Origin of the sequence: Streptomyces sp. NPDC048483 (assembly GCF_040651455.1) — a bacterium.
Lineage (GTDB): Bacteria > Actinomycetota > Actinomycetes > Streptomycetales > Streptomycetaceae > Streptomyces.
In genome coordinates, this window is record NZ_JBEZJZ010000059.1 from 1 (window position 1) to 50,091 (window position 50,091).

The window sequence follows — 50,091 nt, forward strand, 5'->3', positions numbered from 1 at the left end:
TGAGTTGCGCACGCGTCACACCAACGTCCTACCGGACCGACACCCCTCCAGGGCCCAAAACCCGGATTTGATCACAACCAAGAACAGTCCCTAGGCATGCCGCAGGTTCGCCCGCCCGCCTCCGATCTCCGACTGGAGCGACCATGACCGCGCAGACCACCGGGATCGTCCAGGCCCGCCGGGCCGACACCAGTCGCCGGCGGGACAGGGTCCTCAAGGCTCTGGACGCTGCCACCGAGGCCAGGGAAGAGATCAGCGTTTCCGCCATCGCCCGCCGGGCCGGCGTCGATCGGACCTTCCTCTATCGGCACCGCGACCTGCTCAACATGATCCACACCCAGGCCGCGGAACCACCGCCCACCACAGGCGAGACCGTCAGCCGGCCCTCGTTGCTTGCCGACCTCGCGAACGCGCAGGACCGCAACACCCGCCTGGCCAAGGAGAACCAGCAGCTTCGTGGCCGCCTATCCGCCGCACTCGGCGAAGAGATCTGGCGCGAGGCCGGACTTGCGGCACCGCCGGACGTCGAGACCCTGACCCGCCGCATCACCGAGTTGGAACAGGATGCCGTCGAACTCCGCCGCCGACTCCAAGAGAGCGAGGAGGACCTCGAAGCGGCCCGCTCGGTCAACCGCGAATACATGGCCCGGCTTAACGCCAGCGACACGGCCCCTGGGCCTCGGCCCGCCCCACCAGGTATCGCTCTTGATCTCGATCGTGGTGGGCGCTCTGACGGTCATCCCTAGCCGCGCGACGTGCCTCCATCTGGTGCTGTTCGCGGCGTACCTGGTGCTGGCGGTCATCCCCTAGCAGCACCGGCTCCCGCCCCGGGGGACCTGCCGCCCAGCCCCGGGATCAGCACCGCCGCCACCGCCACGTGCATCAGAGCAAGGGAGACCCGGGTGCCGCCGTCCATGCCGTCGCCGATGAACGGCAGGAAGGACAGGGCCAGTACGACGCCGGCCACCCCGGTCCAGATGGCGCGGGCGCGCCGCGCCCCGAACCGCTCCAGGGCGGCCAGCAGTCCCCAGCCGGAGAGCGACGCAAGCAGTGCGACGACCGCTACGGGCACGGCGCCGATGTCGAGCCTCTGCTCACCGTCGGCGATCCGCAGCCGGTGCCCCAGCAGTGGGTCCGCGACCAGCCACACCAGGACGGGGGCCAGGGCGGCCAGGGCCGTAACTCCCAGGCGCCCTCTCCGCGCGCTCACTTGGCGCCCCCGAGAGCGCCCCGCGCAGGAAGACCTCCACCAGCTCCTGCGGGGTCAGGTCAGGCTCGCCCTCCGTACGCGGCTGGGTGAAGAGCAGCCCGAAGAAGAGGGCCGTGATCTGCTCCGGCGGCCGGCGCAGGGCCGCCTTGTCTGGCTCCAGCAGCTCCGCGAGGGCCGCGCGGATACGGGTCATCGACTCGTCGCGGCCTGCGCCGCGCACCGTGCCGGGGTGCTTGCCGCCGTGATGCCCCAGCGAGCCGAGCACCCATCCTGTCCATGTGTGGTCGGGCAGCGGCTGAGATACGTCGGTCGCGTCGAGCTCGCGGACCGCGTGTTCGGGGGAGAGGGCCTCGGCCATGCATGCCTCCAGCAGCTCATCCTTGTCAGCGAAGACCTGGAAGATCGTGCCTTCGCCGATGCCCGCGGCGCGGGCGATCTTCGCGGTCGTCACCGCGGCGCCGTACTCGGCGATCAGCGGGATCGCGTTCTGGATGATCCACCGAGACGGAGGGCGTCCTCGATCTCGCTGAGTTTCGCGGAGGACAGGGCGCCTGCCCGCTCGATCAGGTCGTCCCGGGACACGGTGGTCAGCCACGTGCAAGGGGTAAAGCCTGGGCGCGGGAACGCGAACCGAAGCACGCCTTCAAAGGGCAGTCCTTCCATGGCGCCTACTGCCACTTCGACGCCCAGACCGGTGATGTCGACGCCCGCCGGAGCGACGACCTGCATCACCTGGATCCCGGACGCGTCGTCTCCCGACAGCAGCACGACCAGCCGCCGCTCGTCGAACTCCACCCACCAGACTTCGCCGCGTTGCATTTGTCCTCCTGACACAGGTACGAGGTGTCCGTGGCCTGTCCGGGACGGTGGGCTCGTCGGTGTCTACTGGTCGGACGCGCCACCGTACGGCTCGGCCGCCTACGGGTGTGAATAGCTGAGGTGCAGGAAATCACGGTGAGAACGATCAGGTCGGCAGGCCGGCCGGGAACGCCAGGTCACGGTCACCGGGCCGGTGCCGGCGTCGCTCGGGTCAGGGGGTCAGGACGGTCTTGCCGGCCAGCTCTCCGGCGGCAGCCGGGGCGCGGACCGCGGCCTGGTCGGCACGCAGCCGCTCGGCCAGGTCTCCGCCCTCGGCCCGGGCGGCCAGCTCGGCGATCCGGGCGAACCGGCCGGCGGCGCGGGCGTGGACCGTGGCCAGGTCGGCCAGTGGCAGCCGCTGGGCCACCTCGATTGCCAGATCTCCGGCGTCGACGCGGGCGACCAGGTCGGCGAGCTGGGTGACGTCGCTGCGCGCGAACACGTGCACCGTGCGCACCGAGCGCCCGGCATCCTGGGGGCCGGGAGTGGTGACGCTGACGAAGGCGCCGCCGTCGGCGACCAGGTCCACCAGTTGCGCGTTCTCCTCGGGGGCGGCGGGAGCCAGCTGCAGCACCACGTCGAAGTGCTGCCCGGCCAGCACCTGCACGATGGGGGTCACGGCGTAGTCGACGATCCGGTCCGCGCCGTAGGAGCGGACACGGTCGCGGCTGTGCGCACCGGCGGTCGCGGTCACGGTGGCACCGGCCTGCGCGGCAAGCTGGACGGCGTACCCACCCACTGCGCTGCCTGCGCCGTTGATCAGGATGTGCTGCCCGGGCTTGAGGTCGGCGTGTTCGAACAGGGCCTGCCATGCCGTCAGCCCGACCAGGGGCAGGGCCGCGGCGTCGGCCAGCTCGACGGTGCGGGGGGCGGTGGCCAGCGCCTCGGCGGATGCGGCGACGTATTCGGCGGCCGCGCCGGGCGCGCCCGCCGGCAGAAGCGCGACCACCGCGTCCCCCACGCTCCAGTTGGGCACGCCCTCGCCGACCTCGGTGATGACTCCCGCCAGGTCGAGGCCCGGAATGTGCGGGAAGGCCAGTGGCAGCAGGTCCTGTCGCAATCCCGCGCGCAGGCCGGCGTCCGCGTCGTTGTACGAGGTGCCGGCCACCTGCACCACTACTTGGCCCACACCTGGCACCGGCCGGTCTGCCTCCTCGTAGACGAGGACGTCGCTGCCGCCGTAGGAGTGGTAACGCACTGCCTTCATGATTTCTCCCTTTCGCTCGCTTGCATAGCTCATCGGTTGTCTCCCTGGCGGGTCAGCTGGTGAAGGACTCGCGGCCGAAGCGGCCCCGCGCCACGAAGGCGGCCAGGGCGAGGTGGGCCAGGGCCGCCGCGATCGCCGCTTCGCGACGGCGCAGGCGCGTGATGATCGCGCCGACCATCAGCAGCACCCCGCCGGTGGCGGCCAGTGGCACCAGAACCGGCGCGATTTCGAGTACGGCAGGCAGGATCAGACCCATCGCGGTCAGGACCTCGACGGCTCCGATGGCCTTGACGGTCCCGGCGCTGACGTCCTCGACCCATCCCCCAACAGGGAGGACGGCCAGCTTCTCCATGGGCGCGAACAGCCTGGTGGCGCTTCCGGTCAGGAAGACAACTGCCAGCAGTCCGGCCACGATCCACAGCGAGGTTCATCAGGGTTCCCTGGGTCTTGGAAGGATCGACGTCCGCGCGTCGGGGACCGTTGGTGTTCAGCGCAGGGTGAGCGGGGTCGCGGATGTGAGGTGGGACAGTTTCTCCGGGTTGCGGACGTAGTAGAGGCCGGTGATGCGGGCGTCCTCGACACGGATCGCCATGACGCCGTCGATCTCGCCGTCCAGGCGGACGAGGAGTGCCGGGTTGCCGTTGACTACGGTCGGTTCGGTGGTGAGCGTGCCTTCGACCTTGCCGATGCCGCCCGCGAACCTACGGGCTACCCGATCGGCGCCCGTGACCGGCCGCAGCGCGGCGTGTTTGATCCCGCCGCCGTCGCTCATCAGAACGACCTCGGGGGCGAGCACCTCAAGGAGGGCCTGCGGGTCCCCGGTTTCGACGGCGCGCTGGAACGACTCCAGGACCGCCCGGCCCTCGTTCGAGGAGACCACCCGGCGGGGGCGGCGGGCGTCGACGTGCTGGCGAGCACGGTGGGCGATCTGGCGGACGGCCGCAGGTCTCTTGCCGACGGCCTCGGCGATCTCGTCGTAGCCGATGTCGAAGACCTCGCGCAGTACGAAGACGGCACGTTCGGTCGGTGACAGCGTCTCCAGGACGAGCATGAGCGCCATCGACACGCTCTCGGCCAGCTCGACATCTTCGGCCACGTCCGGCGCGGTGAGCAGCGGCTCGGGCAGCCAGGAGCCGACGTACGCCTCCCTGCGGCGCTTCACGGTGCGCAGCCGGTTGAGCGCCTGGCGGGTGGTGATCCGGACCAGGAAGGCGCGCTGGGCGCGCACCTGCCCCTGGTCGGCCTTGACCCATTGCAGCCAGGTCTCCTGGAGGACGTCTTCGGCGTCGGCGGCCGATCCGAGCATCTCGTAGGCGACGGTGAAGAGCAGGTTGCGGTGGGCGATGAACGTCTCGGTCGCCGGGTCGGTGGTGTGGTCGCTCATGTCTCGGCCCTGTCCTTCGCGGTCGGCCCTGGCGGCCGACCGCGTTCGCATGCGTCCACAGCTAGATCCTCGCAGCAGGCACCGGTCAGGCTGCCCGGTCGGCGGCCGGTGCCTCGGCGCGGTTGGCGCGCAGTAGCTGCTGGCGCTTGGCGACACCTCCCGGCATGCGGTGCAGCCTGAATGAACCGGGCTTGTGCGCCTCTTCGGCCAGGTGCTTGGGGATGCCCTTGCAGACCACTTCCTTGATCCTGGCGCCCAAGCTGTCGTCGATGTGCAGCCACACCGCGACGTCGGACCTGTTGGCGAACTGGTAGATGGCCGCGCTTCGGCCCAGGCTGATGCACTGGGCGTACATCGACTGGTGGAGGTTGTCCGGCTGCTCACCCGCGAGTCGGCTGAGCACGGTATCAGCGGCCCGCGCGCCCAGCGGCACCGCGTTGAGGCAGCTCATCCGCAACGGCAGGTCCGACGGTGCCGCCGAATCGCCGGCTGCGAGGATGCGCGCGTCGTCCACGCTGGTCAGCGTCTCGTCCGTGAGCAGGCGCCCCACCGCGTCGGTGCTCAGCCCGCTGCGGACGGCCAGATCTGGCACGCCGAAGCCGGCGGTCCAGATGGTCACCGCGCTCGGCAGCTCACGGCCGTTTGCGAGCCGCACGGCGTCGCGGGCCACCGCCGTCACCATCGCGTCAGAGCCGTCGATGACCGTCACACCGAGCTTGGCCAGCCGCTTCGCAACCGAGCGCCGGCCCCGGGTGTGCAGGTACGGGCCGAGCACACCTCCGCAGAGCAGGGTCACCCGGCGGCCGACCTCCGCCAGCTCGGCGGCGGTCTCGATACCGGCGGGACCAGCGCCGACCACGGTCACGGGGGCCGTCACGGGCGCGGCGTCGAGGGCCGGGCGCAGCCGCTGTGCCTCCTCCAGGGTGGCGATCGGGTAGGCGAACTCAGCCGCCCCTGGCACGCTCAGTTCGGCGCTGCCACTGCCCACGGCGTAGATCAGGTAGTCGTAGCCGAGCGTGCCGTCGGCCGTCAGTGTCACGCTGCGCTCGGCCACGTCGATCCGGGTCACGGTGTCGACCACCACCCGGACGCCCTCGGCCAGGACGTCCTGGTAGGCGACGACCGCGTCGTCGGACCCGCCCACCAGCTGGTGCAGCCGGACCCGGTGGACCAAGTCCGGACGCGGGTTGATCAGCGTCACGGTCACGTCGTCGCGCAGCGTCAGTCGGTTCGCGGCCATCACGCCCGCGTATCCGCCACCGATCACGACCACATGCGTGTTCCCAGTCATGATGCCTCCTCCGTTTGAAGGTGTTCGGCCTTAAGTCACCGCGCCATCGGTCGCTGTGACAGGACGTGAGCCAGATCACCCAAGGTCCGTCGGCGCCCACGAAGTACGTCTCTACCTCGGCGAACCCCCGTCCAGTTGCCGCGCCCTTCCAGCTCGCGACCGAGATCCCGGCCGCGATCCTCGCCCGCACTCTGGGCATCCACACCGACGTCGCCGTTGCCTGGCAACGTCTCTCTGCGGGCATCTGGGCCAACTACGCCGCTAATGTCAGCCGCCGCACTTCACCGCAACAACAGCCGGTCCACGAAAGGGGCAAGATCGTGAGATTCGACAACCACCGCGTCGTCATCACCGCTGCCGGGCGCGACTTCGGGCGAACTCTGGCGATCCAGTTCGCAGACCTCGGTGCCGAGGTCTTCCTGTCCGCACGCAGCCTCGCTGCCGCTGAGCGTGTCCGCGACGAGATCCGAGACCGAGGCCATCAGCGGGTCCACGCCTATGCCTGCAACTTGACGGATCCCGTCTCAATCCGCGACTTCGCGTCCAGCGTCACCCAGCACACCGACCGCGTCGACATCCTGATCAACAACGGCTCGCGCTACCTCGAAGGGCCGGATCTCCAGTCAGCCTCCGACGCCGATGTCGTCGACACCATCGCATCCGGCGCCACGGGCACGGTCCTGACCGTGAAGAACTTCCTCCCTCTCCTGCTCAATTCGGACAAGCCGGATGTGGTGACGATGGTCTCCGCCTGCGGAACGGCTGGACATCACCGCTCGGACGCACACGACGCCTTCTATGCAGCCAAGAACGCACAGGCCGGGTTCACCGAGATCCTCTCCAAGCGCCTACGGCCCCAGGGGATTCGAGTGATATCGCTCTACCCGCCCGACTTCGACAACACCGACCCGCTCTCTGAGGAGTGGAAGTCCACGCCACGGGAGGCCAAGGATGACCTCACCGCGCAGTCGCTTGTGGAGTGCATCTTCTTTGCAGTCGCCCAGCCCCGTGACTGCTTCATCAAGGCATTCCACTTCGAACAGGTCTGAGCTCTCGCATACTCAAGCAAGGCTGACGTCCGCTCCCAGGCCGCACACCGGGGGCTCCGGAGCGGAGGCATTCGGACAGTTTCAATACCCGACGTCACCATCACAGCCATCGTCCGGGAACTGGCCTAATAAGCCAGCCTCGTCGTTACCGACTTGGCCGAGCTCTTCGAGATCACCGACGAGCACGGCTCAGGTCAGCGGCTCACAGTCTTCACCGCTTCCTGGGACGGCGATCCGGCTTGCCTCCGCCTGAACGAGGGCACCGAGCTCCGCTTCGTTTCGCCCGCCGAGCTTGGAGATCTCACGATCCCGCCGTTCAACCGCGACGTTCTCGCCAGGGCCGCCTCGGCCTGACGACCCGTCCGAGTGGCATCGCTTGCACCACAGGTGTTGCACTCTCTACCTTGCTAGCAGGAGCCATCTGAACTGCGAAAACTACGGCGTCCTCACGGCCGAGGCCCGCAGAACCCCCACAGAACAGCCGCGTCCAGGGCCCGCATCCCGGCGGTGACGGCGGCGGTGTGGGCGGCGCGTGCGTCGGCGACGTCGATGGTCGAGCAGTCGATGAACAGCGTGCCCGGACGGGCCGCGGCGAGCAGGCCCTCGTCCGTGTACAGGCCGACGACATGGCGTCCCGCGGGCAGCATGGTGATCACCACGTCGGCGGCCGCTGCCGCGGCGGTGGCCGAGCCGGGCGCCTCCACTCCGGCGTCGACGGCGGTGGTGAGGAGTTCGGGAACGAGGTCGTGGCCGGGGACGCGGTGGCCGGCTTTGACGAGGTTGGCGGCCATCGGGCCGCCCATGTGTCCCAGGCCGATGAAGCCGATGGTGCGGATATCGCCGCTCACCAGGGCACCTCCTCGGCGGAGTCGGATGCGGAGTCGGATGCGGAGAGGTGCAGATCGCCTTGGGCGGGGGGAGCGAAGTAGCGCTCGACGTCCGTCTGGGTCACCTCGGCAAACGTCTGCGGAGACCACTGCGGGTTGCGGTCCTTGTCGACCACTTGGGCGCGGATGCCCTCGACGAGGTCGGGGGAGGACAGGGCGGCGCAGGAGGCGCGGAACTCCTGCTCCAGGACCCGCTCCAGTGGTCCGAGCGTACGGGCCCGACGGATGGCGGCGAGGGCGACCTTGACGGCGGTCGGGGACTTGGCCAGCAGGGATTCGGCTGTCTCCTTGGCCGCCGGGTCGCCGTACGTGAGCAACCGCTCGACGATGTCCTCGACGGTGTCGGCTCCGTAGCAGGCGTCGATCCAGGGCCGCCAGAGCACCAGTTCGCTCGCCGGTGCCTCCTGGGCGTATCGGCCGAGGACCTCCCGTACGGGGGTGTCCGCGAGTGCGTCGACGAGACTCTGGATGTCCTGGGACGGGACGCAGTGGTCCGCGAGACCGCAGAGCAGGGCGTCACCGGCCCCGATCTGCGCGCCGGTGAGCGCCAGATGCGTGCCCAGTTCGCCCGGGGCGAGGCCCAGCAGATAGGTCCCGCCGACATCGGGGGCGAGACCGATGCCCGTCTCGGGCATGGCCAGGCGCGAGCGTTCGGTGACAAGCCGCACGTTGCCATGGGCGGAGACGCCGATGCCGCCGCCCATGACGATGCCGTCCATCACGGCGACGTACGGTTTCGGGTAGCGGGCGATGCGCGCGTTGAGCCGGTACTCGTCCGCCCAGAACGCTGGCGAGGAGCCGCCGCCCGACCTCGCGTCCTCGTAGATTGCGCGGATGTCGCCGCCGGCACACAAGCCGCGTTCCCCGGCCCCCGTCAGCACCACGGTCTCGACGGCGGGGTCGCTCTCCCAGGCGGTGAGTGCCTCGTCGATGCGGCGCACCATGTCGTGGGTGAGCGCGTTGAGTGCCCGGGGACGGTTGAGGACGATGTGGGCCGCACGGCCCTCGGTCCGCAGCAGGACGGAGTCGTCGGTGGCGCCCACCGCAGGGGTGGTGCTCACCGGAGTCCCTCCGTGAGGCCGCGGGCCACGATGACGCGCATGATCTCGTTCGTTCCTTCCAGGATCTGGTGGACCCGCAGGTCCCGGACGATCTTCTCGACACCGTACTCGCTCAAGCAGCCTTAGCCGCCGTGCAGTTGGAGAGCACGGTCGGCGACCGCATAGCCGGTGTCGGTGGCGAACCGCTTGGCCATGGCACACAGCTGTGGCGCCTGCGGATCGCCGCGGTCCAGGGCCTGGGCCGCCTGCTGCACCAGGGCGCGGGCGGCGGCGAGTGCGGTGGCCATATCGGCCAGCCGGAACTGGAGGGCCTGCGCGGCGAGCAGCGGTTCGCCGAACGCCTCGCGGTCGGCGAGGTACGCCAGGCTCTGGTTGAGGGCGGTGCGAGCGCCGCCGAGCGAGCAGGCCGCGATGCAAAGACGGCCGCCGTTCAGTCCGCTCATGGCGATACGGAATCCGTCGCCCTCGCGGCCGAGCAGCCGGTCGGCCGGGACGCGGACCTCGTTGAGGACGACCTGGCGCGTCGGCTGCGCGTTCCAGCCCATTTTCGTCTCGTTCGGCCCGAAGGAGAGACCCACATCGTCGCGGTCGACGAGGAACGCCGAGATGCCGCGGGGGCCGTCCTCGCCGGTGCGCGCCATGACGACGTACACCTGGGAGGCGCCCGCGCCGGAGATGAACTGTTTGACGCCGGTGAGGACGTAGTGGCCGTCGTCCCGGACCACGCGGGTGCGCAGCGCGGCGGCGTCGGAGCCGGCGCCTGGTTCGGTGAGACAGCAGCTGCCCAGGTCCTCCATGGAACACAGCCGGGCCAGCCACCGCTCGCGCTGGGCACCGTCGCCGTAACGGTCGATCATTCAGGCGACCACGCTGCGTGCGGGAAATCTCCAGCGCCGAACGGCCGTGACCACGCAGTGGTCTTCACGGCATGCATCGGTGGCGTGGAGATCAATGGCTGCGACTTTTGCGTGACGGCGGCGCGGGCTCATCGACGGCTTCGTGGTCATGGTCGTGGTCATGGTCATGGTCCGTCCGGTGTCGGTGGCCATGGCCCTTTCGCAGGCCATGGCCACCGAGTTCGCCCAGTTCGAGCGGATCAAGCGTGAAGCGGAGGGGCGTGGAGGGCTCGGTCAGCCGAGTTCGAGGAGGCCGGCGTCGACGACGGCGCGGCCGAAGGGCCTGGCGAGTTCGGCGAGACGTTCGCAGCCGGTGTCGCCCAGGGCGACATAGGCGGGGAGCGCCAAGCGGTCGGTGCGGTCCTCTATGTGCTGTCGCAGGCGTACGCCTTCCGGGCTGAGGGCGTCGCTGTCGAGGAGACCTCGTGTGCGCAGGTGCTCCTCGGTTTCGGCCCACTCCTCCTCGGGCCAGGCGCGGCTGCCCTTGAGGAAGTCGACGGGGACCTCACCGGTGGCAGCGTGCAGAATCAGGGACTCCAAGCCCCCGACGCCCTCGCTCAGCAAGCACGCGACATGGCCGTCTCCACGGAACTCCCGGAGCAGTGTCTGGGCGTGCCACAGCTGCAGTACCGGTTCCTCAGGCCAGGGCAGCGCGGCATGCGCGGCGAACAGCGGGCGGCCCTGCGCGTGTTCGCGGGCCGCCTCGGAGGCCCTGCGGGTCAGCGTCAGGACCTCGTCCAAAGCGGGGAGTTCGTGGATCCCGGCCCGTCGAAGGGCCTCGCCCGCGGCGGCGTGCCGCGCGTCCAGCACCTGCTGCGGCGACGCCGCGTCCCAGGCTCCGTCGACCGCCTTCCGTACGGCATCAGGGTTGAAGTTGTAGAAGGTCGAGATGACCAGCTCGGCGGATGCTCGACCGAAGGCGGCGCTCCGGGAGGCGAAGTACCCGGCGCGTCCGCTCAGTCCGAGGGCCGCGTACCGTCGCCTTCCCTCGGGGGCGAAATAGATCATGGCGTGTACGGGCTCAAGTCGGCGCCAGGCTGCTCGCGCTGTCTTCACGGGGTCACCTCTTCTGAGAGTCCATGGGCGGGGTGTTCTCTGTGGTTCCGTACTCGCCGTGCGCTCGGAGATGTTCGAGCAGCAGGCGGCTCAGCGTCTCGGGCGCCTCCTCGGGGATCCAGTGACTGACGTCCTGGAGGGTTTCGAACCGGTACGGCCCGTTGACCCACTGCCCGGTCTCCTGCGCGGCCGCCGGGCCGAACGCGCTGTCCGCCGTGCTCCAGACGTACAGCGTGGGCACGTCGATGACGCCGATCACGCCGTCAGGGCGGCTGGCCCGGTACCAGTTCAGCGCCGCGGTGAGAGCGCCCGGCCGGGAAAGGTGCCGCACATAGGCCTCGACACTGGCCTGCGGGACCTTTCCGGCGTAAGCGGCGCGAAGCTCCTCGGCATCGCCTGCGAGCATACGTTCTTCGGTCGCGGGCGTTTCGCGCCAGTCGATCATGTAGTGCGATCGTTCGCGCTGGTCCTGGTCGGTGCGCAGGGTGGTGGCCAGAGCGCCGGGGTGCGGGGTCGAGACAACCGTCAGGGTACGTACGCGGCCGGGGTGGGCATCGGCGGTCCACCATGCCACCGCACCTCCCCAGTCATGGCCGACCAGGTCGAACGACGCCCAGCCCAGTTCCTCCGTGATCGAGACCACATCGTCGACCAAGACGCTGATGCGGTAGTCCTCGGGCCGTTCGGAGCGGGCCCCGGGGGAGTACCCACGCTGGTCGGGTGCCACCACCCGGTAGCCGTGTGCGCCCAACGCCGCGATCTGCCGTTGCCACACCAGCCCCGTCTGCGGGAAGCCGTGCAGCAACAGCACCGGGCGGCCCTTCGGCGGGCCCGCCACGATCGCGTCGAACACGCCCGCGGCAGTGGAGATGCTCAGCTCGGTCATGATCCACCTTCATACCGACTGGTCGGTATGCTTTCAGTCGTGGATATGGATTGTCAAGGTCGAGGGCGGGTGCTTTCCCGCGACGGCACCCGCGCGCCGCCCTCTGAGGCATCAGTTGAACATGACGCCGAATTCAACTATAACCGGTCGGGAGGCCGGCTTCCGTCCCCCCGGTGGCCGTGGCGCATGTCATCGGGCAACGGAAGGGACGGTCAACGACCGCCCGCAGTGCCCCAGTTGGCGTTCGGCACCGCCTTACCGGCATCGAGCCCGGCTCACGGAGTCCGGGATTCCAGCCCGGAAGCTCCCAGATGAACCGGACCGACAGAAAGCAGTGAGGTGACATGAGGGAAGCAGTCATCGTTTCGACGGCACGGACGCCGATCGGGAAGGCGTACCGCGGCGCCTTCAACGACACCCAGTCGCAGGAACTCGCCGCCCATGCCCTCTCGCACGCGGTGCAGCGCGCGGGGCTCGACGGCGGCGAGGTCGAGGACGTGATCTTCGGCTGCGCCGCGCAGCAGGGGTCCTCCGGTTTCAACGTCGCGCGCCAGGCCACTCTCCGTGCCGGACTTCCGGACACTGTGTCGGGGATGACGATCGACCGGCAGTGCTCGTCGGGCCTGATGGCGATCGCGACGGCCGCCAAGCAGATCGTCGGCGACGGCATGCAGGTCACTGTCGGCGGCGGGGTCGAGTCGATCTCCTTGGTGCAGAACGATCACATGAACACCCACCGCATGGCGGATCCCTGGCTGGTCGAGCACAAGCCGAGTATCTACCTGCCCATGTTGCAGACGGCGGAGATCGTCGCCGAACGCTACGGCGTGAGCCGGGAACGCCAGGACGAGTTCGCGCTGCTGTCACAGCAGCGCACCGCGGCGGCGCAGGAGGCCGGGCGGTTCGACCAGGAGATCGTCGCGCTCGACAGCGTCAAGAAGGTCCTGGACAAGCAGTCCGGGGAGGTGCGGGACGAGGCCGTGACCCTGACCCGGGACGAGGGCAACCGCACGTCGACCACCTTCGAGGGTCTGGCCGGGTTGGCGCCGGTTCTGCCGGACGGTCAGGTGACCGCGCGTTCCAGCGTGACGGCGGGCAACTCCTCGCAGTTGTCGGACGGTGCTTCGGCGTCGGTGCTGATGGAGTCGAAGGAAGCCGAGCGCCGCGGACTGGAGCCGCTGGGCGTGTACCGGGGTATGGCCGTTGCCGGTTGCGGACCGGACGAGATGGGGATCGGTCCGGTGTTCGCCATCCCGAAACTGCTGAAGCAGCACGACCTCGGCATCGACGACATCGGACTGTGGGAACTCAACGAGGCGTTCGCTTCCCAGGCGCTGTACTGCCGTGACGAACTGAACATCGACCCGGAGCGGTTCAACGTCAATGGCGGCGGAATCTCGGTCGGCCATCCGTACGGAATGACCGGCGCCCGCCTGGTGGGGCACGCCCTGATCGAGGGCAAGCGCCGCGGTGTCCGGTATGTGGTGATCTCGATGTGTGTCGGCGGCGGAATGGGCGCAGCCGGACTGTTCGAGGTCGCTTAGTCCTCAAGGAGGGCCGGAGGAACATGGCTGCCGTCGCATGGGCCGGTGGGATTCCGGCCGCGAGAGAGAGTGTGGATACTGTGTCGAACGTGGTGGAAAAGGCCCGAACCGCGGTCCTCGTGGACTTCGGCGGGGTCATCACGTCCAGTGTGTTGCGGGCATTCAGCGACTTCGGTGCCTCGCTCGGCGGTGACCCGCGTCTGCCGCTGGACCTTCTCAGCCGGGACCAGCCGTCACGCACCCTCCTGGCCGACCATGAGCGCGGCCGTATCGACGCCGAAGCCTTCGAGCGAGGATTCGCCGAGCGTCTCCGTGCGCACGGCGCCGACGTACCGGCTGAGGGACTCACGGCCCGGATGCAAGCGGGAATGTCGATCGACCAGGACATGCTCGCTCTGCTCGGTGATCTTCGCGCTGCCGGCCATCCCGTTGCGCTGGTCTCCAATTCGTTCGGAACCGGAACCTACGACGGCGTCGACCTCGCCACTGTGGCCGACGCGGTCGTCATCTCCGCCGAGGTGGGGATCCGCAAGCCGTCCCGGCGGATTTACGCGATCGCCTGTGAACGCCTCGGTATCTCCCCGGAGGAGGCGGTCATGATCGACGATCTGCAGCAGAACCTCGACGGGGCGGCGCGGATCGGAATCGGGGGCGTGCTGCACACCAGTGCCGCCGACACCCGCCTCCAACTCGCCGAACGCTTCGGGATCACCACCTGACCGAGCGGCCGAGCGGCGGAGCGTCCGATCGGCCGCTCAGTCGGCTGCGGGAGACCGGTCATGCCCCGGATCGACACTGCCCGCGGGTCGGGCGGCAGTGCTCGCGCCCGCCCTGTGAGGTGCCCGCGCCCTTCTGTCTCCCCGTGCCGTCTCCGCCCGCCCAGGCCGGCCGGATGCCCGCACCCTCTTCACGTTCCGCGCCGGCCGAATCCTTTCCGGACGAGCTGCCGTACACGGTTCGCGACGGTGGCGTCGCCGTCGTTCACGGCGAGGTGCCTGGGCGATACGCACCTCCGGCCACTTTCGCCGTCCAAAGACTTGAAGTCGAAGCCGGATTCAATTCTACTGAGGGCCGAGGGTGAGACCCGCACGCATCACCCGCTCACATCCCGGAAGGCACCGCCCATGGCCAGTGTTTTCGACCCGGTCTGCCGCCACGCGGCCGCCACCCCCGACAACATCGCGCTGCGCGGTGGCGCGGATCAGTGGACCTACCGGCAGCTGCGCGAAGCGAGCGAACGGTACGCGGGCGCCTTGGCTGCCGCGGGCCTGTCCCCCGGGGACCGGGTGCTGCTCGCAGCGCCGTCGGTGCCCGAGTTCGTGGTGGCCTACATGGGGATCCAGGCTGCGGGCAGTGTCGTGGTGCCGGTCAACACGATGTCCACCCGGGCCGAGGTCGAGTACGTCCTCGGCGACGCCGGGTGCTCGTTGGCGATCGCATGGCACGCCCTCGGTCCCGCCGTCACGGAGGCGGCCGCGACGCTCAAGGTGCCCTCCTGGACGCTGTCCCCCGGCGCGACGGTCACCGATGCAACCCCTGCCCCCGTCGTCGAGCGGGACCGCGACGAGACCGCAGCCATCCTGTACACCTCGGGCACCACAGGGCGGCCGAAGGGGGCCCAACTCACCGTCGGGAACCTGTTGTCCGCCGGGGAGATCGGCGCCGAGTGCAGCGGCGCATCGAGCGCCGACCGTACCGGCACCGGACTGCCGCTGTTCCACGTGTTCGGCCAGGCGTCGGTCATGATGGCGACCTTGACCGTGGGCGGATCGATGTCGTTGCTGGCCCGGTTCGACCCGGCGGCGATGCTGGAGATGCTGCGCCGCGACCGGCTCACCATCATGGCCGGCGTACCGACCATGTGGAACGCGATGCTGCACGCGGCGGGCGATGCGAACCCGGCGGACTTCGCCGGGCTCCGCGTCGCCGTCTCCGGCGGCGCGTCGCTGCCCGGGGAGATCGCCCGCGCCTTCGAGGCCCGCTTCGGCTGCACCATCCTCGAAGGCTATGGGCTCACCGAGACCACCGCGTTCGGCACCTTCAACGACATCGACCGCGGCGGCAAGACCGGGTACACCGGCCGGGCGGTCCCGCGGCTGCAGATACAGGTGCGTGACATCGACGGCGGCGAGTGCCCGCCGGGTACCGTCGGCGAGGTTCACATCAAGGGACCCACGGTGATGCGCGGCTACTGGCACCGCCCCGCGGACACCGCCGCGGCGATCTCGCCCGACGGCTGGTTCCGGACCGGTGACCTGGGTGAAACCGACACGGACGGCGACCTGCGCATCGTCGACCGGATCAAGGACTTGATCATCCGCGGCGGCTACAACGTCTACCCCGGTGAGGTCGAGGAAGTCCTCTACGCGCACCCGGACATCATCGAGGCAGCCGTGATCGGCGTGCCCGACGACCACTACGGCGAGGAGGTCGCCGCGCTCGTCGCCGCCCGGCCCGGTGCGGAGCTCGGTGCCGCTGAGGTGTCGAGCTGGACACGAGAGCGACTGTCCGCCTACAAGGTCCCGCGCATCATCCGGTTCGTCGACGCGCTGCCCAAGGGCCCCAGCGGGAAGATCCTCAAGCGTTCCATCGACCGTACGGAGCTGACCCGCGACCCCGCGCTCGGCGACGTACCCGCCGCCGGTACTGAACACCGGTCCTGAACATCCGTCGACGCACGAGATGTGTCCGCCGCAGTAGAGAGACGCATGGTGAGTTGCTCATGAGCCTGCCTCCCGTCCTGCAGGACCGGCTTCGCCTGCCCGTGGTCGCCTCGCCGATGTTCCTCGTGTCCGGCCCGGAGCTGGTCATCACCCAGTCGGCAGCCGGCATCGTGGGTTCCTTCCCCGCTCTCAACGCGCGGCCCCAGTCGGCGCTGCGCGAATGGCTGCAGCACATAACGGAGGAGTTGGCCAAGCACGACGCCGACCATCCCGAGGCACCGTCCGTGCCGTTCGCGGTCAATCTCATCGTGCACAGGACCAACTCACGCCTGGAGGAGGACCTCGCGACCGTCGTGGAGTTCAAGGTGCCGATCATCATCACCTCGCTCGGCGCACGGGCCGATGTCGACGACGCGGTCCACTCCTACGGCGGCATCGCGCTGTACGACGTCATCAGCAACCGGTTCGCGCGCAAGGCGGTGGACAAGGGCGCGGACGGCCTGATCGCCGTCGCCGCGGGCGCGGGTGGCCACGCCGGCACGCAGTCGCCGTTCGCGCTCCTCCAGGAGATTCGCGACTGGTTCGGCGGTCCCCTTCTGCTGTCGGGCCCCCTCGCCCACGGCCGCTCGATCCTCGCGGCGCAGGCCGCCGGCGCGGACCTCGCCCACATCGGTTCGGCGTTCATCGCCACCGACGAGGCGAATGCGGGGGACCGGTACAAGCAGATGATCGTGGACTCCACCGCTGCGGACATCGTGTACTCCGACCTGTTCACCGGCGTGCACGGCAACTACCTCCGCGGCAGCATCGAGGCCGCGGGGCTCGATCCGGCCGCACTGCCCGGATCCGACCCGTCCGCCATGGACTTCGGAAACCAGGACAACACGGAGGCGAAGGCATGGCGGGACATCTGGGGCGCCGGTCAGGGCGTCGGCGCAGTCGAGGCCGTACTTCCTGCGGCAGCGGTCGTCGAGCGCCTCGCCGGTGAGTACGCCGAGGCGAAGAGCCGGATCCAGCGCATGTGACGGTGCGCCGCAGCCGCACCGGACGACTGCGCGCCGTTGTCAGCCGGCTCCGCGCGCACCTGGCGCATTTGTGACTCCGGCGTCGGATTCAAGTACCCTTTCGGAGATGGACACCACTGCGCCCGAGGAGGATTACAGCGAGAAGGCACCGCCGATGGCGCCCCTCTCGCCCCTTCGCGAGCCGCCGACGACGCAGCGCGGAGCGCGGACACGCGCCGCTTTGGTGAAGGCCGCGCGGAAGGTGTTCGAGCGGGACGGCTACCTCGACACCCGCCTGGTCGACATCGCCAAAGAGGCTCGGTGCGCAACGGGATCCTTCTACACCTACTTCGCCAACAAGGAAGAGGTGCTTGCCGCCGTCCTCCTGGAGGCGCAGGAGGACATGATGCACCCCGGCATGGGCCGGGTGCAGGGTACCGACGAACCGTATGCGGTACTTGAGGCGAGCAATCGCGCGTATCTCAAGGCGTACAAACGGAACGCGAAGCTGATGGGCCTGCTGGAGCAGGTCGCACAAGTGGAGCCGGAGTTCCGTGAGTTCCGAAGGCGGCGCGCGGATGCGTTCATCCGCCGCAACGCCCGCGGCATCGCCGACCTGCAGGCGCGGGGTGTCGCAGACCCCGAGGTCGATCCCATGATGGCCTCCCGTGCGCTGTCGGGCATGGTCAGCGTCATGGCCAACAACGCCTTCGTGCTCGGCGAAAGGCAAGAAGAAGGTACGCCGGTGGACTTCGAGGAGCTCGTCTCCACGGTCACCCGGCTCTGGGCGAACGCCCTGCGGTTCGCCGGCCACCGCTGATCCACCGGACCGGCCCTGGCCCCACCCGGTGCGGAGCCGCAGCCTACGCCCGTTCGGCGACCTGGGTCCTGGCGCCCGCATCGGCGACGAGGACCGGCTTGCGCGAGCCTTCCCGCTCGACCGCCTGATTCCTCATGCCCTGGTACCGCCGGGCCGTTCTCTCCTTCCGGCCGCCGGGCCGGGCCGAGTCAGCGGGGCGAGGCGGCCTTCTCCGCGGGTGATACGCACCCGACAGTTGAACCTGACGCCGGATTCAACTATACAGGTGGGGGAGTCCACGGCCCGTGGGGCCGTGTCCGGCACCGCATGCCCCGCCACGGAGAGGGTTCGCTGTGAACGTTGCACAAAGAGTCGCCATCGTCACCGGTGGCGGTGGCGGCATCGGCGGCGCGCTGGCCGCACGGCTCGCCCGCGAGGGGGCCCGGGTCGTCGTCGCCGATCTCGACGCGGACACCGCGCGGGTGGTGTCGGAGAGAGTCAACGCCGACCATCCGGGCAGCACCGTCAGCGCCGGCGCGGACGTGTCGGAAGCCGCCCAGATCCAGCGGCTGATTGACCTGGCGGAGAGCGAATTCGGTCCGGTCGACCTCTACTTCGCGAACGCGGGCATCGGCGGGGCGACCGGCCTCGACGCGAGCGAGAACGACTGGGACCTGTCCATCGACGTGAACCTGCGAGCCCACATCCGTGCGGCGACGCTGCTCGTGCCGCAGTGGCTCGATCGCGGCGAGGGCTACTTCGTCAGCACCGCCTCGGCGGCCGGGCTGCTCACCCAGATCGGCTCCGCCACGTACGCGGTCACCAAGCACGCGGCCGTCGGCTTTGCCGAATGGCTGAGTGTCACCTATGGCGATCGCGGGGTCCATGTCAGCTGTCTGTGCCCGATGGGGGTGAACACCAGGATGCTGACCTCGGGGGAGGACTCCGGGGACGCCCTGGGGAGAGCGGCCACGCAGGCCGTCACGTCCGCGGGGGACGTCCTGGAGCCGGCCGAGGTCGCCGACATCGTCCTCGCCGCGATCGAGGACGAGCGCTTCCTGATCCTGCCGCACGAAGACGTTCTGGATATGTACCGGCAGAAGGGCTCGGACTACGACCGGTGGCTGCGCGGGATGCGCCGCTACCAGAGCTCCCTGCTGGCGCAGGCATGACCGGCGCGCCGGGCGAGCTCGTCCTCGCCGAACACCGCGGGCCCGTGCTGGTGCTCACGTTCAACCGGCCCGCCAAGCTGAACGCCTGGACCGACGAACTCGAAGACCGCTACTTCACGCTGCTCGACGCCGCCGAAGACGACCCGGACGTACGCGCCGTCGTGGTCACCGGCGCGGGACGCGGATTCTGCGCCGGCGCCGACCTTCAGCGGCTGCAGGCGGCCGGCCATCAGCACGTCTCCGAGGCGGACAGGGCGCGGCGCCGGCCGCGCGACGTGCCGCTGACCCTGCGCAAACCGCTGATCGGTGCGGTGGGCGGGGTGGCCGCGGGACTGGGCATGGTGGAGGCGCTCTACTGCGACCTCCGCTTCGGTTCGCCCTCCGCCCGCTTCACCACGGCATTCGCGCAGCGCGGGCTGATCGCCGAGTACGGGATCTCCTGGCTGTTGCCCCGGCTGGTGGGGCACAGCCGGGCAACGGACCTGTTGCTGTCGAGTCGCATGGTGGACGCCGAGGAGGCACTCCGTATCGGACTCCTCGACCACCTGGTCCCCACCGGCAGTGTGGTCGACGCCGCTGTCGCGTACGCCGCCGATCTGGCGACGCGCTGCTCCCCGGCAGCCATGGCCACCATCAAGAGCCAACTGCAGGGCGACGCGGACAGCACCTACGCCGACTCCGTGACCCGGGCGGAAAGCGTCATGCTCCAGTCCTTCCGCGGGGCCGATTTCGTCGAAGGTGTGGCCAGCCACCTCGACAAGCGCCCCCCGAATTTTCCCTCCCTACCTGTCAGGAGTTCAGATGTCACTGTTTGACACATCGGACCGCGCCAAGAAGTACGAGGCGGATCTGATCGAGTTCATGGATTCGCACGTCTACCCCGCTGAGGCGGTGTACCACGAGCAGATGCGCGCGTCGGGTGACCCGCACTTCCATCCGCCGATCATCGAGGACCTCAAGGCGGAGGCGCGTAAGCGCGGACTGTGGAACCTCTTCCACCCGCACGCCGAGTGGGGCCCTGGACTGACGAATCTTGAGTACGCGCCGCTGGCGGAAATCATGGGGCGCAGTCACATCGCCTCCGAGGCGTGTAATTGCAACGCTCCCGACACCGGCAACATGGAGGTGCTCACGCTGTTCGGCAGCGACGAGCACAAGGAGAAGTACCTGGGACCCCTGCTCGACGGGACGATGGCCTCGGCCTTCGCGATGACCGAGCCGCGGGTCGCCAGTTCCGACGCGACCAACATCGAGTTGCGGATGGAGCGCGACGGTGACACGTACGTGCTCAACGGCCGTAAGTGGTTTGCGTCCAATGCCCTGCACCGCAACTGCAAGGTGCTCATCGTCATGGGGAAGACGGATCCCACCGCTGCCCCGCACCGGCAGCAGTCGATGATGGTCGTCCCGATCGACGCCCCCGGGATCACGGTGATGCGCGGGCTGCCGGTGTTCGGTTACCAGGACCGTGAGGGGCACGCCGAGATCGATTTCGCCGACGTCAGGGTGCCGGCCAAGGACGTACTCAAGGGCGAGGGTGAGGGTTTCGCGATCAGCCAGGCCCGGCTCGGGCCCGGCCGTATCCACCACTGCATGCGGGCGATCGGCGCGGCCGAGCGGGCGCTGGAGCTGATGTGCCGGCGCGCGCAGTCCCGGGTGACGTTCGGCAGTCCGGTTGCCGACCGGGCCAACATCCAGGACTGGATCGCGGAAGCGCGTATCGACATCGAGATGATCCGCCTGCTCACGCTCAAGGCCGCGTACCTGATGGACACGGTCGGGAACAAGGAAGCGCGCACCGAGATCGCGGCCATCAAGGTGGCCGCTCCGAACATCGCGTTGAAGATCATCGACCGTGCGATCCAGGTGCACGGGGCAGCCGGAGTGACCGAGGACTTCCCGTTGGCGATGATGTACGCGCATCTGCGGACGCTGCGGCTGGCAGACGGTCCCGACGAGGTCCACAAGCGGGCCATCGCCAGACAGGAACTGCGGCAGTACCGCGACGCGGCCACGGCAGCGGTGAGCTGAGATGGCAGGACTCGATCTCACCGGCCGCACCGCCGTCGTCACCGGCGCCTCGCGCGGTATCGGGCTGGCGATCGCCCAGGCCATCGCCGCCGCCGGCGGAAACGTCGTCCTCACCTCCCGGTCCCAGGAGGCCGCGGACGCCGCCGCGGCGCAGGTCGGGGGCACAGCGGTCGGCGTCGGTGCGCACGCGGTCGACGAAGAGGCGGCCCGGCGCTGTGTGGAGCTGACACTGGAGCGCTTCGGAAGCCTGGACATCCTCGTCAACAACGCGGGGACCAACCCGGCCTTCGGGCCGGTCATCGACCAGGACCACGGTCGGTTCGCCAAGACCTTCGACGTGAACCTGTGGGCTCCCGTCCTGTGGACGGGCCTGGCCACCCGGGCCTGGATGGGCGAGCACGGCGGGGCGGTCGTCAACACCGCGTCGGTCGGCGGCATGGCCGGCGAGGCGAACATCGGGTTGTACAACGCGTCGAAGGCCGCATTGATCCATCTCACCAGGCAACTGGCCTTGGAACTCTCGCCGAAGGTCCGCGTCAACGCGGTGGCACCGGGTGTGGTGCGCACGAAGCTGGCCGAGGCTCTGTGGAAGGAGCACGAGCAGGCCGTGTCCGCCTCGACGGCGCTCGGGCGCATAGGGGAGCCTGCCGACATCGCCTCGGCGGTCGCTTTTCTCGTCTCGGACGCCGCGAGTTGGATCACCGGCGAGACCATGGTGATCGACGGCGGGCAACTCCTCGGTGACGCGCTCCCGTTCAGGCAAGGAGCCGGCATCGGTGGCTAACACGGACATCGTCGGAGTCGACGCCGCGGCGGTGAGCCGCTGGTTCGAGACCCTCGGCGTCGACTTCGCCGGGCCGCTCGTCTTCGACCGGATCGGGCTCGGCCAGTCGAATCTGACCTACCTGGTACGGGACCGGGGCGACCGCAGATGGGTCTTGCGGCGCCCACCGCTGGGGCACCTGCTGGCGTCGGCGCACGACGTGGCCCGCGAAGCACGGATTCTGACCGCGCTGGAGGGCACCGCCGTCCCGATCCCGCGAGTTCTCGGGCTGACCGATGATCCTGCCGTGACCGACGTCCCGTTGCTGCTCATGGAGTTCGTGGACGGCCAGGTCGTCGACACGATGTCGGTCGCGCAGTCGCTGACGCCCGAGCGCCGCCGGGCGATCGGCATGTCGTTGCCGCGGACGCTGGCGAAGATCCACGCGGTCGATCTGAAGGCGACCGGGCTGACCGGTCTGGCGAGCCACAAGCCGTATGCGCAGCGGCAGCTCAAGCGATGGTCGGGCCAGTGGGAGAAGTCCAAGACCCGCGAGCTGCCCGCCCTCGACGACCTCACCCGGCGCCTTGTCGCGGCCGTCCCGGAGCAGCGCGAACTGACGCTCGTTCACGGTGACTTCCATCTGCGCAACGTCATCACCTCCTACGACAGCGGGGAGGTGACCGCGGCGCTCGACTGGGAGCTGTCGACGCTGGGGGATCCGTTGGCAGACATGGGCAGCCTGCTGGCCTACTGGCCGGAACCGGGAGAGGAGGAGACCGGGGGCGATTTCGCCGCCTCCGTCCTCGAAGGCTTCCCGGACCGTGCAGAGCTCGCTCAGGTGTACCTGGCCGAAACAGGCCGGGACCCGGCAGCGCTGAAGTTCTGGCACGCGCTGGGCCTGTGGAAGGTGGCTGTGATCGGCGAGGGCGTGATGAGGCGAGCGATCGATGAACCGAAGAACAAGAGCGCGACAGGCGCGCCCACCGTGGAACGTGTCGATGCGCTCGTGGACACGGCATGCCGGATCGCCGGCGAAGCGGGGATCTGAGAAGTATCAGCGGACTGCGGACTGCGGACTGCGGACTGCGGACTGCGGACTGCGGACTGCGATAGCGACGGGCGTCGCGCCGTTCGTGGATGTGCCTGTACCCGGCGTACAGGCCGGCCTCGTCCGCCCCACCGCCTCACCTGGGACTTCGCCCTGGAAAGGGTCTCTGACCTGCGTCGGAGGCCCTTTCTGGCCTTTCAAGCCTTGCCGCATTAGGCAGCCGGAAGTCCCTTGAAAGTCCCTCTGACGGGGCTGAAAGTCCCTGGCAAATCCCAGAGGTAGGCAGCTGTCGGAGGCGTCTGAGCAGCCGGTCCAAGAGCCGACCCACCTCCGCCTGCGCGGAGAGCACCCTTCGCGACCTGCACAGTTAGAAGGACTTCGCTACTTCTTGACCTACTCCCTCGGCGCCTTCGCGGTGGCGAAAGGCGACGAGCGTGAGTCCGTCTAAGTCGCGTACGTGCCGATGTCGTTGGCCAGCTGTCCGTAGGGTGAAGCCTTGCTCGTTGTCGGAGGGGTAGGCGAGGACCGCGATGCCGTCGGCAACGCCGGCGCTGACGGCATTCCAGAGTTCGTCTCTGACTTTCGCGGAGACTGTGCCGACGTAGAGCTCGGGTGTTACTTCCAGGAGCCAGCGTGTCAGTGCACCTCGCAGATGGTCGGGGACTGCGGTCATGGTGAGGGTGATCATCGATGGCATGGGATGCCTCGTTGCGTTGTGGCTATCGCCCGTCGGCGGCGTAGTTGACGCCCCCGGGGATGACTCCCGAGATCGGGTCCCAGAGGTCTACCAATTCTTCTTCCGGGTCGGGCTGTTCGCGGGATTCGTCAGGATCGATGAGGTGCTGGATGTCGGAGACGATGCGGGGCATGAGGCGGAACAGGCGTAGGCGGTCGCGGAAGCTGCGACGGGGTCTGTCAAACGAGCGGTGTATCCAGAGTGGTTGGGGTTGCTGACGGGCGGCGGAGAGTCGGCCGTCGAAGGTGATGTCGAAGGCATTCAGGGCAGTCTTCCAGCGCATGGTCCAGCGGGCCTGGCCCTTGCCGGTGGGGTCCAGGCTCATGATGGCCATGTAGACGCACTTCAAGGCGGCGGTCTCGTTCGGGAAGTGCCCACGGGCCTTGACCGCCCGCCGGATCCTGGCGTTCACGGACTCGATCGCGTTCGTGGTGCAGACGATGCGGCGGATCTCGGTGTCGAAGCGGAGGATCGGGGTGAACTCCTCCCACGCGTTCTCCCGGAGCCGGACGACCGCCGGGTACTTCTTGCCCCAGGCATCGGCGAATTCGGCGAACCGCTCGAGTGCGGCCTCTTCGGTCGGCGCGGTGCAGACGGGCTTGAGGATACGAGCGATCTTGTCCCTCCTGGCGGGCGGCATAAGGGAAGGAGTTGCGCAACAGGTGGACCACACAGGTCTGCACCGTGGTGAGGGGCCAGACGGTCTCCACCGTGTCGGGCAGGCCCTTGAGGCCTCGCAGACGAGCATGAGGACGTCGTTCACGCCGCGGTTCTTGATCTCGGTGAGAATGTGCATCCAGTGCTTGGCGCCCTCGCCGCCCTCGCCGCCGTCGCAGGCCCGCAGGCCCGCAGGCCCGCAGGCCCAGGATGTCCCGTCGGCCTTCCGCGGTGACGGCCAGGGCCACGTAGATCGGCCGGTTGGCCACGGCGCCGTCGCGGATCTTCACGTGGACAGCGTCGATGAAGATGACCGGGCAGACGGCGTCGAGGGGCCCCTTCTGCCACTCGGCCATGCCGTCCATCACCTTGTCGGTGATGGTGGAGATGGTCTGCTTGGAGACTCGGCCCCGTAGACCTCGGCAAGGTGGGCCTGACCTCGCCGGTCGTCAGGCCCTTCGCCGACGGAGAGATCACCATCTCGTCGACACCGGACAGGCGCTTTGCCGCTTGCGCACGATCTTCGGCTTGAAGGTGCCGTCCCGGTCGCGGGGCACGGATATCTCGACCGGTCCGACGTCGGTGAGCACGGTCTTGCCGCGGGTGCCGTTGCGGGAGTTGCCGGTGTTCTTCCCGACCGGGTTGTGCTTGTCATAGCCGAGGTGGTCGGTGATCTCGCCCTCGGGAGCGGACTCCAGCAGCCGCTTGGTCAGCTGCTGCGGCAACCCGCCCTCACCCGTCAGCTGCAATCCTTCGGCCTGAGCCCGGCCCACCAGTTCGTCGATGAGCTGGTCGTCCACCGCCTTCGACGGCTGCGGCTCAAGCATGTCGACGGACTCGGCCTCGGTCACGTTCTCACTGGTCATCGGTGCATCTTCCTTGATCAGGAGTTACACCGAACGTTTTACAGTCCCGCCTTCGGATCCCCCTGCATCCATGAGCACACTTGTGTCAGATGCTCGCTCCTCCGGCCTGATCCAGCCCAACGGGCACGGCTTGTCGAGATCCGCGACAACTTGATCGCCCGAATCGCCCGAATCGCCGAAGCCGAGAGGGAAGGCTGGCTCAGCGAGGTCGAAGGTCTCCAGGTCAGCCTGGCTGGCGCTGAGGAGAAGCTCCGCCAGCTCGATCGGGGCCACGGGCAGCATACGGCCGTGGACCTTGGCATCCCCACCACGCGTGGTGATCGATGAACCCACGAAAGTGGGATGCCGCATGGCCCTCAACCAAGATCGAGAACAAGTTCAAAGAAGCGTGCGTCAAACGCCCGTCAGAACACGATCAAGTGCCGCCCGGCCTGCAGGTCCCCAGTTCGGCTTGCCGCCGGGAAGGCCCCGATCTCCGTTCTGCCCCATGAGCATCAGGAAGAGGCTCTTCATAGCGGCCAGTCCGCGGGCGCGCCGGATCGCCGCCTCGTCTGCATGCGCGTACATGTCGAAGAACCGTGAGGCCGTGCCCGCGGGGAGCAGCACCCATGCGGCGGCGAGGTCCCACGCTGGATCGCCGGCGAACATGTCGCCGAAGTCGACGATGCCGGAGAGCGTTCCGTCCGAGACGACGACGTTCGCGGGATGGAGGTCGCCGTGCACCCACACCGGCGGGCCCTCCCACGCGTGGGCCGCAACGGCGTCGTCCCAGACGGCCCGGACGTCGGCAGCGATGTCGTCGGGGGCAACGGCCTGGAGGAAGTTCTCGAAGCCGTCCGTGCAGTTCTTGGGATGGGCACCGCGGTCCGTAGCGATCGGCGCCTCGGCGGGCGCCTCCACGTGGAGCGCCTGGAGGAAGCCCGCCAGCGTGTCGGCCGCGTGGTCGCCGCGGCTGATCGAGCCGTGGTCCAGCGGCTCGCCGGGAACCCACGTCATCACGGTCCAGTGCTTGGGGAAGCGCTCGGACGGTTCGCCGAACCGCACCGGGGTCGGCACCGGGAGCGGCAGGCGCGGGGCCAGCACGGGGAGCCACCGCCGCTCCTTGAGCTGGAGCTCCGGGGTGGGGTCCATGCGCTGCATGCGCACGGCCAACTCGTCCCCGAGGCGCCACATTTGGTTGCCCCAGCCGCCCGCCACCTCGCGGATGGCCAGCACGGCAAGGTCTGGATGTTGCTCCTGGAGCAGGTCGCGGACCAGGTCTGCGGTGATCTCGATCTCGATCTCGGTGTCGGTCATGCGAAGTCACCTTACTGAGGCGGCAGGCGGAGCGGTTCTCGCTCTCCGGAACATCTCGCTGTGATCCCTCTGGCATCACCAATTCGGTTTGAGAGAGCTACAGATCAGAGGCTTTGGGACGGAACGGCCCCAAAGTTCAGAGAAGCCTGCGTCCGCTGCTCCCTCCTGCGCCCCGAGCCCGCTCAGCGGGGTCGGCTCGCGGAGATCCGTGACAACCTTCTCGACCGCATCGCCGAGGCGGAGAGGGAAGGGTGGCTCGGCGAACTCGAAAGACTTCGTAGCAGCCTGGCCGGAGCCGAATCCAAGATCGCCCAAATCGACTCCGCATCAATGCGTGGACCGGTGAATCGGGCTTCCTACCCGGCGCCCCGCGACGCACGAATAGGTGCTGGGCCGACACGCAGGTTCAGAGAAGCTTTGTGCTCGAAGGCCGCCTTCTTTGCGGTCTTGGCATGTTCGGGACCTAGCGATACCGTCCTGGTCGCATGACAGCTCCCGTCGCGCACTCTTACGTCCCGACCGGCCCCACGGGCGGCCGCGCGTATCTGCGGATGGTCCAGCAGGCCACTGCTGACCTGGTGCGGTGGAATCTCCTGCCGGACTACAAGTACCAGGACGACTTCGGGGAACCACGGGGACGCAGGGTGCGGCACGTGACCCGCATCGCATCCGATCTGGCCGCCCTGCGCGACGCACCCGGCATCTTCGTCTGGGACGACCTGAGCCTCGTACACTTCACCCCGCAGATGCTGAGCCGGACCATATTCATCCTCCACCACTACGAACCGCTCGAACAGGACTTCCCGGAGGCCGAGGAAGCCCTGTGGCAGCAGTTGTTCGCACTGATACCCCAGTGCGCCGCCGTCGTCTGTGTGGCCCCCTACTGGGCCCGGTTCCTCCAGGGGCGCGGCGTGACCGGCACAACGGTCATCTACAACTCCTTTGACCTCGAAGAGATCCACCAGGCCCGCGCCCTGGACCGCGACATCTGCCGGGCCGAATTCGGATTCGGCCCGGAACAACTCGCCGTCTACGGCGGAAGGGCCGGATACCGCAAGGGCACCGAAACCGTCGCCCGGCTGCTGGCCGGCGCGCCGGACCTGCGACTGGTGACCACCGGCAGACAACTCGTCGAGACAGCCGACAGCCACCACAACCTCCCACGAGACGCGTTCCTGCGGCTGCTCCGGGTCTGCGACGTAGGAGTCTTCATGCCTGTGATGCACGAAGGGTGGAGCCGCTGCGCTGCCGAGGCTTTGCTGATGGACATGCCCTGCCTGTTGCGCCCCCGGGCCGGACTCGGCGACCTGGCCGCCCTGACCGGCCAACCCGCCCCCGCGCTCGACCGCCTGCTCGACCAGGTCCGGGAACGAGCCGCCGCCCCCGCAGTCGAACGCCGACGAGCCCGCACCATCCTGACCCGGCACTCCTTGGACTACTTCACCCAGGAGTGGAGAGCACTGGTGCGCAGGCTCCTCACCTGATCAGGCACGGGTGGCCAGTTGAAGTTCCCCCGTGAGCTTGGACACTCAATGTCTGTGCTGCGAGGGCGTGGCCTTGTTCGTGTCGCCGACGTGTCTCAAGGGGAGTGAGGTAGCCCCACTCGGGGTGCTTGCGCAGGCGCCGGGCCGGGTCAGCAGCACCCCGCAGCGACTGGAGCGACCGGCATGACACAGATCCGTCACCGATCCGAGCTCGGCGCAGGCTCGGCCTGTGCGGCCGGGACGGGGCCGACGCTGTCGGGGATCTTAGCTACTCGTCCGGTTCCTCCTCTGCGTCGCCGATGGCGACACGGAGGTCGTGGATGTTCCGCTGGATCTCGATGAGGGCTGTCTCCGCCCGGCCTAGGCCCTTCCGGACCCCATCCACGTCACCGTCCTGGAAGTGGAGATGAGCGCCGAGCGTGTCCGCTGCGACGGCCATGGCCATAGCCGATGCCATACGTCCCGGGAGCGTCTCCTCCTCATCGAGTCCCATGAGCTGCACCCCCGTGCGCTGCAGCCGATTGACCAGCACGTTGGTCGACAGGGCGGAGTCGGGCCCCACCTGCTCGATCCATCCGAGCAGCACTTCGCCTTCGTCCTGGTCGTTCCCCAGCCGTGTCGCGGCGGTGATCTCCGGCTCGGCCTTGGCCAGCAGGACCCCGAGTTCGAAACCCTGGCTGGGCCGCTCCGAACCAGGGATTTTCCAGGGACTTTTCGCTGAGTGAGCAGGCAAGGCCCTGACAGCTCTGAAAGACGCAAAGCGCCAGGTCAGGGCAGGCTCCTAGAAGTCGATCACGCTCACCGGATCGTGCCTCCGTGCAGACCACGCTGGTCGTCCGAGACTGCGCGGATGAGGGTCCCGCGGGGGTACGGAGAGCCACCCGGCCGCAGCGCCGCCGCCGACGCTGCTCCAGGGCAACTCCCCCTGGAGTAGCGCCACTTGGCGGCCCCGCCGCACGCGCTAGTACGAGTAGAAGCCCGACCCGGACTTCCGCCCCAGCCGCCCGGCGTCCACCATCCGCGCGAGCAGCGGGGGAGCGGCGTACAGAGGCTCCTTGTACTCCTCGTACAGCGAGGCGGCGATGGAGGCGACGGTGTCGAGCCCGATCAGGTCGGCCAGTTTGAGCGGGCCCATCGGGTGCGCGCAGCCCAGCTCCATCCCGGCGTCCACGTCGGCCGCGGAGGCGAAGCCGGATTCGGCCATCCGGATCGCCGACAGGAGGTAGGGGATGAGCAGGGCGTTGACGACGAAGCCGGCGCGATCCTGGGAACGGACCACGGTCTTGCCCAGTGCCGCGGTGACGAACTCCTCGGCCGTCGCGGTGACGCGCGGTGCGGTGTGCAGGGACGTGACGACCTCCACGAGCGGCAGCACCGGGACCGGATTGAAGAAGTGCAGCCCGAGGACGTGGTCGGCGCGCCGGGTGGCCATGCCCAGACGCATGACCGGGATGGCGGAGGTGTTGGTGGCCAGGATCGCCTCCGGATCTTCGACGATCTTGTCCAGGGCAGTGAAGACCTCCGTCTTCGCTTCGGTGTTCTCGACGACGGCCTCGACGACGAGCTGCCGGTCGGCGAGATCGTCGAGGCTGCCGGTGAAGACCATCCGGGTCAGCGCGTCCTCCGCCGAGATCCGGTCCAGCTTTCCCCGCTGGACGGTGCGTTCCAGGGAGACGGCCACCCGCTCCCGGGCTGCCCGGGCGGCTATCGCGTTCGCCTCACAGACGACGGTGTCGAGCCCGGCGCGGGCGCACACCTCGGCGATGCCGGCCCCCATCTGGCCGCCGCCCACCACGCCGACCCGTCGGATGTGCCGGCTCATGAGCGTGCCTCCGCGCGTCGGACGAGGTGCCGGGAGTAGGCATCCGGGGTGAAGAAGGGCGGCAACTCCCGTGCCATGGCCGTCCGCTCGAAGAGAGAGCGAACCTCCTCGACCCGGGCCCAGGGATATTCGGCCCCCAGGGCGGCGGTCTCGTCGTCGAGCACCTGCTGGACCGTCTCCCGGTCGATGACCCGATGCCGCAGCCACTGCCAGATCTGCACCCGGGCGATCTCGGCGGTCGCCGCGTCCTCCATCAGCCCGTACAGGGCGACGGCCCCGCTGCCCCGCAGCCAGGCATCGAAGTAGCGCAGCACGACCGCGATGTTGATACGCACGCCCTCCCGCGTGGGCGGGCCGCTGATACGGCGCACGGACAGCAGGTCCGCCGCGGTCACCTCCACATCCTCACGGGTGCGCTCGATCTGATGCGGCCGGTCGGCGAGAACGTCGTCGAAGACCGCGCGGCAGACGCGGACGAGGCCGGGGTGGGCTACCCAGGAGCCGTCGAAACCGTCCTCCGCCTCGCGCTCCTTGTCCAGCCGGACCTTGGCCAGAGCGGCCTCGTTGGCCTCGACGTCCCTGCTGGGCACCTGGGCGGCCATCCCCCCGATGGCGTGGGCACCCCGCTTGTGGCAGGTGCGCACGAGCAGCTCGGTGTACGCCCGCATGAAGGGAGCGGCCATGGTGACCTGTGCCCGGTCCGGCAGCAGGAAGTCGGTGCGGTGTCCGAACGTCTTGATAAGGCTGAACAGGTAGTCCCACCGGCCCGCGTTGAGCCCGGAGCTGTGCTCGCGCAGCTCGTAGAGGATCTCCTCCATCTCGAAGGCCGCGGTGATCGTCTCGATGAGGACGGTGGCGCGGACGGTGCCGCGGGGGATGCCGAGGAGTTCCTGGGCGAGGACGAAGACGTCGTTCCACAGTCGGGCCTCGTACCGGTTCTCCAGCTTGGGCAGGTAGAAGTACGGGCCCTTCCCGGCGTCGATCTGGCGCTGCGCGCAGTGGAAGAAGTACAGGCCGAAATCGACGAGCGCGGCGGGCACGGGCCGGCCGTCCCACTCCAGGTGTTCTTCGAGAAGATGCCAGCCGCGGGGGCGGACGACGAGGGTGGCAGCCTGGTCGCCGAGGCGGTATTCCCTGCCCTCGGGTGTGGTGAAGTCGATGCGGCGCTCGATGGCGTCGAGCAGGGTGAGCTGGCCTTCGACGATGTTGTCCCAGGTGGGAGAGGTGGCGTCCTCGAAGTCCGCCATCCAGACCGCTGCCCCCGAGTTGAGGGCGTTGACGGCCATACGGCGCTCCGGAGGCCCGGTGATCTCCACGCGGCGGTCGCTCAGACCGGGCGCCGGCGGGGCGACGTGCCAGGACGGGTCCGCGCGGACGGCGGTCGTGGAGACGGAGAAGTCGAGCGGGTATCCGGAGGCGAGCCGCGATGCCTGCCGCGTGCGCTCCTTGAGGAGCTCTTGGCGGCGCTCTCCGAAGGCGGCGGCAAGGTGGCCGAGGAAGTCCAGGGCCTCCGGCGTGAGGATCTCCTCATGACGGTGCCCTGGTGCCGCGAGGACCTGGACGCGGTGCGTCAGTACGCTGGTGGACATGCGGGTCTCCTGACGAGGGGAGGAGCGGGGCCGGACGGAGACGGTCGTCCGGCCCCGCTTGATCACGGGCCGACGGGATACACGGGCGCCGAAGCGCGGCCTAGTGGAACTGCTCCTCCTCGGTGGAGCCCGCGAGCGCGGTCGTGGAGGAGGCCGGGTTGAGGGCGGTGGAGACCTGGTCGAAGTAGCCGGTGCCGACCTCACGCTGGTGCTTGACGGCGGTGAAGCCCTGCGCCTGAGCGGCGAACTCCTTCTCCTGGAGGTCGACGTACGCCGTCATGCCGGACTCGGCGTAGCCGCGCGCGAGGTCGAACATGCCGTGGTTGAGGGAGTGGAATCCGGCCAGGGTGATGAACTGGAAGCGGTAGCCCATCGCGCCCAGTTCCCGCTGGAACTTCGCGATCTGGTCGTCGTCCAGTGCGGCCTTCCAGTTGAAGGACGGCGAGCAGTTGTAGGCCAGCATCTGGTCCGGGTGCTCGGCGTGGATCGCCTCGGCGAACTCGCGGGCCTGCGCCAGGTCCGGCGTACCGGTCTCCACCCAGATCAGGTCGGCGTACGGGGCGTAGGCCAGACCGCGGGCGATGACCGGAGCCATGCCGTTCTGGACGCGGTAGAAGCCCTCGGCGGTGCGCTCGCCCGTGACGAACTCGGCGTCGCGCTCGTCGATGTCGCTGGTCAGCAGGTTGGCCGCGAGGGCGTCGGTGCGGGCGACGACGAGGGTGGGCACGTCGGCGATGTCGGCGGCGAGGCGGGCGGCGTTGAGGGTGCGGATGTGCTGCCCGGTGGGGACGAGGACCTTGCCGCCGAGGTGGCCGCACTTCTTCTCCGAGGCGAGCTGGTCCTCGTAGTGGATCCCGGCGGCGCCGGCCGCGATCATCGCCTTGGTCAGTTCGAAGGCGTTGAGCGGGCCGCCGAAGCCGGCCTCGGCGTCGGCGACGATCGGCGCGAGCCAGTCGACGGAGGTGTCCCCCTCCGACGTGGCAATCTGGTCCGCGCGCAGCAGCGCGTTGTTGATCCGGCGCACCACCTGCGGAACGGAGTTGGCGGGGTAGAGGCTCTGATCGGGGTAGGTGTGCCCGGCCTGGTTGGCGTCGGCGGCGACCTGCCAGCCGGACAGGTAGATGGCCTCCAGGCCGGCCTTCACCTGCTGCACGGCCTGGCCGCCGGTCAGCGCGCCCAGCGCGTGGAGGTAGTCGCGCTCGTGCAGCTGCCGCCACAGCCGCTCGGCGCCGCGACGGGCCAGCGTGTGCTCTTCACGGACACTGCCCGACAGCCGGACCACGTCCTCGGCGCTGTAGGTGCGCTCGATCCCCTTCCAGCGGGGGTCGGTGGCCCACCGCTGCTCGAGCTGCTCGGCCGCTGTCGTCTTCGCCTCTGCCATGACCTTCACTGTCTCCATGAGTCGTGTGGTCTGCCAATGTCTCCTCAGCCGTGCAACGGTGGTGAGGAAGAGTGGCACTGTGTGTCTTGTCTGGGTGCGGCCCGCCGTCCCGTCGAGGGTGACGCTGAGCAATGCAGCCTGGCTGCCGGGCAGAAGATGCCGGGATCTCCGACGTCAGGGCATCAATCGCGCCCGGTTATCTGCCTCGGCCGCCAGGATTCGGCGGGCCGCACTGGAACTCTGGCACTGGCACTGGGTGCCATCAATCATGGACGCATGCCAAGTTCTGCGAATCTTTTCCCTCGTAATTGCCAAGGTTGCGAAGGGCCGTGAACGAGGAGTGCCGCGTACGCTGGAGCCCGCGTCGATGGCCGCTCCCACGGCCGGACCGACAGGCGACCCGACGGGACAGGAGTGCGGTGAGCAAGACGTATGCGGGAGCGCGGCTGAGGCGCCTGCGCGAGGAACGGCGGATGAGCCAGGCCGAGCTGGCCCGGGTGCTGGGCATCTCGCCCAGCTACCTGAACCAGATGGAGCACGACTCCCGACCGCTCACCGTGCCCGTACTGCTCAGGCTCACCGAAGCCTTCGGCGTCGACCCCGGCTTCTTCTCGGAACGCGACACCACCCGACTCGTCGCCGACCTGCGCGAGGCGCTGGCCGGTGAGGTCGCCGACGCCCGGGTCTCACCGTCGGATCTGGCGGAACTCGCCTCCCGGATGCCGGCCGTCGCGAAAGTGCTGCTGGATCTGGGCCGGCGCAGTCAACTCCTCGCCGAACGGATCGCGGGAGCGGCCGACGACCGGGACGGCGAGCCCATCGCTCCCCGTTCGCCGCACGAGGAGATCCGGGAGTTCTTCTACCGCCGCCAGAACTACCTGCACGACGCCGACCTCGCCGCCGAGGACCTGGCTCGCCGCATCGGCATCCGGCCGGGGGATGTCGTCCGGGTGCTTTCGGACCGGCTCACCGAGACGCACGGTGTCCGTGTGACGACCGAGGCCGCCGAACGCCTCCACCACTACGACGAGCCCTTGCGCACCCTGCACCTCTCCAGCCGGCTCCGGCCGGGCCAGCAGGCATTCCGCATGGCCACCCAACTCGCCCTGCTCGAATACGGCGACGAACTGGACCGGCTGGCCGCGGAGGACTTCCCGACCGGATCGGCCACGCACGCACTGACGCGCATCGGCATCGCCAACTACTACGCGGCCGCGCTGATCCTGCCGTACCGCGCCTTCCACACGGCCGCCGAGAACGTCCGGTACGACATCGAGCGCCTCACCGACCACTTCGGACTCGGCTACGAAACCGTCTGCCATCGCCTCAGCACCCTCCAGCGCCCCCGCCTGCGCGGGGTGCCCTTCTCCTTCATCCGCGTCGACCGCGCCGGCAACATGTCCAAACGCCAGTCCGCCACCGGCTTCCACTTCTCTCGCGCCGGCGGCACCTGCCCGCTGTGGAACGTCTACGAAGCCTTCGCCGCGCCGGGCCGCATCCACGTCCAGATCGCCTCCATGCCCGACGGGCAGCGCTACCTGTGGACCGCCCGCGCGGTCACCCGGCACCGCGGCGGCTGGGGCGAACCCGGCAAGACCTTCGCCATCGGCCTCGGCTGCGAAGTCCGCCATGCCTCCCGCCTGGTCTACTCCGACGGCCTCGATCTGGACAACGCCTCTGCCGCGACCCCGATCGGCATGGGCTGCCGCATCTGCGAACGCCTCGACTGCCCCCAGCGCGCCGTGCCACCCCTCGGCCGCCCGCTCGCGATCGACGAGAACAGCAGCACCTTCGTCCCGTACCCGGTGGCCGACCCCACACAGTGATCTCTCCCCGGGGCGATCCGCCCGGCAGGCCCCCGGCTGCGCTTCACCCGCAAATGCCGGTCATCGACCCCGCATCGGACAGCACGTGGGGCCGTCCTGGTCCTCCACGGTCCTCCACAGTCCTCCATGGTCCTTGACGGTCGATCAGCGGCTGGAGATCGACGCCAGGAGAACGTCTTGTCTTCGTCACCGAGACCGGGATGCGACTGTCTGCGCTACGCGATCCCGGAGACCGTCGAGCAGGGTAATGCCGAAGAACGCCGGAGCCGGCCGCTGATGCGAACCAGCGAGGGCGACTGCGCTGTCCACGGCCCCGAGACGGGACAGAACCGGCCCGCACACCGGGCGCCGGTCAACTATGGATTCCGCGGCAGCGGACGCCAACAACTCGGATGTGCGCGCCGCGGGGCGAGTCCTGGCCGTCGCCGGCTTTCGCCCACCTTCCCGCCGTCCGCGCCGCGGTGCACGCCGAACTCGAAGCCCGAGCCGCCCGCGTGCAGGCCGTTGCCGACCGCCACGTCCGCACCGGCCGACTGCGCGCCTCGCCCGCCCACTACCCGTGCGCTGACAACCCGCGCGTCTTTGGAGGCTGGCCCGCTATGCCCCTCATCGACGAAGCCGCCATCATCCCGGGCACCGGCTTCATATTTCTTGCCGACCCCGACACCCCCAAGCCGGTCAACATCACCGCCCCCCTGAACCCCGGCCCCGGCTGGAGCAACCTCGGCCACACCAGCCGCGATGAGATGCCGGAGTTCGCCCGTGACGGCGACGCCCCCGGAAACGACCGGAAGCCGGCAGAACGCCAAGCCGCCAGACCTCCCCAGAGGTCACGTACGCGATGACGTTCCAATCCGTACAGGCCAGCGCCGACACCTACAAGCTGTACTTCGGCGCCGGCGACGAGGCCATCCAGCCCGACGGCTCCTTCCGCATCACCGGCACTTTCCTGGGCTCCTCCGCCATCGGCGGCGCCCTCGGTGAATGGGCCGCCGTCCTAGCTAGGGTCCGGCCCCGGCTCGTGATCGCAGCGCCCCGCCCGGTGGGTCCATGGCGCTCCCCATGGGGGCTTTGGCTGGGTCAGCGCCGGAAGGCATAGCTGGTGAGACGTGAGCGGGCGTCCTTCTCGGTCAGCCCCAGGGACTTCCCGATCGAGTCCCATGGCACTTCGTCGGCCTGTGCGTGATAGGCGGCGGCACGGCTGATACGCCCGGTGGTGCGCTCCAGGGCTGCCACAGCCCTCAGCGCGGCAACCGGTGCCTGATCTACCAGGGCACTCAATTGGTCATCAACCCGCTGCAACAAGTCCGCCAGTTCATCGGGCAGCGGCACGGCCTGTGCCTCGACCACTGCGATGTGCTGTTCCCAGTCGTCGTAGGTGCCCGAAGTGTCGTACTCGTACGGGCGGTTTTCCGGCACTTCCGACCAGTCGATCGGGTAGCGGGATGAGCCGCGCCAGCCGCAGGAGCACGAAGCCCTCAGTCCGGCCGCCTGCGGAGCGCCCAGTGTGCCGTCGTAGACCCACCAGTCACTGGTCGTCTGCCCGCCGCCTCCGCTTCCGGCGTCAAAGTACATCGGCTTGGGTTCGCTGCCGTCAGGCAGAACCGCACCTGCCCTGCCTTCATGGGACGCCCCGAACTCCTCGGACTTCCACTCCATAGCTCCTCCTCATTCCCGGTGGGGTCGAGATCGGCTCGATTGCGGCCAGCCGCAAACGTCGCAGGCCGCTGGCTGTCCGCAGGCCAAGAATGCCGAACCCAGGGGATCAGCGACCGGAAATTACTCGAACCGGTCAAATCCGCGACGTGCGGCACACAAATCCACCTGACAACGCCTAAGGAGATACAGCCGTCGTGGCCGAACCCCTGTCGATTGCCGCCCTACGCGCCGAGGCCCAGACCACCTACGAGGCGCTGCCCCTCCTGTTGGACTCCGGCGCCGTAGTCGGCCTGCGGTCGATGCTGATGCTCGCCGAGGAAGCGGACTACACCGCCGTCGAGCAGCTCCTCGAAGAGATCAACACCGCGGGCGCGAGTAGCCGCTTCACCGCCGCCATCGGCGTCATGCGTCGGGTCCTGCTCACGGTGGCCGACACCCGCGCCGCCCTTGAGCCGGAACTCGCCGGATGTGATCTGCGGCCCTTGATGAACCTGATCGAGCGTTGGCAGAACGGGACCCAGGTCCCGGAAGCCCCCAGCTCGGCCAACTGATCCACCAAGGACACGGCACCGCACTCCGCGCCGACCTGCCACACCACTACGGCCTGGACCTGGCCGACCTGTGGCGCGGAGCGCCTGGCACCGCGCCGTGTCCTGGATCTGGTCGAGCACACCCCGCCGGTTCCGCTCTCGCCGCCCAGCTCGGCGGCGACCCGTCCCACGGCGGCTGGGACCTGCACGCTCACCTGTTGGCGCACGTCATCGCCGCCGCCCACCACACCGCCTGGGCCGTCGCCCGGGTGCACAGCCGCAAACCGGTCCCGCACCCCAAAGCCGCTTCCTCGCCCGGGACGGTGACCGCGGCGTACCGGCGCGCTGGATCTCTCGCAGGACCCGCTCGCTCAGCCGCTTCCGAAGCGCTACCGCAGCGCGCCGGCCTGATTCTGCAACCCGGTCTGCCGGTTGTGACCTCGGCGCGCGTCGCAACAACTCCAGGGACAGCACTTCGAGAGGGATACGGGAGGCTTCTGGTCCCCGAGGGGAATGAGATCACGTCTCCGCGCAAGCGACGGAACCGAACCGAGAGACCGGCCGCACGTCCTGGACGGGGGTGGTGCTGGATGCGGTCCGACTGGAGCCGGGGGCGGACATCGTAGCGTTGACCACGGACCAGGTCCGCGAAGTCATCGAGCGGCTCGTTCCGCTGGCCAGTGGCGGGAGGGGGATCCGGAGATCCTGGTGGCGCTGGACGCCGGCTACGACGCACCTCGCATCGCACACCTGCTGGGAGACCTGCCGGTGCAGATCCTCGACAGGCTCCGTTCCGACCGAGTGATGCGGTGGCCGACGCCGCGTGTCTACGACCCGAGGTGCGGCTGACCGCCCCAGCACGGCGGCGAGTTCGTCTTCGGCGACCCCACCACTGGGGCACCGAGCAGGCCGACCGCACCCTTGCACGAAGACCGGCTCTCCGTCTGGTGCACCGAAACCATCTCGACCCTGGCCCGGCCGGCCACCTGATGCGAAGAACCGCCACTCGGCCGCGCGCCACGACGTGGGCCGAGTCCTTGCGACCGGTGAGGGACACAGCCGCCCGGCCCACCACAAGACGGGAACCAAGCCGCGGCGCACAGGATGAACTGCAGCCTCAGCGCAGCGGAAGCTGCGCGAGGCACCGGTCCCATTCGTCCGCTGCCCGAATCAGCTCGGTGCGGTCTGACTCGACCTCGATCACGTACTGGAATAGGTCCAGATCCTCGTCGTGCTGGCGCCACGGAGGCGCGGCCTCGAGCGAGAGGTGGACCCGCAGCACTCCCGTGCCGTCGTGCCACCGGACCTGGCTGAAGCCGAGGACCGGTTCGAGGAACGATAGGTCAGGGACGAGATGCCCCTCCGGGTCAGGCTTGGCGTCCGGCACCTTCCCGGCAGCGACGGCACGCAGCCATGCCGACACCTCACGCGCTTCCTCAAGCAGCAGACAGGGATCGGTGAAGGACCAGCTGCCCTCTGGAGTAGCGACTTCAGCCCCTATGGCAAGCCAGTTGTCGTCCCAGTGGTCACCATTGGCCACAGGGAACTGGTAACGGAGCGGCCGCAGGCCGATGCTGCCTGCACGATCAGTAAGTAGCACTACCGAAGGATGCCACGTCTTGCAGGCCCCGCCGAAGGATAAATCTCAAGCGAAAGAGGCGTTTTGTCCCAGCAGCGGTGTTTGGTTGCGAGGCGAGGTCGAGGACGATGGTGGGGTGTTGGTGCAAGTTGAGACAGTGCAGCAGGACTCATCGGGAACCATGGCGGTCCGAGTGCACTCGGCGGTGGGCACTGCTGTGGTGCTCTGGCAGGGTGACCGTGAGGCGGTGGACCGTGAGCACTATGTCGAGTGGACCGTCAATGAGGACATCGCCTGGGCACGGAACACCTGGCCGACTGCTTCTGCCGCGGCCGAACTGCGGGAGGACGGCGACCACATCGTCTTTCGGGGGCGGCTGAGCCTCACCGAGGACGGTGCGGCCGTCTTGGAAGTGGGCGGTGCGTTGATCCTGTTCGATCTCGCCGGCCCAGCGCCGCCGGATGGCGCTGATGGGTCGTGGGTGGAGGTCCGAGTGGGACGGAACAATGTCAGTCTCTGGCCCTACCAGGTCTGACGTGATGGCCGGACGATCAGGTGTCCCGCCAGTTTGCAGTGGATTCGCGGGCGAGTCTGCGGCCATCGAGCATCGGACAGGCCTGACGTTTAACGTCTCAGGCCGAACAACGCCCTCTCCCAGCGGCCAAGGGGGCCCCGGTCGAGGGTCTCTGGGGCAGTTGGTCTTGCCGATGGTGCTGACCGCGAGGCGAAAGTCCTTGACTGCTTGGTAGAGGATGCGCTCTCGTTCAGAGGCGTGGGTGACTCGTTCGGCGACTTCCGCGAGGGAGGCCGGCCCTTCGAGGATGACCACTTCGGCGGCGCGGTGGACCTCGCGGGCCAGGGTGGTGAAGTGGCCTATCTTCTCGTTGATGTTGGGCAGGTCGGGTTCGTCTGAGCGCAGTGCGGCGAGTCCTGAGTGCATGGCGCCCAGTCTGTCGTTCTCGTTGCGCGAGATACCGTGCGGCCGTGTCCGCATTCATACAACAACTTCCCGCGCTGATCGGCGTGATCGTCGGTGCCCTCGGATCGTACGTGGCGACCACACGCGGCGACCAGGCCCGCTTCCGCCGCGAACAGGCGGCCCGCTGGGACGAGCGGCGACTGACGGCTTATACGGACTTCGCCAGAGCGTTGAAGAAGACCGTCACCCTGACGTACCGCCTCGCGTCCCACCTCGGCAACGACCCTCATCCGCACCCCCTGTCTCCCGAAGAAGCGGCGCCGCACCTGGCCGAAGCCACCGATGCCCGGGATCCAGCTGGAGAGGCGCTGTTGATGCTCGGCACCCCAGATGTGGTGGCCACAGCCCGCGAATGGGTCGTCACGGTCCTCACCATGGAGCAGTTTTTGCGCGACCAGATTCAGAACCCGGAGACCTGGTCATCCATGCTCGAGAAGCAGCGCGCCGCGCGCGAGAGGTACTACGCGGCAGTCCGGCGCGACCTGGCACTCCCACCTGGCCACTCAGGGAATTGGCAACTCCCACCTGCCCAGACGCCGTGATACTCACTGTCAGGGAAACCACCCGTACCACCGTTTCTCCGTCAAGCATTTCTTTCCAGCGTCGGTGGTCGCCCTGAACCATTCAGTTCGGACGCTCAGATTGGCTACGCGTAGGCGGCGGAATGGGCAGCTGCAGGGCCGCCAACGGCGGGGGCGTTGGGGGCTGGGCCGGCAACTTGATGGCGTTCTGAACCGACTTGGCCGACTTAGCCGATGTCGGGCACAGACCGTACTTCTATCCGGTCCCCGGTCCGCTCCATCTCCAGCACGACGAGCTCGTTCTGTCCCTTCCGCCACAGATGGCTCGGCGCGTACAGGGTGACCTGCGGCCCGAGGGACCAGTACCGGCCGAGCGCGAATCCGTTGAGCCAGACCATGCCCTTGTCCCAGCCCGGAAAGGCGAGGAAGCCGTCCGCGGGGGTGTCGACATGGACCCGGGCCCGGTGGAAGGCGGGGCCGGTCGGGATGTCTCCGGTGCCGAATTTCAGAGCCGAGAGGTTGTCCAGCGGCAGTTGGCGGATCTCCCAGTCGCGCAGTTCTTCGTCGTCGAGGAGCACCTTGCCGCTGATTCCCTTGGGGTCGTTGAGGCCCTGGCCGAAATTGACCCGTCCGGTGGGGTCCACCAGGAGGTCGAGGGTGCTGGACGTACCGGCCACGGTGAAGTCGACGGAGTGGTCCGGCTGGTTGCGGTCGAAGGTGCCGATCCGCTTGCCGTCGCCGAACACCAGCGCACGGTCGCCGAGCCCGGTGATCCGCAGGCCCTTGGTGCCCTCCGGCCCGCGCACCCGAGTGCGGTAGTGGATCAGTCCGTGCGGCTGCCCGAGGGCCTCCATGTGGACGGGGGCGGTACGCCGTACCGGAGTGCCGCTCAGTACGTCGAGGGCCTCCATCAGCGGCACCGACTCGCGGACGGCGGCCTTCTGGGCCGGCATCCGGCGTGGTGTGGACGGCAGGGGCGTGTCCGGTAGTTCGGTGTATTTGGCGAGCACATCGCGCACCGTGTGGAATTTCTCGGTGAGTTCGCCGGATTCGCTGATCGGGGAGTCGTAGTCGTAGCTGGTGACGGTGGGCTGATAGGTGCTGCCGCTCAGATTGGCACCCGCGGACCAGCCGAAGTTCGTTCCGCCCACCGCCATATAGAAGTTGATCGACGCTCCCGCTTCGAGGATCTTCTCCACGTCGGCGGCGGTCTGCGTCGGGTCGGTGGTGTGGTGCCGCTCTCCCCAGTGGTCGAACCAGCCGTCCCAGAACTCCGTGCAGAACAAGGGCTTGTCCGGCTGGAATGCACGCAGCTCGGCGAAGGGTCCGGTGGGATCCCCGGCGAAGTTGACGGTGGACAGGAGATCGGGAAGGCTGCCGGCCTTCAGGGCTTCCTGGGTGGCACCGTTGGAGCAGAACAGCAGACTGTCCATGCCCTGCGCCCGCATGGTGTCCCGCAGATGTTCCAGGTGCGCGTGGTCGTCGTCGTAGCTGCCGTACTCGTTCTCGACCTGCATGGCGATGATGGGCCCGCCGCGCGTGGCCTGCAGATCGACGAACCGGGGCAGCAGTTCGGCGAACCAGGCGTCAACCGCCCGCTCGTAGGCGGGGTCGGAACGGCGCAGCGGCGCGTCCTTGTCCTTGAGGAGCCAGGCGGGCAGGCCGCCGAAGTCCCATTCCGCGCAGATGTACGGTCCCGGTCGCACGATCACCTTCAGCCCGACCTCGTCCGCGGTCCGTACGAAGGCGACGACATCGCGCCATCCGGCAAAGTCGGCCTTTCTCTCGTGCGGTTGGTGGAAGTTCCAGGCGACATAGGTCTCCACCGTGTTCAGGCCCATGGCCCGCATCCGCATCAACCGGTCGCGCCAGTCCTTGGGATGCGTCCTGAAGTAGTGGAAGGCACCCGCGAGGATCCGGAACGGCTCGCCGTCCAGCAGGAATTCGTCGCCGCGGATGGTCAGTCCCCTCGGGGTTTCGGCCTGGGCGAGGGTGGTACGGCTGCTGCGCACGGTGATGCCCATGGATGCGGCCCCCACCACGGCTGCGCTCAGGAATCCACGTCGGCTGAACTGCGTCATGCCTGCTCTCCTCGACTCGACCGGTTGTGACCACGACTCAAAGATGTTCAGTAGTGAGCGCTTCTGTGCATCGAGAGTGTTGTGCAGAACAGAAACGAGCACAAGGGTTCGTGGCTGAACACAGCGAACCGGCCTGTGCCGGCTTAGCGGGCCCCGGTCGTCGCCTCGCCCATGCCGCCATGCCGCCGCATCAGTGGGCGAGTTGAGCCCCCTCGGCCGGGGCTGCCGACAGCCGGTGCAGTCCGCGGGGTTCCGCCGCGACGATGGCGGCCGGCTCCACCACGATGACGTGGTCGTATTCCAGGCCCTTGACCAGGGGCGCGGGCAGGACGGTCAGCTCGCCGTCGTGCCTCAGGGATCGGGCCGGCGGGACAGCGATGTTGAGGGCGGCCACCAACTGGTTGGCCAGGGTCATGACGGCGGCCGGGACGCGGAAGCCGGTGGTGAGCGGGACGAGTGTGGCCTGCGGCTTGCCCAGGTGCGCCAGCCGCTCGGGCCAGGTGTGGGCCGCCCAGGGTGCGGTGGCCTGCGCGAGGTCGCCCAGCACAGTGATCGATCCGAAGGTGCTGCGGCGCGCGATGGCCCGGCACTGCATGGGGGAGAGGTCCTGGGCCAACCACTTGGCGCTCTTGTGCGACCTCGGCGGCTTGTCCCAGGCAATCGCCGCCTGCTCTTCGGCGTGGGAAACGCCGTCTGCCGCGGCGGCCAGCACCGAGGTATCGCTCAGCAGCGTGGCCACTACTTCCTCGGGAGTGACGGTGGGCCATGCGGCGTCGACGAAGGCGGTGACCGGCTTGGACCGGCCGATTTTCCGGGACCAGGCCTCGCTCTTGGGACCGGCCCGCCGCTCCGCCTGCCGCTGGACCAGGGCGATCACCCGCGTCCGTACCTGCTCGCGGCCGGTCGAGTACGGCACCGCCTGGGTGCGGACGTCCGTGATGACGTGGGACAGCTCATCCGTGTCGATGCGCCGGCGAGAGGAGCCCTCGGTCACCGCAATCGATTCCGACGGCACCTGCACCTGTGCGTACAGGGCGCGCTCGAGGACGGTCGCCATGCGGGCGCTGTGCTGGAGTGTGGCCGCCTGTTCGTCGTCGACGGCCTGGACGGGGTGATGGGCCACGACGTCCTCGACGGTGAGCTGGACGATGTCGATCTCGCCCAGCGAGGGCAGGTCCTCCGCGATACAGCGCAGGAACGTCCGGTCGGGGCCGATGATCAGCAGACCGCTGCGCTGGAGCCGCTCGGGAAAGGTGTAGAGCAGGTACGGCACGATGCAGGCCGACCGCCGTCTTCCCGTTGCCGGGCGCGCCCTGGACGCAAACCGATCCGGTCAGTTCGCTGCGTACCAGGTCGTCCTGTTCCGGCTGGATGGTGGCGATGCCGCCCGCGCTCGGCGCGTCCTCGAAGTCGAGACGGCCGAAGAAGAGGGGGCGTCAGGCTCCTCGGCCATTCGCCTGATCCTCCGGGTGCGCAGATACCGGCCGAGCACCTCCGCGCTCGCACCTTCGGCCGAGACGGTCTCACCGTCGATGACCTGCCGGTGCGAGTCCTCGACCTGCACAGGCAAGACCGCTTGGGCCGCCGCCGCCCCGGGGGCTCGCTCTGTTCAGCAGACACGGCGATCTTGGGGTCCGCTCAATGGCGATGCCATACGAGCGTGTAGCGCCAGAACAGTCGACGGCGCAGCCGCGCGTCGGGCAGGGCGTCATGGGCCTCACTGACGATGTCGGAAAAGCTCATGTCCGCTGGTTGGGTCAGCGCGGTCATCGAGACCGGCCGAGGTGCCCTGCGGCCCATGTTCTTGAGCCAGCCCGTGGCGGCATTCAGCGGGCTGGCGGCGGCGCCGAGCAGATAGTCGCCAGCAGTCTGCGCCCGGGAAAGGCCGACGACCACCAGGGTTCCTCCGGGGGCCAGGTGCCGGCGGAAAACGGTGAGCGCTTCGGTGAAGGGCAGATGGTGGATGGTGGCGACGCAGGTGATGACGTCGTAGGAACCGGCAGGGACCCCGGTCAGCGCATCTGCGACCGAGAAGGTCACTGGGGTTGCCGGAGGAGTCAGCCTCTGCGCCCGGGAGACGATCACCGGGTCGGAGTCGATTCCCTGGACTTCGTTGGCGCGTGTGACCAAGAGCCGGGCCAAGTCGCCGCTGCCGGAGCCGATGTCCAGGGCACTGTCGAAGCGTTGGGGAAGTTGCCGCAGGATCCACCGGTGGTAGTGGGCGTTGTGGTCCCAGGGGTGGGCGGTATTGAACCGGTCGAGAGCTCGGAGGACTCGGTGCGGCAGTGGCGTCATGCCGTCAGTTCACCGAGTGCCTGGTTCTCGCGTCATCTCGATCGGGGAAGTGTCCGCGATCTCACGCAGGGCTGGATTCGCTGAGATGGAGACGCAACGACTGGGTTCGGCGCGTAAACGCCTCGATTCGACGAAAGCGTCACCGATTCGACAGCAGCTGCTGCTAGGCGGTGAGAATTCGAGAGCAGTGCGAGCCAGAGCAGTCGTGAGTCAGGAAGGACGATTACGACCCAAGTTCGCCACCATCTAGGACAACAACAGACCTACTGCGTGCCTAAGGTCGCCGTTGACAAGCAACATCAGCGAAAGGACCGCGATGCCCGAGCAGATCAACGCCGCGCCGGAGGGCTACACCACCGTTGCGCCCTGGGTCGTGACCGACGACACGGGGGCGTTCCTCGACTTCGTCACCCAGGCGTTCGGCGGTGAGGAGCTCGCGCGGGTGTCGACCGAGGACGGCTTGATCGGTCACGGTGAGATCCGAGTCGGCGACACCGTCGTGTTGGCCTTCGACCGACACGCGGACTGGCCCACCATGCCGAGCCTGCTGCGTGTGTTCGTCGCCGACGCGGACGAGGCGTTCTCACAAGCTGTCGCAGCCGGCGGCCATGTCGTCACTCCTGTCGTAGATGACGCTTTCGGTCGGCGCGGAGGGCGCATCAAGGACCCGCTCGGCAACATCTGGTGGGTGGTCAGCCGCGTCGAGGACGTTTCCGAGGACGAAATGTGGAAGCGGCTGCAGGACCCCGTATACGCGAAAGCCATGCGCGTGGCTCAGGAGACGCTCGACGTCGAGCTCACCGGTCAACGCTACGGACGCAGCAGCGCACCCATCAAGACGACCGGCTGACCCATGACGACCGGTTCGCATCTGCCGGACCGGTCGTCATGGCGTAGCTGCAGGAGGTGTCGGATGGTGGGATTTCTGCTGAGGCTGTCGGGCTGTACGAAACGGTCGGCGTCGTCTCTCCAACCCCAGGGCAGGGCGATTTCACAGCCGAGGTGATCTTGTAGGTATGCAGGTCACGACGGTATGACGATGTCCGGTGGGCGGCGCGACGTACGCAACGAAACTCCGTTGTGCAGGTGACCTTGCCAAGTCGCCTTCGCCCAACGGAGCTTCGATGTGCCGTCAGCCTGCCGGCGTCTGCCTGATCAAGTCGCCCTCGCGTCAGCACCGTGCGCTCGTAGCACTGCCGCAGCGGCCGGCCACGCTGGCTGATCCGCGCCATCGGCGCGGGAAGCGTCACCATTTGTGAGCGTGCTGCTGATCGCCTGCTCGGCGGTGCTGACCGGAGGCCGGTCGTTCGCGGCGATCGGGCAGTGGGCCCGCAGTGCCCCGCAGGCCGCCGCACCCCAAGCCGCCGAACTGATCGACTCCATCGCCGCCGAGGAGAATATGGGCAAGGACGGCGAGGCGAGCCGGGTCCTGGCCTGGTCGCGGCCCGGGGTGACCACGAGGGGCGTGACCGTTGCGGTGCCCAGCTGCGCGACGCCGTCCGGCGAGGCAGCCCTCCGCTTCGGCGAGATGCCACGTCTTCCCTCTCCGGCGCCCAGCATCATGTACCCGGGGCACGTATGTTCGCTTAACCTGGGTGTGTCGGGTGGCCCTGACAAAGGGGCCATGCCCGGAAGGCCCTGGATGCAGCGGTACTCTGCGTCGTGCTGGGGAACTGGTGCCGCCCCGACACGGATGCAGGGACGGACCAGCAGATACAGGTGAGGTATGGAGACCAGCCTTGTGCCCGTTGCGAGCCCGCTACGGCGAGAACCGCGAAACCGGGTGACGGGAGAAGCGGTGCACGGCAGGCGCCCGGCTTCGAGGGTGAGGCGTCGTGGATAAGGTCGTGCTCACGGCCGCCGGTCTCTACGTCATCGTCCTGCTGCGAGCCGGAGGGACCTTCGCCGTCGGGTGGCTCGCCGGTGCCGGCGTCCGGCGCAGCAGGCTCGCGGAGCGGATCTCCCCTGCCACATTCCGGAGCGCCGAACGGGCGATCCAGCGGTGGGGTGCACCCGTGGTGGCCATCTCCTTCCTGACTGTCGGTTTCCAGACCGCTGCAAACTTCCTCGCGGGGAGTATGCGCATGCCCCTGTCGCGCTACCTCCCGGCACTGTTCGTGGGAGGAGCGGGATGGGCGCTGGTCTACGCGACGGCCGGGATCGGCGCACTGAAACTGCTGGCAAGGCTGTTCGCCGAGCAGACGGCGCTCGGTGTGGCCGCGGTCATCGCCCTCCTCCTCGCGGTGTGCGGCGTGATGGTGTATCGGCGTAGAAAAGCTGGGCCGACCAACCATGACACCGCGGCCGACGAATCCTGAAAGGCCGCCCGCGCGCACAACCCTCCCGATGCCTGGTTCGGCCAGGTGCGCGGCGTGGGCGGACAACGGTGCGGGGGCTCCCCTGAGCCGTGTCGGCGGCCCTGACCGTCAAGATTGTCGTCGAGATCGAAATTCTCCCAGTTTGACGCCGCCGCATATGTGAGCCGTAGTGCCCGCCGAGTTGCCGACCGCGCCGACCACAGCCCTGCAAGATCGGGACACGTCTCCTCCGTGTTCCATCCCTGTGACCAGGAGGTCTTCTTCGAGGGCCAACTCCGCGCACTGCCCAAGGCAGAGACTTGGGACGGGGGTTGGGGGCACCACTGATGGCGCAGGAGTGATGCTGGCCGTCTGCGGACGCAGGGAAGCGGGTCACACAAGTCGGCGTCGGCCTTGACGGCATCGAGCCACCGCTGCGCGCCGGCCTTCGCCTCCCCATACGAGCCCGAGCCCCGGGTGTACCCGTAGCGCTGTGCGGCGTGGTCGGTCTGTTCGGCGTACGACATGAGTCCGCCTACTCGATCTTGGTCTGCCCTGAATCCGAGAGGGGGCAGAGCGTCATCGCCATGTCACTCTCTGCGGTGACCATGGTCGTCCGACTGGATCCGCTATGGTCAGCGGCTTAATCGCAGATCACGCCACCGTGCCCCGAAGCCGATGGCCGGGCTCGTTCGCGCTCCTTCGGACCCGCATCCTCGGCCGGCCATGAGGCCCGGGGTCAGGAGAAGGCACTGGGCGACAGCACAGCATGTACGAAGTCGGCCGGCGGCAAGTAGCCGTGGGCTTCGACATAGTGAGCAACCAGCTCGGGAGCAGCGTAGGCGACGCCGTTTCCCATGACGCGTATCTCTGAACTGCCCCGTGCACTGTCGCCACGCGGTCCGATCGGTCTCGTCGTACACCAAGGGCAGAAGTGATAGCCGCGCGTCTGCTGGGCCCGATGTGTCTCAGTCATACGCTGCAGCGCGTCTGTCAATCCCGAAGGCGGCGCCCCTTTGGAGTAGTTCCTTCTGCGGCTGAGCCAGCCCACATTCAGCAGCGGGACGTCTCGCCAGCGGCCTGACGCTTCCGGAAGCCCCTTGTCGCTGTCGTACGTGTACGTAGTCAGATCTGCGTAATACGTCATGGTGACTGTTTATCAACCAGGTCGACCGCGGCGACAGGGAACTCTTCCCGGAGTCCGGCCGGTTGTGTGCTCGACTGCCCGGCGGTGAAGCGGGTCCGTGCACGAAGACGATCGGCACGACGTCGGCTGTGATCATGAGTCCCGCAGTGTGACACGGCCTTCCGGCCGACTCTGGCGGCGGGCATGGGTAAGCCGAGCTCCACATGCAGGGCGCCGGAAGGGTCCCGATGCTGTTCGGCGTAAAGCGACCAACGAGGCCTTCGGCCAGCAGCTCATCCCCATCCAGCTCGCCACCGGCCGCCCCGAAGCCGCTCAGCTCACCTACCGCGTCCTCGCTGCCCGCGGGTCCGCGCCCACCGATGGCGGGTCGACTCGGACGCGGCGCACTCGACTTGATAGGCAAGTGAGTAGTTGCCTATCCTGTGGTCGTGGCCGACGACCTTTTCAAAGCCTTGGCCGACCCCACCCGCCGCACCATCCTCGACGAGCTCACGGAAAAGTCCGGACAGACACTGTTCGAGATCTGCTCGCGACTGAGCATGAAGCATCAGGTCGGCATCTCGCGCCAGGGGGTCTCCCAGCACCTCGCCGTACTGGAGGCCGCCGGACTCGTCGAAACCAGGCGGGAGGGCCGCTACAAGTTCCACGATCTGAACACCGCCCCGCTGCGGCAGATCGCCGAGCGATGGCTCGTGCCCGACACATCCGGACCGGAGGAGAGCACCCCATGAAGATCCACCTGACCAGCGTCTTCGTCGACGACCAGGCGAAGGCCCTGCACTTCTACACCGAGATCCTCGGCTTCGTGAAGAAGCACGACGTCCCGGTGGGCGAGAAGGACCGGTGGCTGACCGTCGTCTCGCCCGACGAGCCGGGCGGCACCGAACTCCTCCTGGAGCCCGCCGGCCACCCGGCCGTCAAGACCTACCGCGACACGCTCGTGGGGGACGGTATCCCGCTCGCCCAGTTTGCCGTCGACGACGTGCGGGCGGAGTACGAGCGCCTGCACGGCCTCGGCGTCCGCTTCACCCAGGAGCCCCTGGAGATGGGCCCCGTCACCACCGCCGTCTTCGACGACACCTGTGGCAACCTGATCCAGATCGCGGCACAGGCGCAGTAGGCGGTCGGCCGCGTGCGGGGTTCGGCCGCGGCGGCGACCGGCTCAACGGCGGTAAGCCCGTCCGCCTCTTCCGCCGGTTCGAGGACAGCGAGCTGCGCACCGCCGTCGAGCGGCCCGGCCATCGGACCGGCTTCGTCCCCGAGCCCTCAACGCCGTCATGCGCGACGTCAGCTTCCCTCTCACGGCGACGGCCCGTTCGGCTTCGGCGTCAAGCCGGCGGTCCTCGCCCTCGCGGAGCGCCTGACAGGGGTCCGGCTCATGGCGGAGCTGCTTGCGCGACACGCGATTCGAGCTCCAGGGCGCCCTGGACCGCCTGGCGCCGCGCCAGCATGGGCCTACCTCCAGCCCTACACCGGCAACGACGAACGCACCGCGGCTCTGCCGGACCTCCTCCACGCCTGCAACCACCGCCGCTGCCGCGCCGCACTCACAGGCCAACCACCCATCAGCCGCGTAGACAACGCTCCAGGTCAACACACCTAGTAGGGCCTGCTTCAAAAGTGCATCTTGGCCGTCCGATCACTCGTGAGTGGCTCAGCACTCCATGCCGGTGCATCGAGACTCGTCAGTCGGATCGACGGAAACCCCTCCCCGCATCTAGTCAATTTTGACTAGACTCTCCTCGCGTGAGTGAGCAAGCCATTCCGATATTGCCGTGCCGCACCATCCAGCCCGTTCTCGACTTCTACAGCGCCCTCGGATTCGATGTGGCGTTCCAGCAGAAGAGCCCCAATCCGTACGCGGTCGTGGAACGTGGCGGCATCCAACTCCAGTTCTTCGGGATGAAGCACTACGAGCCGACCGAATCATTCAGCACCTGCTACATCCGCACCGATGGCGTCGACGAGCTGCACGAGGCATTCCGGGTCGGCCTCAAAGCCAGGTACGGGAGGATCCCCACCCGCGGACTGCCGCGAATCGGGGCGCTGAGGGATGCGTCGCACGGCATGCGTCAGTTCCTCATGACCGATCCGGGCGGCAACTGCATCCGCATCGGTCAGCCGATGAGCGAGAACCTGCACCACCGGCCCGCGCCCAAGGAAGCCTTCTCCCGGGCCCTGCACTACGCGTCACTGTTCGCGGACTCGAGGGAGAACCCGGCGGCAGCCGCCAAGGTCCTCGATCAGGCACTGCATCGTGAGGACGAGCGGCCCACGCATGTGCAGCTGCTGCGCCTCCTGGTGCTGCGCGCCGATGTCGCCAGGCGCGTGACGAAGGGGCCGCGATTTTCGCGCTCACCAAGGCCGCCGCGATCCACCTCACCGCCGAGGAAAGGGGATTGGTCCAAGACGACCTCGCGCGTCTCGAGGAGCTGTAGGTCTAACTGATCGTTTCAGAATGCGGTTCGTAGTCGTCGCAAGCAGATGATGGAGCAGGCGAGTTCGAGTAGTGCCTGGTGGAGGTCTGCGCGTAT

General features: G+C 68.5%; 47 protein-coding genes and 9 pseudogenes. 29 read left to right on the forward strand and 27 right to left on the reverse strand.

All coding sequences use genetic code 11. From position 1 onward, the window contains the following. Positions 1 to 143: 143 nt before the first annotated feature. A pseudogene (locus AB0D04_RS26090) lies at positions 144 to 449 on the forward strand (DUF6262 family protein); the annotation flags it as partial. Positions 450 to 672: 223 nt separating this feature from the next. Next, a pseudogene (locus AB0D04_RS26095) lies at positions 673 to 810 on the forward strand (ionic transporter y4hA); the annotation flags it as partial. On the opposite strand, the gene AB0D04_RS26100 reads toward AB0D04_RS26095, so the two are convergent. The 7 genes and pseudogenes from AB0D04_RS26100 to AB0D04_RS26130 form a co-directional block, all read right to left on the reverse strand. Further along, positions 800 to 1,150, reverse strand: a complete 351-nt coding sequence (locus AB0D04_RS26100; RefSeq protein WP_362707785.1) for a DUF6069 family protein — start codon at positions 1,148 to 1,150, stop codon at positions 800 to 802. The pseudogene AB0D04_RS26095 and the gene AB0D04_RS26100 sit on opposite strands and share 11 nt — an antisense overlap. Before the next feature lie 64 nt (positions 1,151 to 1,214). Continuing rightward, positions 1,215 to 1,706, reverse strand: a pseudogene (locus AB0D04_RS26105) (helix-turn-helix domain-containing protein); the annotation flags it as partial. Further along, the gene (locus AB0D04_RS26110) at positions 1,682 to 2,029 is read right to left on the reverse strand and encodes a type II toxin-antitoxin system PemK/MazF family toxin (protein ID WP_362707788.1); all 348 of its coding nucleotides are present in this window, start codon (positions 2,027 to 2,029) and stop codon (positions 1,682 to 1,684) included. The gene AB0D04_RS26110 and the pseudogene AB0D04_RS26105, both read right to left, overlap by 25 nt. A gap of 211 nt (positions 2,030 to 2,240) precedes the next feature. Continuing rightward, positions 2,241 to 3,275, reverse strand: a complete 1,035-nt coding sequence (locus AB0D04_RS26115) for an NADP-dependent oxidoreductase (RefSeq protein ID WP_362707791.1) — start codon at positions 3,273 to 3,275, stop codon at positions 2,241 to 2,243. A 52-nt stretch (positions 3,276 to 3,327) separates the two neighbouring features. Next, positions 3,328 to 3,687 carry a DoxX family protein gene (locus AB0D04_RS26120; RefSeq protein ID WP_362707794.1) on the reverse strand — a complete coding sequence of 120 codons (360 nt, stop codon included), beginning with the start codon at positions 3,685 to 3,687 and terminating at the stop codon, positions 3,328 to 3,330. A 75-nt stretch (positions 3,688 to 3,762) separates the two neighbouring features. Then, on the reverse strand, positions 3,763 to 4,659 hold the full coding sequence (locus AB0D04_RS26125; protein ID WP_362707796.1) for an RNA polymerase sigma-70 factor: 897 nt from the start codon (positions 4,657 to 4,659) through the stop codon (positions 3,763 to 3,765). Between the two features lie 85 nt (positions 4,660 to 4,744). Next, positions 4,745 to 5,950: an FAD-dependent oxidoreductase gene (locus AB0D04_RS26130; protein ID WP_362707798.1), complete on the reverse strand. Its 1,206-nt coding sequence runs from the start codon at positions 5,948 to 5,950 to the stop codon at positions 4,745 to 4,747. Between the two features lie 320 nt (positions 5,951 to 6,270). Here AB0D04_RS26130 and AB0D04_RS26135 point away from each other — a divergent pair, with 320 nt between their 5' ends. After that, entirely contained in the window at positions 6,271 to 6,999 is a 729-nt protein-coding gene (locus AB0D04_RS26135) for an SDR family oxidoreductase (RefSeq protein ID WP_362707890.1), read from the forward strand. Positions 7,000 to 7,152: 153 nt separating this feature from the next. Next, a complete protein-coding gene (locus AB0D04_RS26140; RefSeq protein ID WP_362707800.1) occupies positions 7,153 to 7,353 on the forward strand; it encodes a hypothetical protein in 201 nt (66 codons plus the stop codon). A 122-nt stretch (positions 7,354 to 7,475) separates the two neighbouring features. Here the strand turns inward: AB0D04_RS26140 and AB0D04_RS26145 are convergent. From AB0D04_RS26145 to AB0D04_RS26170, 6 genes and pseudogenes are all read right to left on the reverse strand, one after another. Next, positions 7,476 to 7,835: pseudogene (locus AB0D04_RS26145) on the reverse strand (NAD(P)-binding domain-containing protein); the annotation flags it as partial. Positions 7,836 to 7,843: 8 nt separating this feature from the next. Further along, positions 7,844 to 8,947 carry an enoyl-CoA hydratase/isomerase family protein gene (locus AB0D04_RS26150; RefSeq protein ID WP_362707803.1) on the reverse strand — a complete coding sequence of 368 codons (1,104 nt, stop codon included), beginning with the start codon at positions 8,945 to 8,947 and terminating at the stop codon, positions 7,844 to 7,846. Beyond that, positions 8,944 to 9,819: pseudogene (locus AB0D04_RS26155) on the reverse strand (acyl-CoA dehydrogenase family protein); the annotation flags it as partial. The gene AB0D04_RS26150 and the pseudogene AB0D04_RS26155, both read right to left, overlap by 4 nt. Next, complete coding sequence (locus tag AB0D04_RS26160; RefSeq protein ID WP_362707892.1) at positions 9,805 to 10,047, reverse strand: hypothetical protein; 243 nt, start codon at positions 10,045 to 10,047, stop codon at positions 9,805 to 9,807. The gene AB0D04_RS26160 and the pseudogene AB0D04_RS26155, both read right to left, overlap by 15 nt. 30 nt (positions 10,048 to 10,077) lie before the next feature. Beyond that, the gene (locus AB0D04_RS26165; RefSeq protein ID WP_362707805.1) at positions 10,078 to 10,899 is read right to left on the reverse strand and encodes a hypothetical protein; all 822 of its coding nucleotides are present in this window, start codon (positions 10,897 to 10,899) and stop codon (positions 10,078 to 10,080) included. Between the two features lie 4 nt (positions 10,900 to 10,903). Next, positions 10,904 to 11,785: an alpha/beta hydrolase gene (locus AB0D04_RS26170; protein ID WP_362707808.1), complete on the reverse strand. Its 882-nt coding sequence runs from the start codon at positions 11,783 to 11,785 to the stop codon at positions 10,904 to 10,906. Positions 11,786 to 12,129: 344 nt separating this feature from the next. Here AB0D04_RS26170 and AB0D04_RS26175 point away from each other — a divergent pair, with 344 nt between their 5' ends. From AB0D04_RS26175 to AB0D04_RS26220, 10 genes are all read left to right on the forward strand, one after another. Beyond that, a complete protein-coding gene (locus AB0D04_RS26175) occupies positions 12,130 to 13,329 on the forward strand; it encodes an acetyl-CoA C-acyltransferase (RefSeq protein ID WP_362707810.1) in 1,200 nt (399 codons plus the stop codon). Positions 13,330 to 13,418: 89 nt separating this feature from the next. After that, a complete protein-coding gene (locus AB0D04_RS26180) occupies positions 13,419 to 14,048 on the forward strand; it encodes an HAD family phosphatase (protein ID WP_362707813.1) in 630 nt (209 codons plus the stop codon). A gap of 405 nt (positions 14,049 to 14,453) precedes the next feature. Continuing rightward, a complete protein-coding gene (locus tag AB0D04_RS26185) occupies positions 14,454 to 15,992 on the forward strand; it encodes an AMP-binding protein (RefSeq protein ID WP_362707815.1) in 1,539 nt (512 codons plus the stop codon). A gap of 59 nt (positions 15,993 to 16,051) precedes the next feature. Further along, on the forward strand, positions 16,052 to 17,017 hold the full coding sequence (locus AB0D04_RS26190) for a nitronate monooxygenase family protein (RefSeq protein WP_362707817.1): 966 nt from the start codon (positions 16,052 to 16,054) through the stop codon (positions 17,015 to 17,017). A gap of 106 nt (positions 17,018 to 17,123) precedes the next feature. Continuing rightward, on the forward strand, positions 17,124 to 17,816 hold the full coding sequence (locus tag AB0D04_RS26195; protein WP_362707819.1) for a TetR/AcrR family transcriptional regulator: 693 nt from the start codon (positions 17,124 to 17,126) through the stop codon (positions 17,814 to 17,816). Between the two features lie 332 nt (positions 17,817 to 18,148). Next, a complete protein-coding gene (locus AB0D04_RS26200; RefSeq protein WP_362707822.1) occupies positions 18,149 to 18,967 on the forward strand; it encodes an SDR family oxidoreductase in 819 nt (272 codons plus the stop codon). Then, the gene (locus AB0D04_RS26205; protein WP_362707824.1) at positions 18,964 to 19,782 is read left to right on the forward strand and encodes an enoyl-CoA hydratase-related protein; all 819 of its coding nucleotides are present in this window, start codon (positions 18,964 to 18,966) and stop codon (positions 19,780 to 19,782) included. Before AB0D04_RS26200 ends, AB0D04_RS26205 begins: the two co-directional genes overlap by 4 nt. Beyond that, positions 19,769 to 20,998 carry an acyl-CoA dehydrogenase family protein gene (locus tag AB0D04_RS26210; protein WP_362707827.1) on the forward strand — a complete coding sequence of 410 codons (1,230 nt, stop codon included), beginning with the start codon at positions 19,769 to 19,771 and terminating at the stop codon, positions 20,996 to 20,998. Before AB0D04_RS26205 ends, AB0D04_RS26210 begins: the two co-directional genes overlap by 14 nt. Before the next feature lies 1 nt (position 20,999). Continuing rightward, positions 21,000 to 21,782, forward strand: coding sequence for an SDR family oxidoreductase (locus AB0D04_RS26215; protein WP_362707829.1), 783 nt, complete (start codon positions 21,000 to 21,002; stop codon positions 21,780 to 21,782). Beyond that, positions 21,775 to 22,812 (forward strand): phosphotransferase family protein, encoded by a 1,038-nt coding sequence (locus tag AB0D04_RS26220; protein ID WP_362707831.1) that lies wholly within the window; start codon positions 21,775 to 21,777, stop codon positions 22,810 to 22,812. Before AB0D04_RS26215 ends, AB0D04_RS26220 begins: the two co-directional genes overlap by 8 nt. A gap of 367 nt (positions 22,813 to 23,179) precedes the next feature. On the opposite strand, the gene cas2e is transcribed toward AB0D04_RS26220, so the two are convergent. The 5 genes and pseudogenes from cas2e to AB0D04_RS26245 all read right to left on the reverse strand — a co-directional run bounded on the left by cas2e (position 23,180) and on the right by AB0D04_RS26245 (position 26,367). Then, positions 23,180 to 23,509, reverse strand: coding sequence for a type I-E CRISPR-associated endoribonuclease Cas2e (cas2e, locus tag AB0D04_RS26225; RefSeq protein ID WP_362707833.1), 330 nt, complete (start codon positions 23,507 to 23,509; stop codon positions 23,180 to 23,182). Positions 23,510 to 23,531: 22 nt separating this feature from the next. Continuing rightward, a complete protein-coding gene (locus tag AB0D04_RS26230; protein WP_362707836.1) occupies positions 23,532 to 24,311 on the reverse strand; it encodes a transposase in 780 nt (259 codons plus the stop codon). Beyond that, positions 24,220 to 25,071: pseudogene (locus tag AB0D04_RS26235) on the reverse strand (transposase); the annotation flags it as partial. The gene AB0D04_RS26230 and the pseudogene AB0D04_RS26235, both read right to left, overlap by 92 nt. 24 nt (positions 25,072 to 25,095) lie before the next feature. Beyond that, on the reverse strand, positions 25,096 to 25,404 hold the full coding sequence (locus AB0D04_RS26240; protein ID WP_362707839.1) for a hypothetical protein: 309 nt from the start codon (positions 25,402 to 25,404) through the stop codon (positions 25,096 to 25,098). Between the two features lie 60 nt (positions 25,405 to 25,464). Continuing rightward, positions 25,465 to 26,367: an aminoglycoside phosphotransferase family protein gene (locus AB0D04_RS26245; protein ID WP_362707841.1), complete on the reverse strand. Its 903-nt coding sequence runs from the start codon at positions 26,365 to 26,367 to the stop codon at positions 25,465 to 25,467. 485 nt (positions 26,368 to 26,852) lie between these two features. Between AB0D04_RS26245 and AB0D04_RS26250 the strand changes: the two genes are divergently transcribed. Beyond that, the gene (locus tag AB0D04_RS26250; RefSeq protein ID WP_362707844.1) at positions 26,853 to 27,851 is read left to right on the forward strand and encodes a glycosyltransferase; all 999 of its coding nucleotides are present in this window, start codon (positions 26,853 to 26,855) and stop codon (positions 27,849 to 27,851) included. A gap of 268 nt (positions 27,852 to 28,119) precedes the next feature. On the opposite strand, the gene AB0D04_RS26255 is transcribed toward AB0D04_RS26250, so the two are convergent. From AB0D04_RS26255 to aceA, 4 genes are all read right to left on the reverse strand, one after another. Then, a complete protein-coding gene (locus tag AB0D04_RS26255; protein ID WP_362707846.1) occupies positions 28,120 to 28,584 on the reverse strand; it encodes a hypothetical protein in 465 nt (154 codons plus the stop codon). A gap of 228 nt (positions 28,585 to 28,812) precedes the next feature. Next, complete coding sequence (locus tag AB0D04_RS26260; protein ID WP_362707848.1) at positions 28,813 to 29,673, reverse strand: 3-hydroxybutyryl-CoA dehydrogenase; 861 nt, start codon at positions 29,671 to 29,673, stop codon at positions 28,813 to 28,815. Then, complete coding sequence (gene aceB / locus AB0D04_RS26265; protein WP_362707850.1) at positions 29,670 to 31,262, reverse strand: malate synthase A; 1,593 nt, start codon at positions 31,260 to 31,262, stop codon at positions 29,670 to 29,672. The genes AB0D04_RS26260 and aceB overlap by 4 nt, the downstream gene beginning before the upstream one ends. A 100-nt stretch (positions 31,263 to 31,362) precedes the next feature. Beyond that, positions 31,363 to 32,643, reverse strand: coding sequence for an isocitrate lyase (aceA, locus tag AB0D04_RS26270; protein WP_362707853.1), 1,281 nt, complete (start codon positions 32,641 to 32,643; stop codon positions 31,363 to 31,365). A 419-nt stretch (positions 32,644 to 33,062) separates the two neighbouring features. Between aceA and AB0D04_RS26275 the strand changes: the two genes are divergently transcribed. Both AB0D04_RS26275 and AB0D04_RS26280 read left to right on the forward strand, forming a co-directional pair. Next, positions 33,063 to 34,469, forward strand: a complete 1,407-nt coding sequence (locus tag AB0D04_RS26275) for a short-chain fatty acyl-CoA regulator family protein (RefSeq protein ID WP_362707856.1) — start codon at positions 33,063 to 33,065, stop codon at positions 34,467 to 34,469. Positions 34,470 to 34,861: 392 nt separating this feature from the next. Beyond that, entirely contained in the window at positions 34,862 to 35,314 is a 453-nt protein-coding gene (locus AB0D04_RS26280; RefSeq protein WP_362707858.1) for a DUF5403 family protein, read from the forward strand. Positions 35,315 to 35,549: 235 nt separating this feature from the next. Here the strand turns inward: AB0D04_RS26280 and AB0D04_RS26285 are convergent, their stop codons facing one another. Continuing rightward, on the reverse strand, positions 35,550 to 36,128 hold the full coding sequence (locus AB0D04_RS26285; RefSeq protein WP_362707860.1) for a hypothetical protein: 579 nt from the start codon (positions 36,126 to 36,128) through the stop codon (positions 35,550 to 35,552). A gap of 194 nt (positions 36,129 to 36,322) precedes the next feature. On the opposite strand from AB0D04_RS26285, the gene AB0D04_RS26290 reads away from it, so the two are divergent. Then, positions 36,323 to 36,679: a phage tail assembly protein gene (locus AB0D04_RS26290; protein ID WP_362707863.1), complete on the forward strand. Its 357-nt coding sequence runs from the start codon at positions 36,323 to 36,325 to the stop codon at positions 36,677 to 36,679. A 492-nt stretch (positions 36,680 to 37,171) separates the two neighbouring features. After that, entirely contained in the window at positions 37,172 to 37,507 is a 336-nt protein-coding gene (locus tag AB0D04_RS26295) for a transposase (protein WP_362707865.1), read from the forward strand. Between the two features lie 268 nt (positions 37,508 to 37,775). On the opposite strand, the gene AB0D04_RS26300 is transcribed toward AB0D04_RS26295, so the two are convergent. Beyond that, positions 37,776 to 38,198, reverse strand: coding sequence for a hypothetical protein (locus AB0D04_RS26300; RefSeq protein ID WP_362707867.1), 423 nt, complete (start codon positions 38,196 to 38,198; stop codon positions 37,776 to 37,778). Positions 38,199 to 38,277: 79 nt separating this feature from the next. On the opposite strand from AB0D04_RS26300, the gene AB0D04_RS26305 reads away from it, so the two are divergent. The 3 genes from AB0D04_RS26305 (at position 38,278) to AB0D04_RS26315 (ending at position 39,758) form a co-directional block, all read left to right on the forward strand. Next, the gene (locus tag AB0D04_RS26305) at positions 38,278 to 38,772 is read left to right on the forward strand and encodes a hypothetical protein (protein ID WP_362707869.1); all 495 of its coding nucleotides are present in this window, start codon (positions 38,278 to 38,280) and stop codon (positions 38,770 to 38,772) included. 237 nt (positions 38,773 to 39,009) lie between these two features. Next, positions 39,010 to 39,150, forward strand: coding sequence for a hypothetical protein (locus tag AB0D04_RS26310; protein ID WP_362707872.1), 141 nt, complete (start codon positions 39,010 to 39,012; stop codon positions 39,148 to 39,150). Between the two features lie 71 nt (positions 39,151 to 39,221). Beyond that, positions 39,222 to 39,758 (forward strand): hypothetical protein, encoded by a 537-nt coding sequence (locus AB0D04_RS26315; protein ID WP_362707873.1) that lies wholly within the window; start codon positions 39,222 to 39,224, stop codon positions 39,756 to 39,758. Positions 39,759 to 39,964: 206 nt separating this feature from the next. On the opposite strand, the gene AB0D04_RS26320 is transcribed toward AB0D04_RS26315, so the two are convergent. The 3 genes and pseudogenes from AB0D04_RS26320 to AB0D04_RS26330 form a co-directional block, all read right to left on the reverse strand. Then, positions 39,965 to 41,818: a beta-galactosidase family protein gene (locus tag AB0D04_RS26320; protein ID WP_362707875.1), complete on the reverse strand. Its 1,854-nt coding sequence runs from the start codon at positions 41,816 to 41,818 to the stop codon at positions 39,965 to 39,967. Between the two features lie 229 nt (positions 41,819 to 42,047). Beyond that, positions 42,048 to 43,388 (reverse strand): annotated as a pseudogene (locus tag AB0D04_RS26325) (hypothetical protein); the annotation flags it as partial. 68 nt (positions 43,389 to 43,456) lie between these two features. After that, on the reverse strand, positions 43,457 to 44,113 hold the full coding sequence (locus AB0D04_RS26330) for a class I SAM-dependent methyltransferase (protein WP_362707877.1): 657 nt from the start codon (positions 44,111 to 44,113) through the stop codon (positions 43,457 to 43,459). A gap of 316 nt (positions 44,114 to 44,429) precedes the next feature. On the opposite strand from AB0D04_RS26330, the gene AB0D04_RS26335 reads away from it, so the two are divergent. The 7 genes and pseudogenes from AB0D04_RS26335 (at position 44,430) to AB0D04_RS26365 (ending at position 49,995) form a co-directional block, all read left to right on the forward strand. Then, complete coding sequence (locus AB0D04_RS26335) at positions 44,430 to 44,963, forward strand: VOC family protein (protein ID WP_362707880.1); 534 nt, start codon at positions 44,430 to 44,432, stop codon at positions 44,961 to 44,963. A 411-nt stretch (positions 44,964 to 45,374) separates the two neighbouring features. Next, the gene (locus AB0D04_RS26340; RefSeq protein WP_362707883.1) at positions 45,375 to 45,836 is read left to right on the forward strand and encodes a hypothetical protein; all 462 of its coding nucleotides are present in this window, start codon (positions 45,375 to 45,377) and stop codon (positions 45,834 to 45,836) included. Positions 45,837 to 45,948: 112 nt separating this feature from the next. Then, entirely contained in the window at positions 45,949 to 46,431 is a 483-nt protein-coding gene (locus AB0D04_RS26345) for a VTT domain-containing protein (RefSeq protein ID WP_362707885.1), read from the forward strand. A gap of 1,554 nt (positions 46,432 to 47,985) precedes the next feature. After that, positions 47,986 to 48,288 (forward strand): metalloregulator ArsR/SmtB family transcription factor, encoded by a 303-nt coding sequence (locus AB0D04_RS26350; protein WP_362707888.1) that lies wholly within the window; start codon positions 47,986 to 47,988, stop codon positions 48,286 to 48,288. Then, positions 48,285 to 48,677, forward strand: coding sequence for a VOC family protein (locus AB0D04_RS26355; protein WP_362707889.1), 393 nt, complete (start codon positions 48,285 to 48,287; stop codon positions 48,675 to 48,677). Before AB0D04_RS26350 ends, AB0D04_RS26355 begins: the two co-directional genes overlap by 4 nt. Before the next feature lie 330 nt (positions 48,678 to 49,007). After that, positions 49,008 to 49,160, forward strand: a pseudogene (locus tag AB0D04_RS26360) (IS481 family transposase); the annotation flags it as partial. A 143-nt stretch (positions 49,161 to 49,303) separates the two neighbouring features. Continuing rightward, a pseudogene (locus AB0D04_RS26365) lies at positions 49,304 to 49,995 on the forward strand (VOC family protein). The last annotated feature ends 96 nt before the right edge of the window (positions 49,996 to 50,091 follow it).

Coding starts and splice junctions, on each gene's coding strand:
- AB0D04_RS26110 (WP_362707788.1), bottom strand. CDS start 2,029: ATGCAACGCGGCGAAGTCTGGTGGGTGGAGTTCGACGAGCGGCGGCTG.
- AB0D04_RS26115 (WP_362707791.1), bottom strand. CDS start 3,275: ATGAAGGCAGTGCGTTACCACTCCTACGGCGGCAGCGACGTCCTCGTC.
- AB0D04_RS26125 (WP_362707796.1), bottom strand. CDS start 4,659: ATGAGCGACCACACCACCGACCCGGCGACCGAGACGTTCATCGCCCAC.
- AB0D04_RS26130 (WP_362707798.1), bottom strand. CDS start 5,950: ATGACTGGGAACACGCATGTGGTCGTGATCGGTGGCGGATACGCGGGC.
- AB0D04_RS26170 (WP_362707808.1), bottom strand. CDS start 11,785: ATGACCGAGCTGAGCATCTCCACTGCCGCGGGCGTGTTCGACGCGATC.
- AB0D04_RS26175 (WP_362707810.1), top strand. CDS start 12,130: ATGAGGGAAGCAGTCATCGTTTCGACGGCACGGACGCCGATCGGGAAG.
- AB0D04_RS26185 (WP_362707815.1), top strand. CDS start 14,454: ATGGCCAGTGTTTTCGACCCGGTCTGCCGCCACGCGGCCGCCACCCCC.
- AB0D04_RS26190 (WP_362707817.1), top strand. CDS start 16,052: ATGAGCCTGCCTCCCGTCCTGCAGGACCGGCTTCGCCTGCCCGTGGTC.
- AB0D04_RS26195 (WP_362707819.1), top strand. CDS start 17,124: ATGGACACCACTGCGCCCGAGGAGGATTACAGCGAGAAGGCACCGCCG.
- AB0D04_RS26205 (WP_362707824.1), top strand. CDS start 18,964: ATGACCGGCGCGCCGGGCGAGCTCGTCCTCGCCGAACACCGCGGGCCC.
- AB0D04_RS26210 (WP_362707827.1), top strand. CDS start 19,769: ATGTCACTGTTTGACACATCGGACCGCGCCAAGAAGTACGAGGCGGAT.
- AB0D04_RS26215 (WP_362707829.1), top strand. CDS start 21,000: ATGGCAGGACTCGATCTCACCGGCCGCACCGCCGTCGTCACCGGCGCC.
- cas2e (WP_362707833.1), bottom strand. CDS start 23,509: ATGCCATCGATGATCACCCTCACCATGACCGCAGTCCCCGACCATCTG.
- AB0D04_RS26245 (WP_362707841.1), bottom strand. CDS start 26,367: ATGACCGACACCGAGATCGAGATCGAGATCACCGCAGACCTGGTCCGC.
- AB0D04_RS26250 (WP_362707844.1), top strand. CDS start 26,853: ATGACAGCTCCCGTCGCGCACTCTTACGTCCCGACCGGCCCCACGGGC.
- AB0D04_RS26260 (WP_362707848.1), bottom strand. CDS start 29,673: ATGAGCCGGCACATCCGACGGGTCGGCGTGGTGGGCGGCGGCCAGATG.
- aceB (WP_362707850.1), bottom strand. CDS start 31,262: ATGTCCACCAGCGTACTGACGCACCGCGTCCAGGTCCTCGCGGCACCA.
- aceA (WP_362707853.1), bottom strand. CDS start 32,643: ATGGCAGAGGCGAAGACGACAGCGGCCGAGCAGCTCGAGCAGCGGTGG.
- AB0D04_RS26280 (WP_362707858.1), top strand. CDS start 34,862: ATGTGCGCGCCGCGGGGCGAGTCCTGGCCGTCGCCGGCTTTCGCCCAC.
- AB0D04_RS26285 (WP_362707860.1), bottom strand. CDS start 36,128: ATGGAGTGGAAGTCCGAGGAGTTCGGGGCGTCCCATGAAGGCAGGGCA.
- AB0D04_RS26295 (WP_362707865.1), top strand. CDS start 37,172: ATGAGATCACGTCTCCGCGCAAGCGACGGAACCGAACCGAGAGACCGG.
- AB0D04_RS26320 (WP_362707875.1), bottom strand. CDS start 41,818: ATGACGCAGTTCAGCCGACGTGGATTCCTGAGCGCAGCCGTGGTGGGG.
- AB0D04_RS26330 (WP_362707877.1), bottom strand. CDS start 44,113: ATGACGCCACTGCCGCACCGAGTCCTCCGAGCTCTCGACCGGTTCAAT.
- AB0D04_RS26335 (WP_362707880.1), top strand. CDS start 44,430: ATGCCCGAGCAGATCAACGCCGCGCCGGAGGGCTACACCACCGTTGCG.
- AB0D04_RS26355 (WP_362707889.1), top strand. CDS start 48,285: ATGAAGATCCACCTGACCAGCGTCTTCGTCGACGACCAGGCGAAGGCC.